48 protein-coding genes and 1 tRNA gene (2 of these 49 cut by a window edge) are annotated in these 57,671 nt (G+C 51.8%); 33 read left to right on the plus strand and 16 right to left on the minus strand.

Annotated elements, in window-relative coordinates; translation table 11 throughout:
* The 8 genes from napA to IE076_RS08880 form a co-directional block, all read left to right on the plus strand.
* Nucleotides 1-2,027, plus strand: the 3' portion of a protein-coding gene (gene napA, locus IE076_RS08845) for a nitrate reductase catalytic subunit NapA (RefSeq protein ID WP_209008986.1). 463 nt of this gene lie to the left of the window's left edge; only the last 2,027 of its 2,490 coding nucleotides appear in the window; its start codon lies off the left edge, out of view; its stop codon occupies nt 2,025-2,027.
* A gap of 32 nt (nt 2,028-2,059) precedes the next feature.
* A complete protein-coding gene (gene napG, locus IE076_RS08850) occupies nt 2,060-2,860 on the plus strand; it encodes a ferredoxin-type protein NapG (protein WP_189436430.1) in 801 nt (266 codons plus the stop codon).
* Nucleotides 2,857-3,786, plus strand: coding sequence for a quinol dehydrogenase ferredoxin subunit NapH (napH, locus tag IE076_RS08855; RefSeq protein WP_189436431.1), 930 nt, complete (start codon nt 2,857-2,859; stop codon nt 3,784-3,786). The genes napG and napH overlap by 4 nt, the downstream gene beginning before the upstream one ends.
* The gene (locus IE076_RS08860) at nt 3,783-4,226 is read left to right on the plus strand and encodes a nitrate reductase cytochrome c-type subunit (protein WP_209008987.1); all 444 of its coding nucleotides are present in this window, start codon (nt 3,783-3,785) and stop codon (nt 4,224-4,226) included. The genes napH and IE076_RS08860 overlap by 4 nt, the downstream gene beginning before the upstream one ends.
* A gap of 27 nt (nt 4,227-4,253) precedes the next feature.
* Nucleotides 4,254-4,898, plus strand: a complete 645-nt coding sequence (locus IE076_RS08865; RefSeq protein ID WP_189436432.1) for a NapC/NirT family cytochrome c — start codon at nt 4,254-4,256, stop codon at nt 4,896-4,898.
* 172 nt (nt 4,899-5,070) lie between these two features.
* Complete coding sequence (locus IE076_RS08870; RefSeq protein WP_189436433.1) at nt 5,071-6,603, plus strand: cryptochrome/photolyase family protein; 1,533 nt, start codon at nt 5,071-5,073, stop codon at nt 6,601-6,603.
* Between the two features lie 45 nt (nt 6,604-6,648).
* Nucleotides 6,649-7,401, plus strand: coding sequence for an SDR family NAD(P)-dependent oxidoreductase (locus IE076_RS08875; RefSeq protein ID WP_189436434.1), 753 nt, complete (start codon nt 6,649-6,651; stop codon nt 7,399-7,401).
* The gene (locus IE076_RS08880; protein WP_189436435.1) at nt 7,398-7,835 is read left to right on the plus strand and encodes a nuclear transport factor 2 family protein; all 438 of its coding nucleotides are present in this window, start codon (nt 7,398-7,400) and stop codon (nt 7,833-7,835) included. The genes IE076_RS08875 and IE076_RS08880 overlap by 4 nt, the downstream gene beginning before the upstream one ends.
* A gap of 38 nt (nt 7,836-7,873) precedes the next feature.
* On the opposite strand, the gene IE076_RS08885 is transcribed toward IE076_RS08880, so the two are convergent.
* From IE076_RS08885 to IE076_RS08895, 3 genes are read right to left on the minus strand one after another with little or no spacing between them, the layout of a single operon-like run.
* The gene (locus IE076_RS08885) at nt 7,874-9,118 is read right to left on the minus strand and encodes an SAM-dependent methyltransferase (protein ID WP_189436436.1); all 1,245 of its coding nucleotides are present in this window, start codon (nt 9,116-9,118) and stop codon (nt 7,874-7,876) included.
* On the minus strand, nt 9,108-9,971 hold the full coding sequence (locus IE076_RS08890; RefSeq protein WP_189436437.1) for a DUF1365 domain-containing protein: 864 nt from the start codon (nt 9,969-9,971) through the stop codon (nt 9,108-9,110). The genes IE076_RS08885 and IE076_RS08890 overlap by 11 nt, the downstream gene beginning before the upstream one ends.
* The gene (locus IE076_RS08895) at nt 9,968-11,308 is read right to left on the minus strand and encodes an NAD(P)/FAD-dependent oxidoreductase (RefSeq protein WP_189436438.1); all 1,341 of its coding nucleotides are present in this window, start codon (nt 11,306-11,308) and stop codon (nt 9,968-9,970) included. The genes IE076_RS08890 and IE076_RS08895 overlap by 4 nt, the downstream gene beginning before the upstream one ends.
* 146 nt (nt 11,309-11,454) lie before the next feature.
* On the opposite strand from IE076_RS08895, the gene IE076_RS08900 reads away from it, so the two are divergent.
* Together IE076_RS08900 and IE076_RS08905 are read left to right on the plus strand one after the other, a co-directional pair.
* Nucleotides 11,455-12,048 (plus strand): sigma-70 family RNA polymerase sigma factor, encoded by a 594-nt coding sequence (locus IE076_RS08900; RefSeq protein ID WP_189436439.1) that lies wholly within the window; start codon nt 11,455-11,457, stop codon nt 12,046-12,048.
* Nucleotides 12,045-12,701, plus strand: coding sequence for a ChrR family anti-sigma-E factor (locus tag IE076_RS08905; RefSeq protein WP_189436440.1), 657 nt, complete (start codon nt 12,045-12,047; stop codon nt 12,699-12,701). Before IE076_RS08900 ends, IE076_RS08905 begins: the two co-directional genes overlap by 4 nt.
* 57 nt (nt 12,702-12,758) lie before the next feature.
* Here the strand turns inward: IE076_RS08905 and IE076_RS08910 are convergent, their stop codons facing one another.
* Nucleotides 12,759-13,748, minus strand: a complete 990-nt coding sequence (locus IE076_RS08910) for a LacI family DNA-binding transcriptional regulator (protein ID WP_189436441.1) — start codon at nt 13,746-13,748, stop codon at nt 12,759-12,761.
* Between the two features lie 130 nt (nt 13,749-13,878).
* Here IE076_RS08910 and IE076_RS08915 point away from each other — a divergent pair, with 130 nt between their 5' ends.
* From IE076_RS08915 to IE076_RS08930, 4 genes are all read left to right on the plus strand, one after another.
* Complete coding sequence (locus tag IE076_RS08915; RefSeq protein ID WP_189436442.1) at nt 13,879-14,979, plus strand: ABC transporter ATP-binding protein; 1,101 nt, start codon at nt 13,879-13,881, stop codon at nt 14,977-14,979.
* A 57-nt stretch (nt 14,980-15,036) separates the two neighbouring features.
* Nucleotides 15,037-16,185, plus strand: a complete 1,149-nt coding sequence (locus tag IE076_RS08920; protein WP_189436443.1) for an ABC transporter substrate-binding protein — start codon at nt 15,037-15,039, stop codon at nt 16,183-16,185.
* Nucleotides 16,186-16,256: 71 nt separating this feature from the next.
* Entirely contained in the window at nt 16,257-17,111 is an 855-nt protein-coding gene (locus tag IE076_RS08925) for an ABC transporter permease (RefSeq protein ID WP_244649646.1), read from the plus strand.
* Between the two features lies 1 nt (nt 17,112).
* A complete protein-coding gene (locus tag IE076_RS08930) occupies nt 17,113-17,937 on the plus strand; it encodes an ABC transporter permease (protein WP_189436444.1) in 825 nt (274 codons plus the stop codon).
* A gap of 142 nt (nt 17,938-18,079) precedes the next feature.
* Here IE076_RS08930 and IE076_RS08935 read toward each other — a convergent pair whose 3' ends face one another.
* Nucleotides 18,080-18,430 (minus strand): ArsR/SmtB family transcription factor, encoded by a 351-nt coding sequence (locus IE076_RS08935; protein ID WP_189436445.1) that lies wholly within the window; start codon nt 18,428-18,430, stop codon nt 18,080-18,082.
* Nucleotides 18,431-18,877: 447 nt separating this feature from the next.
* Here IE076_RS08935 and IE076_RS08940 point away from each other — a divergent pair, with 447 nt between their 5' ends.
* From IE076_RS08940 to IE076_RS08970, 7 genes are all read left to right on the plus strand, one after another.
* Nucleotides 18,878-19,399, plus strand: coding sequence for an arsenate reductase (azurin) small subunit (locus tag IE076_RS08940; protein ID WP_189436446.1), 522 nt, complete (start codon nt 18,878-18,880; stop codon nt 19,397-19,399).
* Nucleotides 19,400-19,411: 12 nt separating this feature from the next.
* On the plus strand, nt 19,412-21,877 hold the full coding sequence (locus IE076_RS08945) for an arsenate reductase (azurin) large subunit (RefSeq protein WP_189436447.1): 2,466 nt from the start codon (nt 19,412-19,414) through the stop codon (nt 21,875-21,877).
* 441 nt (nt 21,878-22,318) lie between these two features.
* On the plus strand, nt 22,319-22,711 hold the full coding sequence (locus tag IE076_RS08950; RefSeq protein ID WP_189436448.1) for a c-type cytochrome: 393 nt from the start codon (nt 22,319-22,321) through the stop codon (nt 22,709-22,711).
* Entirely contained in the window at nt 22,711-24,132 is a 1,422-nt protein-coding gene (locus IE076_RS08955; RefSeq protein WP_189436449.1) for a D-arabinono-1,4-lactone oxidase, read from the plus strand. Before IE076_RS08950 ends, IE076_RS08955 begins: the two co-directional genes overlap by 1 nt.
* Nucleotides 24,133-24,239: 107 nt before the next feature.
* Nucleotides 24,240-25,400: a DUF819 family protein gene (locus IE076_RS08960; RefSeq protein WP_209008988.1), complete on the plus strand. Its 1,161-nt coding sequence runs from the start codon at nt 24,240-24,242 to the stop codon at nt 25,398-25,400.
* Nucleotides 25,401-25,504: 104 nt separating this feature from the next.
* Nucleotides 25,505-26,710, plus strand: a complete 1,206-nt coding sequence (locus IE076_RS08965; protein WP_189436451.1) for an alanine racemase — start codon at nt 25,505-25,507, stop codon at nt 26,708-26,710.
* Between the two features lie 13 nt (nt 26,711-26,723).
* Complete coding sequence (locus IE076_RS08970; RefSeq protein ID WP_189436452.1) at nt 26,724-27,341, plus strand: TetR/AcrR family transcriptional regulator; 618 nt, start codon at nt 26,724-26,726, stop codon at nt 27,339-27,341.
* A gap of 80 nt (nt 27,342-27,421) precedes the next feature.
* On the opposite strand, the gene cuyB is transcribed toward IE076_RS08970, so the two are convergent.
* From cuyB to IE076_RS08990, 4 genes are all read right to left on the minus strand, one after another.
* Nucleotides 27,422-28,897, minus strand: coding sequence for a cysteate racemase (gene cuyB / locus IE076_RS08975; RefSeq protein ID WP_189436453.1), 1,476 nt, complete (start codon nt 28,895-28,897; stop codon nt 27,422-27,424).
* A 285-nt stretch (nt 28,898-29,182) separates the two neighbouring features.
* The gene (locus tag IE076_RS08980; protein ID WP_189436454.1) at nt 29,183-30,559 is read right to left on the minus strand and encodes an aspartate ammonia-lyase; all 1,377 of its coding nucleotides are present in this window, start codon (nt 30,557-30,559) and stop codon (nt 29,183-29,185) included.
* A 41-nt stretch (nt 30,560-30,600) separates the two neighbouring features.
* The gene (locus IE076_RS08985; protein ID WP_189436455.1) at nt 30,601-31,899 is read right to left on the minus strand and encodes a dicarboxylate/amino acid:cation symporter; all 1,299 of its coding nucleotides are present in this window, start codon (nt 31,897-31,899) and stop codon (nt 30,601-30,603) included.
* 561 nt (nt 31,900-32,460) lie between these two features.
* Nucleotides 32,461-34,089, minus strand: coding sequence for a sensor histidine kinase (locus tag IE076_RS08990; protein ID WP_189436456.1), 1,629 nt, complete (start codon nt 34,087-34,089; stop codon nt 32,461-32,463).
* Between IE076_RS08990 and IE076_RS08995 the strand changes: the two genes are divergently transcribed.
* Nucleotides 34,081-34,692, plus strand: coding sequence for a response regulator transcription factor (locus IE076_RS08995; RefSeq protein ID WP_189436457.1), 612 nt, complete (start codon nt 34,081-34,083; stop codon nt 34,690-34,692). The genes IE076_RS08990 and IE076_RS08995 overlap by 9 nt on opposite strands.
* Before the next feature lie 185 nt (nt 34,693-34,877).
* Here IE076_RS08995 and IE076_RS09000 read toward each other — a convergent pair whose 3' ends face one another.
* From IE076_RS09000 to mnmA, 6 genes are all read right to left on the minus strand, one after another.
* On the minus strand, nt 34,878-35,207 hold the full coding sequence (locus IE076_RS09000; protein WP_189436458.1) for a hypothetical protein: 330 nt from the start codon (nt 35,205-35,207) through the stop codon (nt 34,878-34,880).
* 740 nt (nt 35,208-35,947) lie between these two features.
* Nucleotides 35,948-37,297, minus strand: a complete 1,350-nt coding sequence (locus IE076_RS09005; protein WP_209008989.1) for an efflux transporter outer membrane subunit — start codon at nt 37,295-37,297, stop codon at nt 35,948-35,950.
* A gap of 38 nt (nt 37,298-37,335) precedes the next feature.
* Complete coding sequence (locus IE076_RS09010; protein WP_189436459.1) at nt 37,336-40,443, minus strand: efflux RND transporter permease subunit; 3,108 nt, start codon at nt 40,441-40,443, stop codon at nt 37,336-37,338.
* A 4-nt stretch (nt 40,444-40,447) separates the two neighbouring features.
* Complete coding sequence (locus IE076_RS09015; protein ID WP_189436460.1) at nt 40,448-41,614, minus strand: efflux RND transporter periplasmic adaptor subunit; 1,167 nt, start codon at nt 41,612-41,614, stop codon at nt 40,448-40,450.
* 655 nt (nt 41,615-42,269) lie between these two features.
* Nucleotides 42,270-42,346: transfer RNA gene (locus tag IE076_RS09020), tRNA-Met, on the minus strand.
* Nucleotides 42,347-42,737: 391 nt separating this feature from the next.
* Nucleotides 42,738-43,940 (minus strand): tRNA 2-thiouridine(34) synthase MnmA, encoded by a 1,203-nt coding sequence (mnmA, locus tag IE076_RS09025; protein ID WP_189436461.1) that lies wholly within the window; start codon nt 43,938-43,940, stop codon nt 42,738-42,740.
* 454 nt (nt 43,941-44,394) lie between these two features.
* On the opposite strand from mnmA, the gene IE076_RS09030 reads away from it, so the two are divergent.
* The 11 genes from IE076_RS09030 (at nt 44,395) to IE076_RS09080 (ending at nt 57,331) form a co-directional block, all read left to right on the plus strand.
* On the plus strand, nt 44,395-46,782 hold the full coding sequence (locus tag IE076_RS09030) for a flagellar hook-length control protein FliK (RefSeq protein ID WP_189436462.1): 2,388 nt from the start codon (nt 44,395-44,397) through the stop codon (nt 46,780-46,782).
* Between the two features lie 22 nt (nt 46,783-46,804).
* Complete coding sequence (locus IE076_RS09035) at nt 46,805-47,461, plus strand: flagellar hook assembly protein FlgD (RefSeq protein WP_189436463.1); 657 nt, start codon at nt 46,805-46,807, stop codon at nt 47,459-47,461.
* Between the two features lie 125 nt (nt 47,462-47,586).
* Nucleotides 47,587-47,862, plus strand: coding sequence for a CtrA inhibitor SciP (gene sciP / locus IE076_RS09040; protein ID WP_189436464.1), 276 nt, complete (start codon nt 47,587-47,589; stop codon nt 47,860-47,862).
* Between the two features lie 407 nt (nt 47,863-48,269).
* A complete protein-coding gene (fliF, locus tag IE076_RS09045) occupies nt 48,270-49,916 on the plus strand; it encodes a flagellar basal-body MS-ring/collar protein FliF (protein ID WP_189436465.1) in 1,647 nt (548 codons plus the stop codon).
* Between the two features lies 1 nt (nt 49,917).
* A complete protein-coding gene (locus IE076_RS09050) occupies nt 49,918-50,982 on the plus strand; it encodes a flagellar motor switch protein FliG (RefSeq protein ID WP_189436466.1) in 1,065 nt (354 codons plus the stop codon).
* A 36-nt stretch (nt 50,983-51,018) separates the two neighbouring features.
* A complete protein-coding gene (locus tag IE076_RS09055) occupies nt 51,019-51,690 on the plus strand; it encodes a FliH/SctL family protein (RefSeq protein ID WP_189436467.1) in 672 nt (223 codons plus the stop codon).
* Nucleotides 51,691-51,751: 61 nt separating this feature from the next.
* Nucleotides 51,752-52,093 carry a flagellar motor switch protein FliN gene (gene fliN / locus IE076_RS09060; protein ID WP_209008990.1) on the plus strand — a complete coding sequence of 114 codons (342 nt, stop codon included), beginning with the start codon at nt 51,752-51,754 and terminating at the stop codon, nt 52,091-52,093.
* A 31-nt stretch (nt 52,094-52,124) separates the two neighbouring features.
* Nucleotides 52,125-53,498 carry a sigma-54-dependent transcriptional regulator FlbD gene (gene flbD, locus IE076_RS09065; RefSeq protein WP_189436469.1) on the plus strand — a complete coding sequence of 458 codons (1,374 nt, stop codon included), beginning with the start codon at nt 52,125-52,127 and terminating at the stop codon, nt 53,496-53,498.
* A 19-nt stretch (nt 53,499-53,517) separates the two neighbouring features.
* The gene (flhA, locus tag IE076_RS09070) at nt 53,518-55,692 is read left to right on the plus strand and encodes a flagellar biosynthesis protein FlhA (RefSeq protein WP_189436470.1); all 2,175 of its coding nucleotides are present in this window, start codon (nt 53,518-53,520) and stop codon (nt 55,690-55,692) included.
* Between the two features lie 93 nt (nt 55,693-55,785).
* Entirely contained in the window at nt 55,786-56,394 is a 609-nt protein-coding gene (locus IE076_RS09075; RefSeq protein ID WP_189436471.1) for a GNAT family N-acetyltransferase, read from the plus strand.
* Nucleotides 56,395-56,701: 307 nt separating this feature from the next.
* Nucleotides 56,702-57,331 (plus strand): hypothetical protein, encoded by a 630-nt coding sequence (locus IE076_RS09080; protein WP_189436472.1) that lies wholly within the window; start codon nt 56,702-56,704, stop codon nt 57,329-57,331.
* Nucleotides 57,332-57,407: 76 nt separating this feature from the next.
* Here IE076_RS09080 and IE076_RS09085 read toward each other — a convergent pair whose 3' ends face one another.
* A protein-coding gene (locus tag IE076_RS09085; RefSeq protein WP_189436473.1) for a metallophosphoesterase family protein crosses the window boundary here: on the minus strand, nt 57,408-57,671 show its 3' end. The gene runs 672 nt beyond the window's last position; 264 of the gene's 936 nt are visible here — the last part of the coding sequence; its start codon lies off the right edge, out of view; it ends in the stop codon at nt 57,408-57,410.

The raw sequence follows: 57,671 nt of genomic DNA on the forward strand, positions 1-57,671 counted from the left end.
GGGAAGGCTATGCCGCTGCCAAGTTCATGAAGGCTGGTCTGCGCTCTAACAACATTGACCCGAATGCCCGCCATTGTATGGCTTCTGCCGTGGCTGCTTTCATTCGTACCTTTGGTATTGACGAGCCAATGGGGTGCTATGATGATCTGGAGCATGCGGATGCGTTTGTGCTGTGGGGCGCGAATATGTCCGAGATGCACCCGATCCTGTGGTCACGTCTTACCGACACCCGCTTGACCAAGCCGGGCTGCGAAGTTCACGTTCTTTCCACCTTCGAGCACCGTAGTTTTGAACTTGCTGACAACGGCATGGTGTTTACGCCGCAGACCGATCTGGTGATCCTGAACTTCATCGCCAACTACATTATTGAAAATGATGCGGTGAACTGGGACTTCGTCAATAAGCACGTCAACATCACCAAGACTGCTACTGATATCGGGTATGGTCTGCGTCCGAATGATCCGCGTGAGCAGGAAGCTGAAAATGCCGGGTCTGGCAAGATCTCCAAGATTGAGTTTGAAGAGTACAAGAAGCTCGTTTCCAAATATACGCTTGAGTATACGGAGGAAATGTCCGGAGTTCCTGCAGACAAGCTTCTGAAACTGGCGCAGATTTATGCTGATCCAAACAAGAAAGTGATGTCGCTTTGGACCATGGGCTTCAACCAGCACTCACGTGGTAGCTGGGTCAACAGCCTTTGCTACAACGTGCACCTGCTGACTGGCAAGATTTCCGAGCCCGGCAATGGTCCGTTCTCTTTGACAGGACAGCCGTCTGCCTGTGGTACAGCACGTGAGGTTGGAACGTTTGCGCACCGTCTGCCGGCAGACATGGTGGTCAAGAACCCAAAACACCGTGAGATCTGTGAGACGGCCTGGAATGTTCCCGAAGGAACCATTCCTGAGAAGCCAGGGTTCCATGCGGTTTTGCATCACCGGAAGCTGAAAGATGGTGATCTGAACGCCTATTGGGTTCAGTGCACCAACAACCTGCAAGCCGCGCCTAACATGAATGAGGAAGGCTGGCCGGGATATCGTAATCCTGAAAACTTCATTGTTGTTTCCGATCCATACCCAACGGTTACAGCTCTTGGTGCTGATCTTATTCTGCCAACTGCCATGTGGGTGGAAAAAGAAGGGGCCTATGGTAACGCCGAGCGTCGAACCCAGTTCTGGCGTCAGCAGGTGAAAGCCCCGGGTGAAGCCAAGTCTGATGTGTGGCAGGTTATGGAGTTTTCCAAGTACTTCAAGACCGAAGAGGTCTGGCCTGAAGAACTGCTTGCCAAGAAACCCGAGCTGCGTGGCAAGACCCTGTTTGAAGTGCTTTATGCAAATGGTGTGGTCGACAAGTTCCCGGTATCACAAGTTGCTGAAGGCTTCAATAACGATGAATCGGAGGACTTCGGCTTCTACGTCCAGAAAGGTTTGTTCGAAGAATACGCTGGGTTCGGTCGGGGCCATGCGCACGATCTTGCGGACTTTGATACCTACCACAAAGCGCGTGGTTTGCGTTGGCCTGTGGTGGATGGCAAGGAAACGCTTTATCGCTTCCGCGAAGGTTATGACCCTTATGTTCCAAAGGGAGAGGGTGTCCGGTTCTACGGCAAGCCAGATGGCCGGGCGAACATCATCTTTGCGCCATACGAGCCGCCAGCAGAAATGCCGGACAACGAGTATGACCTGTGGCTGTGTACCGGTCGCGTGCTGGAGCACTGGCATACAGGTTCCATGACGCGGCGCGTTCCGGAGCTTCACAGAGCGTTCCCATCTGCTGTTCTGTTCATGCATCCGCAAGATGCTCGTGAACGTGGTCTGCGCAGAGGGCAGGAGGTCTCCATTTCCACCCGCCGCGGCGAAGTGCTGACACGTCTGGAAACACGAGGGCGTAACAAGGTGCCACGGGGCCTGGTGTACATGCCGTTCTTCGATGCAAGTCAGTTGGTCAACAAGCTTACCCTTGATGCGACTTGCCCGATTTCCAAGGAAACGGACTTCAAGAAGTGCGCTTGTAAAGTGGAAAGCGCATAGGGCAACCCTTAGGGCAGCAATGGATAAGAACCATGTCTGATCTCAAAAAGACAGGCCTAAGCAGTGCAAAGCGTCGTCAGTTTCTTGGCGACGCAGCCCGCACGGCGTGTGGCTGTGCTGTTGCTGCGACGTTTCTGACGGTTTATCAGGCGCAGGCGAAGGCTTTGCCTGCTGATGCCATCAGACCGCCGGGGGCTCTTCCTGAAGAGGCGTTCTTGGGTGCCTGTGTGCGGTGCGGGCTGTGTGTTCGTGATTGTCCCTATGACACCCTGAAGCTTGCCGAGCTTGGTGAAACAGGTCCGGCAACGGGAACACCATATTTTACTGCCCGCGATGTGCCTTGCGAAATGTGTGAGGATATTCCTTGCGTTGTTGCCTGTCCTACAGGGGCGCTGGATCATTCTCTCACCAATATCGATGATGCCGATATGGGTGTGGCGGTTTTGATTGACCAAGAAAACTGCCTCAATTTCCTCGGTTTGCGTTGTGACGTTTGTTATCGGGTTTGCCCGCTGATTGATGAAGCGATCACACTCGAAATCACGCCAAACACGCGGACCGGGAGCCACGCGGTCTTCACACCAACCGTCCATGCAGATGCCTGCACGGGCTGCGGAAAATGTGAGCAGTCCTGTGTGTTGCCGGAAGCTGCCATCAAGGTTCTTCCTCGCCGCATCGCCAGAGCGGAAAGTGCCGAGCACTACCGGCTGGGTTGGGAGGAGAAAGCCAAGGCCGGAAATGCATTGGTGCCGGGCATGATTGATCTGCCTGATCGTATGCCGGATGCAGGTGCCTTTGAGCCCGTATTCCAGCCGGAGAAGGGGCAGCCATGACCACACAATCCTTAAACACGGCTGTATCATCTCACAGGAGGAAAGGCTGGGTGCTGCGCAACAGATTCTTGTTGCTCAGACGCAGTACCCAGTTGCTCATTCTGGCTCTGTTTCTTGCAGGTCCATGGGCTGGCCTCTGGATTGTCAAAGGAACTCTAACCTCCAGTATGACGTTAGGCATCCTTCCTCTGACAGATCCGTTTTTGTTGTTACAGACAATGGTTACTGGGCACTGGCCTGAACTGAGCGGGCTAATTGGCGTTGCCATCGTAGTTGGCAGTTATGCCGTCTTTGGTGGCCGGCTGTACTGCTCATGGGTTTGCCCCATGAATGTGGTGACGGACAGTGCCAACTGGCTGCATCGCAGGCTCGATCTGAAAAAGGGCTGGCAGCCGAAACGGCAGACCCGTTACTGGGTTCTGGCCATGGCTTTGCTGGTTGCTGCCGGATCGGGGTCTCTTGCTTATGAGCTGGTCAATCCTGTGACCCTGCTTCACCGGGGACTGGTGTTTGGCATGGGGTTCGCCTGGGCTGCTGTGGTGATGGTGTTCTTGTTCGACACCTTTGTCTCCCGGCATGGCTGGTGCGGGCATCTTTGCCCAATGGGTGCGGTTTACGGCCTGCTGAACACCAAGAGCTTGCTTCGGGTTTCTGCGCGAAACCGGGAGGACTGCGATGATTGCATGGACTGCTTCGACGTTTGCCCTGAGAACCATGTGATCTCTCCGGCACTGCGAGGCAGAGGGGACGATACCCCACTGATTTTAAACAGAGACTGTACGTCTTGTGGTCGCTGCATTGATGTCTGTGATCTGGACGTTTTTGGTTTCACCCATCGTTTCGATACTCAACTTATTCAACCTACTTCAATCGAACCGGGCCCCCGCGTTCCGGTCACGACCAAAGCTATGGGAGGTCACAAATGAAAACGGGAGTGCCTTGGAAGGCTATCACCATTATGGCGGTTTTGAACCTTACCGGCTTTGCTGCCTTGGGTGCGCATGCAGAGGGGGTAAAGTCTTTGCGGGGTGTACAGGTGGATGAACCTGTCTTCGTAGAGCCAATTGCCCGCCCGCAAAACACGCGGGTGAACCGTCAGTTCCGCCAGCAGCCACCGTTGGTGCCGCATAAGACTGCTGCCTATCAGGTGGACCTGAAAGTGAACCAGTGCCTGACATGCCATGACTGGACCAATGCAGGTGAGAAAAAAGCACCAACACTGTCCATGACACACTATGCGGACCGGGAAGGACGCCAGCTGGACCGGGTTGCCGGAACACGCTGGTTCTGCACGCAGTGCCACGTTCCGCAGGTTGATGCCGAGCCGCTCGTGCAGAATGAATTTGCTCCGTCAAGCAAACGCTAGATGGCAGTCTGACTGGAGGAAATAGATATGAGCAATCAAGGCGCAATTCCCAGTAAGGACCAGCAGCCGGGTCTGATCAAGCGGTTCTGGCGTTTTCTGAGGCACCCGGCAGCGACAATTTCTGCAGGGGCTCTGTTGCTGATTGGTGTTGTTGTGGGCGTGGCTTTCTGGGGTAGTTTCAACTGGTCCATGGAAATGACGAATACCGAGGAATTCTGTATTGGCTGTCATGAGATGGAAGCCAATGTTTACTCGGAGTATACCGAGACAGCACACTACGCGAACGCATCTGGCGTGCGGGCGACATGCCCTGACTGCCATGTGCCCAAGGAGTGGGTGCATAAGGTGGTTCGTAAGGTGCAGGCATCCAGAGAGCTTTACCACAAGGCTCTGGGTTCAATTGATAGCCCCGAGAAGTTTGAGGAGAAACGTCTCGCACTGGCTACTAATGTCTGGACTGCAATGAAGAAGACAGACAGCCGCGAGTGCCGCAACTGTCATGAGTTCAACTCCATGGACTTCGTTCTTCAAGAAGGCCGTGCGTCTGCCGCTCACTCTGATGCATTCAAAGAGGGTAAGACCTGTATTGATTGCCATCAGGGTATCGCGCACAGCCTGCCAGCCAATGCACTAGAAGCTTACAAAGAAAACGTTTCTGCTGTTTACGACTAGGTTTTAGGTTCAAATCTGAGACTACAGAGCTGCCCACCTATGAGTATTCTTGAAGGTGGGCAGCTCTTTTTGTTTCTTCTGGGCTGGTTTCCCTAATACTCGGGTATGGTCTCCCTGCAGGCACCCCCCTACCATTCGGCCTGCTTGCTGATGGGGTGAAGGGGAACTTTGAATGCGACTTCGTTTGGTTCTTGGGGATCAGTTGAGTTTCGCTCTCTCTAGTCTGGAAGACGTGCAGCCGGGGGATGACATCATCCTGATGGCTGAGGTGCGGGAAGAGGCAACTTATGTTCGTCATCACAAGAAGAAGATTGCGTTCCTGTTCTCAGCTATGCGGCACTTTGCGGAAGAGCTGACCGCTCAAGGGCACTGCGTTGATTACGTGCGCTACGATTGCGCGGAGAATACGGGGAGTCTGTTTGGTGAAGTGCGCAGGATGGTGGCGGCTCGCGCGGTGACTGAAGTTGTTGTGACGAAGCCCGGAGAGTACCGGCTTTTGCATGACATGGAAGACTGGGGGAGGCGGCTGGGCATACCGGTGGAGCTGCGTGAGGATGACCGGTTCATATGTAGCTGCGACGACTTTCAGGCGTGGGCGTCTGGCCGGAAGAGTTTACGGCTGGAGCATTTTTACCGCGAGATGCGGCGGCGCCATATGATCCTGATGGATCATGAGCAACCATTGGGTGGGCAGTGGAATTTCGATCATGACAACCGCAAGCGTGCGCCGGAGGACTTGGAGGTGCCGGCTCCGTACTTTGCAAAGCCTGATGCAATCACGGAGGAGGTGCTGGCGCTTGTTTCTGAGCACTTCTCTGAGCATTTCGGAGATCTGCAGCCGTTTGCTCTGGCGGTTACCCGTAAGGAGGCGCTTCAGGCTCTGGACAGGTTTGTGGTGGAGCGTCTTGGCAAATTCGGGGACTATCAGGATGCTATGGTGCAGGACGAAGCCTGGATGTTTCACAGTCACCTCAGCTTCTACCTGAATTGCGGTTTGTTGCTGCCGCTTGAGTGTGTGCGTGCTGCCGAGAGGGCGTATTTTAAAGGGATTGCACCGCTGAACTCGGTTGAGGGTTTTATTCGGCAAATTGTGGGGTGGAGGGAGTTTATTCGCGGGATCTACTGGCTTTCTATGCCAGACTATGCTGAGGCAAACTATCTGGAGGCTTCACGGGATCTGCCTGAGTTTTACTGGAGTGGTGAGACGGAAATGAACTGTTTGCGCCAGTGCATTCAGGAGACCAAGAGGAACGCATATGCCCACCACATTCAGCGTCTGATGGTTATTGGGAACTTCTCGCTGCTTGTGGGGTTGATGCCGAAACAGGTGAGTGAGTGGTACCTATCGGTTTATGCCGACGCCTATGAGTGGGTGGAGCTGCCCAATGTGATGGGCATGATCCTTTTTGCAGATGGTGGATTGTTTGCCTCAAAACCTTATGCAGCCAGTGGGGCCTACATCAACAGAATGTCGAATTACTGCGATGACTGCTGCTATTCTCCTACCGCTAAGAGCGGGGAGAGTGCGTGTCCCTTCAATTATCTTTACTGGGATTTCTTGGCGCAAAACGAGGGGAAACTGAGAGGCAATCCAAGAGTCTCAATGGTGTACCGCAGCTGGGACAAAATGGATGCCGCCCGGAAGGAGGAGGTCAGACGCGACAGTCGCCGGTTCCTTGCGCAACTTGATACGAAGCATGCATAATCTGATATCAAGCTAGTGACGTATAGGAATCAGTTGGGGGGCGTTATGTCAGAAAATAAAAAGCTTGTATGGATTATTGGGGCGAGTTCCGGGATCGGGGAAAGTCTTGTTCCGTTGTATGCGGGTGCCGGATGGCGGGTAGTGGTTAGTGCGCGTAATGAGCAAAAGCTGCAGGCGCTTGCTCAGGATAATGAGAATACCGAGAGTGTGCCACTTGATGTGACAGATGGAGCACAGGTTGCTGCGGCTCTTGATCGTTTTCAGCAAAGGGATGAGGTGCCGGATCTGACAGTGTTTTGCTCAGGTATTTACTATCCGGGTGGTATCAAGATGCTGACAGAAGAATTCAGTGTTGCTTCCATGGATACAAATTATCAGGGCGCTGTGCGGGTGATTGCCGGGTTGTTCCCGTTGCTCAAAAAGAAAGGCTCAGGGCATATCGCAATCATCAGTTCGTTGAGTGCTTATAGCGGTCTTCCTAATGCAGTCTGTTACGGACCAACGAAAGCGGCGCTGAACAACCTGTGCGAGAGCTTGAAGCCCGAGTTTGATAAAGCGGGACTTCACCTGACGACCATTAATCCCGGCTTTGTTAAAACGCCGATGACGGATCAGAACAAATTCCCCATGCCGTTTATTGTGACCGCAGAGCATGCTGCACAGAAAATCTTTAAAGGACTTCAAACACGTAAATTCGAAGTATTCTTTCCGTCTTTCCTTGGGTTTGTCCTGAAGTTCCTGCGCGTCCTGCCATACGCTCTTTATTTCCCAATTGCCAAAAGGATAACGAAGCAATGACCGACAAAGCGGACCTGAACACAGCAGCGCGGAAGTATGCCGCTTTCTTTGAACAGGTTACGCTGGAACGTGTGAAAGACGTTCATGAGCTCATCAGCGATGATGTGCACTTCATTGATCCGTTTAATGATGTCAAAGGCCGGGCCAATTTCGAGAAGGTCTTTGACAAGATGTATGAGGATGTGCAGGAGCCGCGGTTCAAAATCCTTGATCTGGCATGGTCGGGTGATCTTTGCTTCATGCGCTGGGATTTTGCCTGCAAGCAAAAGACGCTCGGCAACTGGAGTTTCCGAGGTATCTCTGAAGTGCATTTTGATAAGGATGCAAAGGCTTGTGCGCACTACGATTATTGGGATGCTTCGCGGCATTTTTACCGCAAACTCCCTGTTATCGGTGCGATTATCAGGTGGGTTGCCGCGCGCGCTGCGATCTAAGTGTCTTTGTTGGGCCGGACTGGCTCAACTGTCGCTGATTAATGCGGCTTTTTAATTTGAAAAAGGCCGACATCGATTGTGCCTTGTGCAAACCCTGCCTCGCAATAAGCCAGATAATAGTGCCACATGCGCTTGAAGCGGTTATCGTAACCGAGCTTGGCTATCTCCGGCCAGTTCTGGAAGAAGGATTTCCTCCAGATTGCCAGAGTTTGCTCATAGTCAGCGCCGAAGAATTCCTGCGTCACCAATTCCAAATCTTGTTGCTCGATCTGCCGTGCAAGCTCACGCGGTGAGGGAAGCAGCCCTCCCGGGAAGATATAGTGCTGGATGAAGTCAACGTTCTTGCGGTAGGTGCGAAACTTGTCATCAGCAATGAGGATTGACTGGATCACCGCTGTTCCACCGGGTTTCAGGCGTGCTTTCAGTTTTTCGAAATAGCCGGACCAATTTTCTTCCCCGACCGCTTCGATCATCTCAATGGAGACGATTGCATCGTATTGACCCTCGGTTTCGCGGTAGTCCCGTAGTTCCAATGAGGCACTGCCTTTTGTTTGCTGCGCCTGAAGTCGGGCTTGAGCGAATTTGAGCTGTTCCTGTGAGAGCGTGATGCCGTGCACATGGCGTCCTGCTTGACAGGCGTGTTCGGCAAAGCCGCCCCAACCGCATCCTATTTCGAGGATTTTCTGATCGGGCCGAGTCTGTGTCAGTTGCAAGACGTGCGCATATTTTCTGCGCTGTGCTTGTTCCAGTGTTTCATGCTTTTGAAGCTTGTAGGCGGACGAGTAGGTCATGGTCTTATCCAGCCACTGACTATAAAAGTTATTCCCAAGATCGTAGTGGTACGCGATGTTGCGTTTACTTCCGCTCAGTGTGTTTGAGTTTGCCAGATGACGCAGGCGTGCAATTGCTCTTGATAGAGTACCGCGCTGTGAGGTCGACTGAATGACGTGTTTGTTGGCAACCAATAAGTCGAACAAAGAACGCAGGTCGTTGCATTGCCAATCTTCTTCCAGATATCCTTCTGCCAGCGCGAGTGAACTGCCAGAGAGAAGCCTCCACAAAAGGCGGGTGCGTAAGATCGTTACGGTCACAACCGGACCAGTACCTGACTGGTTGCCATAGGAGAGCATTCGTCCATTTGGGAGGATTATGCCCAGATGGCCCTGTGTGAGGTTAAGGAGCAGACGGTCCAGCAAGGTTTTCCAAAGCTTGGAAGAGAGATCCAGCTCTGTCATCTCCGCGCTGGGCAATGGGCTGAGGGAGGGGGGGTCTCTAAGTGTCATGGGTCTCTCCCTGAGTTTTTCTTGCTGTTTTGCCAGGGCAAATTGTGTGCATGCTGGTGACGATGTCAGCAGGCGGTGGTGGCCGTTTGTAAAAGCGGGCGCCTTTGATCCAGAGCTTGAGCGCTTCAAAATGGATCAATCCAAGGACCTTTGCCGAGACCTGAAAGTATTGCAAGGCAAGCTTCAGGAGACGTCCGGTTGTGGCCTGTTTCTGCTTTCCCTGAAAACTCGCGGTTAGGACAGGAGCATTGCCTTGTGTCAGACGGATAATGAGCGAGACATGATCCGTGGGGGGGCGAACAACGAAGTTGTATTGTCCGGAAAGATCAATAAATGGAGATACATGGAGGTTTTTGGGACAAGCGTGGCGGAAGACCTGTTGGGTGCCCATGGATTGCGATGGTGTTATTTTGATCGCGTAGTGGTGCATATCTCCAAAGGTGTTTCGAACCTGATAAAGAATGGCTTCCAATCTGTTCTTTGAATAGCAGTAGAACACACTGATTGGATTGAAGGCGCTTCCCATAAATCTAGGGTAAGCGAGCAGTCGTATCTGTTCGGGAACGTCGGTTATCTGCGCCTGTTGCAACATGTCTTCCACATAGCCGCGCAACGAAGTGTGGCCTGATTTCATGTGGTCCGTAGGGTAGAAGCTGAACAGGTTGAAGCGATCAACGGAGAGCAGGGGAGACATGTGGTCCACGTTCTGAAGGCGGTCGATATCGATTAGGAAGCAGACCGCTTTGTAGTTGAGGTTGTGTTTGATCCGGTCATGACGACAGTGCACGACCTTGCCTTGATAGATCGTGAGTGGTGCGCTGATGGAGTGCTGCTGACGTCCTGTCAGGATCATTCGGCGGCCTCCCGCTGGTTTTGCAGATGCCAGTTGTCCGGCAATCCTATGCGGCCATTCGGGCTGTCGCAGTTCCACGGGCGCTCGACGTCGCCAAGTGCTTCGGCCACAGCCAATCCGGCCTGCAACCCATCTTCGTGGAAGCCATAGCCGAGATAAGCGCCGCAGAACCAGGTGCGCCTTTCGCCCTGAATTTGCCAGAGCTGCCTTTGAGCGGTCAGGGATGTCTGATCGAAGACAGGGTGCGAATACTGGAAGGTGCGTAGTATGGAGCCTTCAGCTGGGTGGTGGCAGGGATTGAGCGTAACAAACAGATCCTCATTGGTATTCAGGTTCTGGAGTGCATTCATCCAGTAGGTAACGCAGAGTGCATTGTTGCCCATCTTGTTGCCAATAAAGTTCCATGCGGACCATGTTGCCTTGCGTTTAGGCATGAGGGACTTGTCGCGGTGCAGGATCGCGATGTTACGCTGATACCGGATGGAGCCAAGAATTTTCCGTTCTGCGGGGGTGGCATCTCCTTCCTCATTCAAAATTGCGAGGGCCTGATCGGCGTGACAGGCCAATACAACGTGGTCGTATGTGGTTCTTTGATTGTTTCTGGAATGGATGGTGACTGATCCAGGCTTGCGCCGAATATCTGAAATACAGGCGTTCAGGATGACATTGCCGGAGATTTGTGAAGCCAGTTTTTCAACGTAGTTGCAGGAGCCGCCGGAGACAGTGCGCCATTGTGGTCGGTTGCGCAGTTGCAAGAGGCCGTGGTTGTTGCAAAAGCCTATGAAGGTGCTGAATGGGAATTGAAGCAGTTGCTTTGGAGGCATAGACCAAATGGCTGCTCCCATGGGCAGCAGGTGCTCGTCGATGAAGGTTGCTGAGTAGCCGTTCTGGTTGAGATAGCTGCCCAGTGTCGTTGACTGGAAGCTGTCATCCTGTGCATGCCTGGGAGCTTCAGTGTAAAAGCGAAGCGTCTGCGAAATCATTTGAAGGAATTCTGGGCGCAGTGCATTAGACTTTTGAGCGAACAGACCTTTTAGGCCGGTGCCGGAATATTCGCGTGTTCCTCGATCCAGTGAAACTGCAAAGGACATCTGAGTTTCATTTGTTCGGACACCCAGGTGATTGTAGAGTGCAGTGAGATTGGGATAGGTTTTTTCGTTGTAGACGATGAAACCTGTATCTACGGAGACTTGATCCGCACCGACTTTTACGTGTTGCGTATTCGCATGACCGCCAAGGCGATCATCCTTCTCGTAAAGGTCCACATGATGGTTTTTAGAGAGAAGCCAAGCTGCGGATAAACCTGAGATTCCACTCCCAATAACTGCGATTTTCATAGCTTTCATCCAATCTAATGTTTCTCTTTTTAGGAGCGTTGATTGGAAACGGATCACCTTAGACGGGAAAAAGTGATCCAATTGACAAGCTGTTTGGTAAAAAGGACATGTGACACAACCCAGCGGTTTGTAGAGCGATGGTTACAATGCAGCTTCAGAATAATGATGGTGACAGTGAAAATTGCCCGACTTCCGCGGAGTTGAGCGCTTTGCTCCAGACTCTTGGAAAGGATCGTTCCCGGGAGATTTTCCGCGAGCTCTTCGAGTTTTTTGCTCCTCGGCTTAAGACTTACTTTCTGAAAGGTGGAGCGACCTCTGAGCTTTCGGAGGAATTGATTCAGGAAACTTTTGTCATTGTCTGGCGGAAGGCGGAGATGTTTGATAGCCGCAAGGCGTCAGCGTCGACATGGATCTATACGATTGCCCGTAATCTGCGGATAGACCGTTTTCGTAAAGAACGGCGGTATCTTTACAAAGACGATCAGTTTTTTGCCAATGAGATGGTCGAGGAAGAAACGCAGCTTGATGACCACCATCAAACTCAGTTGAGTGAACGGGTGAAGAAAGTCCTTCCCCTTTTGCCAGCGGAGCAATCCACCATCATCAAACTGGCGTTTTATGAGGATGCCAGTCACTCGAAGATCGCCCAGCAACTGGAGCTTCCGCTTGGAACGGTTAAATCCCGGATGAGACTGGCACTGGCGCGATTACGTAAACTTTTGGAAGGGGTGGACTTATGATCAACCATCACCTCAGCGATGAAATTCTTTGGGCTTACGCCACCGGATCTCTGCCCGCTGGGCATGCCTTGCTTGTCTCCTGCCATCTGGAGCTTTGTAGTGACTGCAAATCCCGCTTAGGTGAGGCCGAAGCGCTTGCAGGCGCAATGCTACAGTCAACCGAGCAGCAGAAACCCTCTGACGACATGTTTGATCTTCTCATGGCGCGGGTGGAACAGGAAGCGCCAGTGCCCGCAGCTGCCTTTTTGAATGAACCGAAACCTGAGAAGGGGGTGCCAACGGCGCTTTGGGATGTGTTGGGTCACGGCTACGATGCTATCAAGTGGAAGATGGTGGGGCCGGGGATCCGCCAGTTCATTTTGCCGATTAAGCCAAGCGAAGGTGAATGCGCACGGTTGCTGAAACTGTCTCCCGGATTTGTGACGCCCGAGCACTCGCACCACGGGTCAGAAATGACGCTGGTGTTGCAAGGCTCGTTCAGTGATGAGACTGGGCGTTACAAGATTGGCGATGTACAGGAAGCCGATGAGCATGTACATCACCAGCCGGTGGCGGATACGGAAGAAGATTGCATCTGCCTTGCTGTGACAGACGCACCTCTTGATTTCAAAGGCTTCCTGCCCAAACTGCTTCAGCCGCTTTTCCGGATTTGACCGGAGTGAGTGCTCGTGTGTCCAACTATGCGATATGGTTGGATAATGCAGGCACGCTTAGGCGCTGCCGCGGATGACCAACTGGGGCTCTACCACTACAGACATTTCCTGCTGATCCAGATTGGCAAGGCGTGCCTCAAGCGTCTCCATGAGGTTCTGAACGATTTCGTCAATCGGATTGGTTGCTGCGGTTAGGTCAAAGCATGGCCAGGAAGCCATTGGCATGTTGTCTGATCCGACAATGGCCACATCCTCCGGAACACGCAGGTTGAGTAGGGACTTTGCAGCATTTAAGGCGCCCAATGCTGCAGCGTCGGAAACGCAATAGAACGCATCAGGCGGGTTGTCGCTTTGCAGCAGGTTTAGGGCGATTTGCATGCCGCTTTCGAAGTCGAACTTGGTTTGAGAGATACTGTGAGGTTGGAGGCCGGCTTCCTGCAGGGCTTCGAGATAACCGTCGCGGCGACCGGTGTCTGCTGTGAACCCCTTTATGCCACCGATGTAAGCGATCTTTTTGCATCCACGCCGGACCAGGTGCCGTGTGCCAAGCAGGCCACCGCTTTTGTAATTCAGCCATACACAGTCCGCACCTTTTATGACTGGGCCAAGTCCGGTGTAGATGAGTGGTACATTCATTTGCTTGCTGTTTTCAATGGCCTGCGGGTCAACGGTGCCTGCGCGCACAATGGCGGCGGCGACTGGATACATCAGCGCTTTTCCGAGTGTTTCGGCAAGGTTCTCCTGGTCTTCGGAGCGAATTTGAAGGGCCCATTTCCCGCGTTTTTGCAGGGCGGTGGAGAGGTGGTTGAAGAAGTCCTTGTCGTAAATTCCATCCGTGTTGCCAACGACAACAGCGACGAGATCTGATTCTTGTTTGATGAGGGAGCGTGCAAGCGCGTTGGGCCGGTAACCCATTTCAGCAGCGACCTTGAGAATGTGATCGCGTGTTGCTTTGTTCAGGCGATTCTCTGCGGTAAACGCGCGGGAGACAGCTGAGGCAGAGACGCCAGCGGCACGTGCAACATCTTTACCTGTCAGTCTTTTCATCGGTTCTTACTATCTCGAATAATTGTCATTTTAACTTCACGGAAGCCTCCTAAAAGACCTCTATTGCAATCGATTGCCAAAACTCATAGCATAACGCTTTGGTTGCTGAAAAGGGGGGCAAGTTTCAGGAATGGTTGGCGTAGGAATTGAAATCGAAAAGCTTTGCGTTGGGTATGATAAGACTCGTGTTCTTCATGACATTGATCTTGAAATCAACTCTTCCGAGTTTGTTGCGTTGCTGGGATCATCCGGCTGCGGCAAGACAACTCTCCTGAAAAGTCTATCCGGTTTCATCAAACCCATGTCAGGGGAGATTCGCGTCAACGGGAGTAATGTCGCGCAACTGCCCCCAGATCAGCGCAATATGGCGATGGTGTTTCAGAGTTATGCACTCTGGCCGCATATGACGGTTCGTCAGAATATAGGCTATGGTCTAAAGCTGCGCGGCATGGCGAAGGAGCAGATCAATCGTAAGGTTGATGAACTGCTTGTGCTGCTGGGCCTTGCTGACTTTGGGGACCGCAAGGTGCCAAACCTGTCTGGTGGGCAGCGTCAGCGTGTGGCGTTGGGGCGGGCGCTTGCTGTTGATTCTCCAATTCTGCTGCTGGACGAACCACTTTCCAACCTGGATGCGCGGATTCGCTTGTCCATGCGCCATGAAATCCGTTCGCTACAGCAGCGCATGGGGTTGACGGCGGTGCATGTGACCCATGACCGGGAGGAGGCCATGGTGATGGCGGACCGCATTGTTATTCTTAATGGGGGCCACATTGCGCAGGTGGGAACACCGCTGGAGGTTTACGAGCAACCAAAGTCCAATTTTGTGGCGACCTTTATGGGCGCGGAAAACGAGATTTCGCTCACTGTAGAGCGAGCGAATGGGACTTTGAGCATTGCAGAGCAGGAGGCCGTTAAGGCTGCCAGCTTGAGCGTTTCAAACGAGATTGGTGATGGAGGTGTGAACTGGCAGGCGACGACTGCCGGATCTGCCTTGGGGCGTTTCCGCTCCAGTGCAGCTCATCTGCGTGCCGATGAAACCGTACCAGAGGGGCATTTGGCTCTGGCCGGTAGGGTGACACAACTCAGCTATCCGGGGGGGGTATTTCGCTACGAAATAGAAAGCGCCGGGCAGCTCTACATGATCGACGATCCTTGTCGATATGCAGTTGGCGATGTGGTGACAATCTGCGTGCCAGCTGGTGGGCTTCACCTTTATTCCGAGGCGGCCTGACACCTTTAAACGTGAATAGAACTTTTTCTCAACGAAATTAACTCAGGAATTTGAGTGATGACACTTAAGTCAGTTCTTACAGGTGCAATCTCAGGTGCTGTGATTGCAGTTTCGATGCCTGCGTCTGCTGAAACCCAGTTGAACGTGGTTACCGGCGGTTCCCAGAACATGGTTGAATATGTGACCGATTATCTGGGCCCACTTTTTGAAGAATTACATCCTAGCGTGAAAGTTCGCGTCACTGGAACCGGTCCGGGAGATGCCGGTTCCCAGAAAATCTTGGAGAAGCTCGAAGCGCAGTCTGCTGCAGGCAAAGAGCAGTGGGACATCGACGTGATTGTTGCTGCCCAGAAGAAAACCGGAGAGATGAAGGAAAAGGGTCTTCTGGCTGATTTCCGTGGCAACATTGAAACCGGAAAGATGGTCACGCGCGAAACGGCTGAAAATGCACTGGGCGTTTATGTGGGTGGCTACGTGATGCCTATGTTCCATAGTCAGACTGCGATTGCCTACAACCCAGCTTTGGTGCCAAACCCGCCAGAATCATATGATGAGCTGCGCGAGTGGGTGAAGAAGTATCCAAAACAGTTTGGCTACAACGGCATCAAGAACGGTATGTCAGGCGTCGCATTTGTGACGGGCTGGATGTACACCTACTCAGGTGACGCGAAAACTCTGCAAAACGGCCCATATGACACTGCCAAAAAAGACAGTTGGGCTGACGCTTATGCGGGTCTGAAGGCGTTCAATGAGAATGTAACCTTCACTCCGGGCAATGCGGGCACTCTGGATATGCTCAACCGCGGCGAGATCGTCATGGGTCCGGTTTGGGTTGACATGTTCTATTCCTGGCAGGCTGATGGCCGTATTCCACCAAACCTGAAACTGAAGCTGATTGCTCCGGGTATGCCTGGTCAGCCTTACTACTACGCAACACCTGCAAAGGCGACGAACAAGGAGTTGGCAGAGAAGTTCATTGAGCTGGCAACCAGCCCTGAAGTGCAGGCAGAAGGCATTGTGAACCGCTTTAACTGGTATCCTGGCATCGATGCTGATCATGTCAAAGCGTCTCTCGACGAGAAAGTCTGGAACAAGCTGTTCACTGACGTGACCCCGCTGGAACTGGCTCAAAAAGGTAAGCCATTCCCGATTGGCCCTTACTTTGATGACATCAAAGAAGGCTATGAGAAGCAGGTTTCTAACTAAGCAAATAAAAAAAAACTGGGAGGGGCAGAGGTCTCTCCCGGCATGTTTGGTTTTGGTGAGAGGTGGTGTCCATGAGTGGACAAAGTATGTCAGTTGGGCCGGGTCGGACGGGGGCGCTTTTGCTTGTTGCTCCCGCTCTTTTAATGATCGGCTTTTTGTTTGTTTATCCCTTCGGGTATTCTGTGGTTTCAGCCTTCACAGACAATGGCGAAGGCAGCTGGCATATCGCCAATTTCACTAAGGCCATTGAGTTTTATTCCAAAGACATCCTCTTCACGATTGTGATCGTCAGCCTGTCTACCGCAATCATCGGCATTTTGGCCGTTGCTATTGCTGGTTATCTGACACTTGGCGAGAACCCGACTGCGGTTGCGATCTTAAAGTGGCTGTACCGTTGGCCGCTGTTCATTCCGTTTATTGTAAGCGCACAGTTGATGCGGACCTTTTTGGCAAAGAACGGGATGATGAATAATATCCTCACCAGCTCTGGTATCATCGAGCCGTTGGCTGCTCAAAGCTATCTGGACTGGCGCGGGATTGTGATCACCTTTGTGTGGAAGCAGACCCCGTTTGTGGCGCTACTCGTTGCAGGTGCGATGGCATCTATCGACCGGACTACTATTGATGCTGGCCGTATTTTTGGTGCATCCCGTCTGCGCATTCTGATTGAACTGGTGGTTCCACAGATTGCGACTACGCTAATGGTTGGGCTGATCCTGTCTTATGTGGTGATGCTTTCTGTTCTTTCCGTACCGCTTATGATCAACGCGCAGTCTCCGACCATGCTGACTGTTGATATGGCGTGGCGGATCAATTCCTACGGCGATTATGGTGTCGCCAATGCACTGGGCATTATGTCCTATCTGTTTACCGGGGTGGTTGCGTGGTTCTATCTGCGTCAGAGCCTGAAAGATAAGGGGGCTTAAGATGGTTGCGGCTGCTCTTTCTAACAACTGGGTGCGTACGGTCACTCGCGTTCTAACCATGAGCCTGCTGGCTTTTGCGATTTTCGGCCCGATCACCAACATGCTTTTGTGGGCGGTGGCTGAAGTTTGGTACTTCCCTTACAAGCTGCCGCTGGAATACGGTTTTTCATTCTGGGAACGTGTTTTCCGGCCTGAAGGGAATGCAACCGAAGCACTGTTCTCAAGTATCTGGATTGCGCTGTTGACTGTGGTCGTCAGCCTCGCGATTGCTATTCCTGCCGGTTACGCCTTAGCGCGTGGCAAAATGCCGTTTCGATACCTGATCATGCTGCTATTTCTGTTACCACAAGCCTTCCCTGCAGTGGCGGTGCACATGAATGTGGCACGGATTTTTTACGGTCTGGATCTCACGGGATCAGTCGTGGGTGTTGTGTTAGTTCATGCCAGTCAGGGGCTTGTTTTTTCAGTCTGGATTGCGACCGCTGCGTTTGCTGCAGTTGACGCGGAGCTGGAAGCTGCTGCACGGAACATGGGGGCAGGGCGCTGGCGAACATTTGTTGATGTGACATTGCCGCTTGCTCTGCCGGGTATCATGGCGAGTGCGATCTTCGTCTTTCTGATTTCCATGGATGAGTTTACCGGAACCTATTTTGTTGGGGCGCCGGACGTAGTGACATTGCCGATGTTGCTGTTCACTTCAAGCATGGAAGGCAACTACCAGATTGCATCGATCTCTTCGCTCATCCTGCTGGTGCCGTCAGTTGGCTTCATGTTGTTTATTGAGCGTTTCCTGAAAGCGGATGTACTGGCAAAGGTCGGAAACTGATTTAGCCTCCAACACCAAGTGCTGAAGTCAGTCCTTAAAGCGCTGGCCTTCCGTTTCTCACAGCTGCGCGCGCAGGGAATGCTCCTTGTGCGTGCAGCTTTTTTTTGTGTAGCTGATGGCCTCAGGGGGATTAATGGTGAACCTACGGTTCTATGCGCTTGAGTGAGATTCCGCAGATCTCCGGGTCGCCATTGCAACAATTGTTCACCAGGTAAGAAATAAGCTCGCCCATCTCCGTGATCTTGACCGAGTAGATCAGGTGACGGCCATCACGCCTGTACTGGAGTAGTTCTGCGTTCAGAAGAATGTTGAGGTGGGAGGACAAGGTATTTTGTTTTTGCCCGAGCTCTTCAGCAATCTTTCCCGCAGGCATACCAGCTTCGCCCGTTGACATGAGGGTGCGGAAGATCTTCAGGCGTGTGGACTGGGCCAATGCGCCAAGCATTTTCACGGCGCGTTCGTCGTCAAGCGACGGGATATTTTGACTTGTCATCGAGGTAATTTCAAAGCACTCCGGTACTGTGTGTGAAGGATGAAGCTAATTATCAAACAAGGCTATCTCTTAGCTCGCTGTGCTGTACTCAGGCTATTTTATTGGCTGCTTTCGTAGATTCATTAGCTCTCAACGAGAATGGATAGCGGGTCACTATCAACTTTTCTATTGCCAAATATAGCATACTTCGATACATCCACATATATCGATATATTACCTATCTGTAGGGAGTGAGCAAAAACTTGTCCTACTTTGGGGATGGAATAGTCCCCATGCTTGATCCAGCGAAAGATAGGAACCGCCACATTTAAGTTGGTACCTTTGGGGCACAGAGCCCGTATTATCAAGCCAAGCAAATATCCGCTTTTCATTTCTATTTATGCAACAAAAACAACGTCAGACTCCGTTTTAATTTTGTCCTGTAACGACGAATGAAAAGGAAAAACCATGCGTTGCAGAAAACTTGTAGACATAGGCCGTCGGCAGTTTCTAACCGGTGGTGCTGTTGCTGCGGCAGCCAGCGCCACCGCTCTCCTGCCCACGACTACACAGGCTCAGCAAATGCCTATACGGGCACGACTGGATTACCCTTCTGAAATGCTGGCAAACATCGCTGAGCTTACGGAAAATGTGCCTCTTGATGTTGCTTATCCCGATGACTTTGCGCCGGGTGTTTTGGTGAAATTTGGTCGGGCTGTTGAAGGTGGGGTGGGGCCGGATGCGGATATCGTTGGTTTCTCAACCATATGCCCGCATAAGGGTTTTCCGCTGATCTATGATGAAGATGACAGGACCTTTAGTTGTCCCGGACACTATTCGCGTTTTGACCCTGAAGCAGGCGGAATGCAGATCTGGGGGCAGGCCACTCAAAACTTACCCCAATACATCCTGAGGGTCGAAAGCAACGGCGATATCTTTGCGGAAGGTGTCGATGAGCTGCTCTATGGCCGCCTATCCAACATGTTTTAAGGGAATGAAAAAATGGCCTTTAAGAGACATGTCGATCGACTGCCTATTATTCCTGCTGGCGCAAAACGCCATAATGTTACGTGTCAGTTTTGTATCGTGGGCTGTGGCTATAACGCCTACACGTGGCCGATAAATGAGCAGGGCGGGACGTCCCGCGATGAAAACATCTTCCAGCTTGACCTGACCGAGCAGCAACCGGCTGACACGGATGCCTGGTATGCGCCGTCCATGTACAATGTGGTCAAGCAAAATGGTCATGACGTACATATGGTCATAAAGCCTGACTATGAGTGTGTTGTGAACTCGGGACTGGCTTCGGCTCGCGGTGGCCGCATGGCCGAGATGAGTTACTCAGAGGCTCGCTCAACTCAACAGCAGCGATTGACTGATCCAATGGTTTGGCGTCAGGGCATGAAGGTGCCGACCAGCTGGGAAGATGCGCTGGATCTGGTTGCAAAAGTCACCGTGGCTGTCATCAAGGAACAGGGCGAAGACGGCCTTTTTGTCTCTGCTTTTGATCACGGCGGGGCTGGTGGTGGCTATGAGAATACATGGGGTACCGGCAAGCTTTACTTCGAAGCTATGAAGATCAAAAACATCCGCATTCATAACAGACCCGCCTATAACTCTGAGGTTCATGCAAGCCGGGATATGGGCGTGGGTGAGTTGAACAACTGCTATGAGGATGCGGAGCTTGCCGACACACTCATGGTGGTTGGCGCCAATCCGCATGAAACACAGACCAATTACTTTTTGAATCACTGGATTCCCAACCTCAAGGGCCAATCCATGGCAAAAAAGCAGGAGCTTCTGTCTGATGAGGAGCACGCGCCTGCGCGTATTGTGATTGTGGATCCGCGACGTTCGCTTACCGTGAATGCCTGTGAAGTTGCGGCAAGTAAGAAAAATGTACTCCATCTTGCCATCCAGTCCGGTAGTGATCTTGCACTGCTGAATGCAATGCTGACCTATGCCGCCGAGCAGGGTTGGATTGATGAGGATTTTATTGCGGCTCACACGGAGGGCTTTGCGGCAGCGAGACTTGCAAACAGTATGAGTGTGGAGCAGGCCGCTGAGATTTGTGGTGTGGCTGCCAGCGATATTATCAAGGCTACATCATGGATTGCAGAACCCAAGAGTGATGGTCATCGGCGCCGGACGATGTTTGCCTACGAGAAGGGCCTCATCTGGGGCAATGACAATTACCGCAGTAACGCTGCTTACGTGAACCTTGCACTGGCGACCGGCAATATTGGCCGTGAGGGCGGTGGCTGTGTGCGTCTTGGTGGCCATCAGGAAGGGTATGTCCGTCCGTCAGACGACTTTATTGGCAGACCAGCGCCCTACGTGGATAAGCTGCTCATAGAAGGGCGGGGCGGTGTTCATCACATCTGGGGCTGTGATCACTATAAGACAACGCTCAATGCTTCGGAGTTCAAACGGCATTACAACGAGCGTACCAACAAGGTGAAGGCGGTGATGGATTCAGTGCCTTCCGGTGATCGTGACGCACAGGTAGAGGCTATCCTAGGCGCTATTCGCGACGGCGGGTTGTTTGTCGTCGATATGGACATCGTTCCCACCAAAATTGGCGAGGCTGCACATGTGTTGCTGCCTGCTGCGACATCCGGTGAAATGAACCTGACCTCCATGAATGGTGAGCGGAGAATGCGGCTGACCGAGCGCTATATGGACCCGCCGGGCCAAGCTATGCCGGACTGCTTGATTGCAGCACGCATTGCAAATGCGATGGAAGCTACCCTTCGTGAGCAAGGTGATGAGGCATATGCGGATCAGTTTCAGGGTTTTGACTGGCAGAATGAAGAAGGGGCCTTTATGGATGGCTATCATCAGAACGCTGCGGGTGGTGAATTCGTTGATTATGAAGCCCTTAGGGCCATGGGTAATAACGGCTTTCAGGAACCGGCCACTGGCTTGGAAGAGGGTAGGATAGTTGGCTCCAAGCGGCTTTACACCGATGGCGTGTTCAGCCGTGAGGGTGGAAAAGCGCTCTTCATGGAAGCGCAATGGCGGGGTCTGCAAGCGCCCGGAAAGCAAGAGCAGAAAGACAATTACCCCTTCCTGATTAACAATGGACGTGCAAACCTTGTCTGGCAGAGTGCCTATCTTGATCAGGACAATGAGTTTGTGACAGATCGCTGGCCTTATCCGTTCATTGAAATGAACCTTCAGGATATGGATGAGCTGGATGTAGCAGAAGGGGACCTTGTTGAAGTGTGGAATGACGCGGGTTCAACACAGGCTATGGTGTACCCTACGCCCTCTGCCAAGCGCGGTGAAACATTTATGCTCTTTGCCTTTCCAACGGGCGTGCAGGGTAATGTGGTGAACGAGGGTACAAACGAACTCATCATTCCCAACTACAAGCAAACGTGGGGGAATATCAGAAAATTCTCCGCCAAACCGCGTAGTGTGAACCATCTGAGTTTCAAATCAAAAGAGTACCCGGTTCTGTGAGGCGGGCCCTCGGTCGGCGGCTATTATCAGCTTCGGGTGCTGTTAGATCCCACGCGTTTGGCCAATTGGCGCGCGAGGGATGGAGAGTGATCGATTTGGTACTTTTCTATCATAGCGAGCGCTCCAGAACGCTCTGTTTCGAAACATGCTCGCTTAGTAAAAGCGGGGCGCGAGAAGAGATTCTCTTTTTGTTTGAAGCTTTGGAAGATGTAATTCCAGCCAATCAATCTAACGCAGGCTATGGTCTTAAATAAAAAGAGATTTAGTTTCCCAAATAGTCTTAAAGCAGGCGATTGGACCGAGTACTCTCAAATCCCCTCCGCAGAGTAATTACAAGAACTACTGTCCAGCGAACATCCTGAGATATTGACAATTGTACCTTTAATGAACAATAGTTATCGCTATTGTTTTAAGAGTCGGCCATGGGGGAGGTGGGCGAGCATGAGCAAGATCGTGCTTTTTGTTGTTTTTGCAGCAGTCATTTTAGGAGGGGCGTGGTTTGCTCTCGACGGCAACATTGGGACGGAAAAGGTGCCTGAACCGACAGCGGCAGACATTGCCTTTGCCGATACTGCAACACCGGCCAATCCAGAACTGACGGCGGTTTATGATCGTTCCTGCCGCTCCTGCCATGCACTTGATGGCACAGGGGCCCCATTAACTGGATTTGCACCTGACTGGACCGCCCGCCTCAATGCGCGTGGTGGGCTGGGTGCTTTGGTTGCGTCCGCGCGAAATGGGTTTGAGGAAATGCCCGCGATGGGCCTTTGCAATGATTGTAGTGATACCAATTTTGAAGAACTCATTAGTTTTATGATGAAGGGGCAGAATTGATGCCAATCTCTCGCAGAACCGTTTTGAAAACCGCTGTTGGTGCCGGTGTTGTAGCAGCTATTCCCGCAGTGCCGTATGCAAAGTGGGTTGCGACTGACCGTATCCGGCCTGATCCAATACCGTCTAATTCCTCTTCTGATAGTGGGCTGCATTGGTCCAATTGGTCTGGCACCGAGCGCGCAAATCCAAAGGCCATTTCCGTACCCGAGAGCGAGGCAAGACTGGCGGAGTTTATCGGAAGCAGCACCGGTCAAATCCGACCTGTTGGTAGTGGTCATTCCTTCACCGGCTTGGTGCCGAGTGACGGCACTATTGTTGATTTGAGTAGGTTTTCGGGTCTGATTGAGACGGATAAAGAGGCTAAGACGGCCCGCATCTGGGCTGGCACGCGTCTGCGCCAAGGGGCTCGTCAGATGGCGGATGAGGGGCTGGGGATGATGAACCTCCCCGATATTGACGTTCAGACCTTCGCTGGGTCTTTTGCAACGGCGACGCATGGCACCGGTGCGAGTTTGACTGCGCTGCATGACCACGTGATTGGTATGCGGATGATTACGCCATCAGGAGATATCGTTGATATCGATAGGGAAACGAACCCCGAGCTGTTTCAGGCAGCAAAAGTGTCCTTGGGTTCATTGGGGGTGATTACCAGCTATGACCTTCAGCTTCGTGATACGTACAGCCTAAACCGCCGAGTCGAGATTCGTGGCACGGAAGACATTTTGGACAGTGCTCAGGATCAGTTTGAAAGTCATAGGCATTTTGAGTTTTATTTTGTGCCCAACTCGCCTCTTTCGGCGGAGATCATGCTGAATGAATATGAAGGGGAAGCGTTTAGTCCCGCAGTAAGCGAGGATGACGACGAACTGTTGGTGGCGCTTGAGGGCCTGCGGAACCATCTGGGCTGGGCGCCCTGGCTGCGGAAGGTGGCGGTTCAGACCTTTTTCCCGACTGGTGAAATCGAGAATAGCGGTGATGAATACTGGCGCATGCTGACCTCCTCGCGTCCATCAAAGTTCCATGAAATCGAATACCACATTCCGTTGGAGGAGGGGTTCAAGGCTCTTCGTGAAATTGTCGATCTGATGAACAGCAATCCCAACAACTACTTTCCAATGGAAGTTCGACGGACTGCAGGTGACGATGCGTGGCTGAGCCCGTTCAATGATGGGCCACGTATTTCGATTGCGGTGCATGCAGCTCATAATGAACGCTACGATCATTTCTTTGCAGAGGTCGAGCCAATCTTTCGCAGATATGGCGGGCGTCCACACTGGGGTAAATTGCATTCGCTTACCTATGCTGAACTCTCCGAGCTTTACCCCCGGTTCTCCGATTTTGTGGAGTTACGGGAGCAGATGGACCCCACTGGCCGGATGTTGAACACGCACCTGAGCACTCTTTTCCAGCCTAGTGTATAGGGTTTGCTCCGTTTTACCGAGTTTGTTGCAAGTAGATTTTCAATGCTGGAGCGATCCAGCGCCCCGTAATTTAAAGAATGTGAGCCACCATGATCTTTGCGATATTGATGATACTTCTTCCCGCATTCGTGATCCTGCTTTGTCAGAAGAATAGCTTCTTGGACCGGGTCGGCGTTGTGGTGCTGGCATTCGGACTGGGGTTCCTAATTGCAATCTTTGGGGGGTACTTCGAAGTCATCGATTTTGAAGCGTTACGACCGATGCAGACCTCCATTTCTGAGGTTAGTGTGGCCCTGGCACTGCCTATGATCGTATTTTCCACCAGTCTGCGGAAAGCCCTGAAAGATGCGAAGGGGGCACTGTTCGCCATGTTCTTGGCAATGGGCTCAGTGGCACTCATTAGTTTTCTGGCGTCTTTCGTCTTTGCGGATCAGGTTGCCCAAATCTGGCAGGTTTCCGGAATGGCTGTTGGTGCGTATACCGGCGGCGGCGTAAACCTTGGGGCCGTCAAGACAGCTATTGGAGGAGATGAAAGTATCTTTCTCACCATGATCACCTATGACATTGTGTTTTCCGCTCTCTTCATGATGGTCGTACTTGCCTTTGGGCAGAAGGCGGCTGGACTCGTGCTCCGCACTTATGTGTTCAAGGAGGCTGGTGAGGTCGAAGCCAAGAGCGAGATGGACCATCTGGCAAATGAAAGTGCGCATGGATACAGCGTCTTGACTGAACGGGAAAGCATCGTTGGCTCCTTAATCGTCTTCCTGTCAGCTGCAGTCTGCGTTGGAGCGTCTGTTGCTTTGGCATCCTTGGCACCGGAGAGTATGTCATCGGTCGTGACGATCATCCTGATCACGACCTTCGGTATCCTTGGTTCGTTTTTGCCGTTCCTCCATAATACCCGGAGCAGCTTTCATCTTGGAATGTATCTTATCCTGATCTTTTGTCTGACCTCCGCCACCATGTTGGACACGGCTATCTTTACGAATATGGATTGGTGGCTCGGCGCATATTTCATTTCGATCCTGGCGGGCTCCATGATGCTGTTGGCCGCTCTGTGCCGTCTGTTTGACGTTGATCGCGACACCTACCTGATTGCATCGGGTGCATCAATCATGTCGGTTCCTTTTATTCCCGTGATTGCCGGTGCACTAAAGAACCGTGAGATTTTGATCCCCGGCATAGCAATTGCGATTATTGGATACGCCGTGGGGAATTATCTCGGCATTTTAGTTGCAACCCTCACGCAAACATACGTTGGTGGGTGAGGGGTTAGGCCAGCGTGGGCTCAATGACTTCTGTCTGGGTGGTGAGAAACCAATTGGGTTTGGGGAAGCGATAGTAATGATGTGTCGAACCGGAAAGAAACTGAATGCTACGCCGAGATAAAAGCGGGCCCAGAGAACCGTATTTTCTTGATGTCCAGCAAGCCTTGCGTGAAGCAGGTATTTCGCAACCGGCACTTGTTCTGGACGAGGGGCGGTTGAGGCAAAATATTCGGCAGCTTAAAGGGGATCTGCCTGATGGCATGAAACTTCGGCTGGTCGCCAAATCATTGCCTGTCCCCGAGTTGTTGAAGTTGGTGAGCACGGAGCTTGGCACTCATCGATACATGACATTCAACCTCACCATGTTGAAAGAGGTTACGGAATTAGACCCAACGGCGGACCAGCTTTTGGGGAAGCCCTTACCTGTAACAAGAGCTGCGGACTACTACTCCAGAACGCCCACCAATGAGACTACAGGTGAAATCTATTGGTTGATCGATACTGAGAGCCGCCTGCAGGAGTATGCCGAGTTTGCACTATCAAAAAACCTGACCTTGAACATCGTTTTAGAACTTGATGTTGGTCTGCATCGGGGTGGCTTTGAGGTTGATGGCCAGCTGGCTCAGGCATTGGAAACAATCAAGACGGATATTTCCCTGAAATTCTGCGGCTTCATGGGGTATGAAGCACACATTGCGAAAGCTCCAACCCTTTTGGGTATGCGGCAGAAAGCCTTGAACAAAGCGGTGTCGATCTACGCAAGAGCGTTGGAAATGGCGGAGCAGGTGCTGGGAGTGAAGGCTTCCGACCTACCAATTCGAAACGCGGCGGGAAGTCCAACATTTCGGCTCTATGACTCAACTGAGATTGCCAATGAGGTTTCGGTTGGCTCAGTGCTGGTAAAGCCTTCTGACTTTGAAACTGACCTGTTAGAGAACTATGCTCCGGCGCTGTTTATTGCAGCACCCGCCATCAAGGTGGGCGGACGCATGAAGACACCGGTTCTTGAAGCTTTCGATCCGCTCAAGCGGTTGTTAAATCCAAACTTGGACCGCAGCATCTTTCTGCATGGGGGGAACTGGAAAGCGTATCCAGTGGACCCTCCGGGCCTTGCGTACAATCCGATATACGGTCGGTCATCTAACCAGGAGATGCTGAATGGCGGGCCAAAAACTGCGATTTTGCCGGATGAGTTTGTGTTCCTTCGGCCGTCTCAGAGTGAAGCCGTACTTCTTCAATTTGGTGATATAGCCGTTTACAAAGACGGTGCTATCGTAGATACGTGGAGCCCATTCTCCCCTTCGGTATAGGAACCTAACCCAAGTGAATACCGACTTTCAGCGCAGGGCTGATCCGAAGCAGTCCAGAAGCCAGAAAACGATTGATCTTATTCTCAAGACAACCTCGGAATTGCTTAATGAGGTCGGGTTCGAGCGGCTATCGACCAATCTTGTTTGTCAGCGTGCTGGGCTGACACCACCGGCGATTTACCGCTATTTTCCCAATAAATACGCTCTTCTTAGTGAGTTGGGGCAACGGTTGATGGATGAGCAAAATGCAGCCCTAGCCCCTTACATTGAACGCGTCTTGCAAGATGATGAACCTACGGAGGCGGTGTTTGAGTCGATTAGTGAGCAGTTGGAGATTGCTGAGCGCATGCCGGGTGGTCGCTGGATCTTGCGCGCGCTTCACGCAACACCTGCTCTTTGCGATATTAGAACGCGCTCTCACGACCTTGTTGCCGAGCAGCTGGCTGATGCGATACTTGCGCAGCACCCTGACAATGACCGGCAAAAAGTTATACAAACTATGCGTCTCAACATCGAGTTCGGCTACTCGGTCATCGAGTACGTTATGGACTTACCAGACGTAGACCGAGACTCTGTGCTCCGTGAAGCCGCCAACACTCTTACGCAAAATTTCATACAGTATTCTTCTTAAAGAAGGATGCAGTATTGGGAATAAGCAAGGGGGCTCCGAGCCCCCTTGCTTCATAAGTTTTAATGCGGTTCTGCAGCTGGTTAGCCGTGGTTGCTGAACTTTGTTGCGACCTCGATGCATTTCTGGGCGAGGATTTTGGTTGGGTCCAACAGGGCAGGGCGTCTGCCACCATCTGTGTCAGGTGGGATGAGCGGGAGTTCCGTGCAGCCTAGGATCACTACTTCGGCGCCTGATTTTTCAAGTTCATGGTAGGCCAGTGTGAGTTGGTCTACGCAGTGGCCGGAAGTGTAACCGGCTTTCACGCCTTCTTTACCGTAGATGGCATCCATCACTTGTTCTTGGCCTGCATCGCTTGGAGCAATAACATTCAGACCAGCAGATGCCGCTTCTTGCTGATAGAGCTTACTCTTTACAGTGCCTGTGGTGGCCAGCAATCCGACGGTTTTTACATCTGGGTAGTTTGTGGTGATGTGTTCAACCGTTTCTCTGAGCATGTTCACAATAGGGATGGAGAGGTTGCGTTGGATGCGTTCCACATACGCGTGGGCTGTATTACAGGGGATGGCAACAATGTTGGCACCGCCTTGCTCCAGTTTCTTGCACACAGAGTACAGCGCGATGGATGGGTCGATCCCGTTGCCAATGATGTTTTCGGTTCGATCAGGGATTTGCGGATTTTGCTCCACGAGCATTTTAATGTGGTCCTGATCTTTTGACGCGTGGGTGTTTGCCACGACCTTGCTCATAAAGTCTGTTGTTGCAGCAGGGCCGACACCGCCAACAACGCCGATCTTGAATGGTGGTGCAGCGGTTTTCTTGCTACAAGCCAGGGCGTAGTCAGCATAGATCTGGTTGCTGTTTAAGACCGGCACGTCAACAAGTTCAGCGATACGATCCAACATTGCCGGTATTTCGGTAAAACCGGGAAGAATGATCGAAGCGCCTTGTTTGATTAGATCTTCGCAAGCCTCGCGCACTGTGCTTTCTACTTTATCACCTGTTCCACCGGCTTTTAGACCGTCAGCCCCGTACACCGCTTCCATTAGCTGGTTCTGGAATGGTTCGGATGGATAGATGATCTGGTGTTTGTCGCCCAACACCTTGTCGAAAAGCCCTAACTCGCGCACATAGTTGGACGTGAGAACGCCGATCGGCCCGTCTTGATAGTTGCGTTGGATATGGTCTTTGATCGCATCTGCAATGCCAAGGACTTGTATTTTAACTTCCGGCAGGATTTCCGGCATAAAGGTTTGCGAGATGAAGCAAGGCAGCAATGCCACTTCGCGTTTGTCAGCCTCCATATCCTTCAGGGCATCATAAACATATAGCTTGCGTCTGATCGGGTCGTAATCGCGATCTGCAGGTGTTGTGTGTTCGTGGAAAGGTCTTTGCACAAAAGCGATGTCCAAATGCTCTTCATCTGAACGGGCAGGAGTCGATTTGACGATCCTATGGAGAATATCTGTTCCGGCAACAGCGCCAAGGCCGCCGATAACCGCAAACCGTGGCTTATGTGGCGCTGGGGAGGAGATGGCATCGTTTTTGTTGTAATTCATCGTAACTCAGTGATCGCTACTTGTTAAAACACTGCAATGTATAAAGCATATAATCGGCTGTGCCGTTAGCTCCACTAAACTTGATAAATGTTCCGGAAGAACTGAGTGTTCTGCAACTTTTACAAAATATTTAGTTGAGATTGATTGTTTGCCGTTACTTCATACTGGCCTCTTGGGAGGCTTCTCGGTCGTGATGTGTTTGTATGAAAACGGCGACCTCATTTGTAGATGAGGTCGCCGCAGGATTTCTTTCGCAGACTGGATCAGATCCAGACGGGCTTGTCGTCAAACAGCGGCATTTTCTAGCGATTGTTCGACTTTCTCTGGCGCTAGATTTGTATGCTCGGCTGCTGCTTCCCGAATTGTGAGCCCGTCTTTCAGGGCGATCTTGGCAATACGAGAAGCCTGTTCGTATCCGAGAATAGGTGCAAGCGTCGTTGCCAGAACAAGGCTGTTATCCAGCAGTTCAGCGCAGCGTTTTTCATCAGCCTGGATACCGGATACGCAGCGATCAGCCAGAACGTACATTGCGTTCGTCATTGTGGCGATGGATTCCATCATCTTGTAGATGATGACCGGTTCCATGGCGTTGAGCTGCAATTGTCCGGCTTCCGCAGCGAGGGTGACAACCAGATCGTTGCCGATGGTTTGATAACAAACCTGATTGACGACCTCTGGAATAACCGGATTGATCTTGCCAGGCATGATAGACGAACCGGCCTGAACAGCCGGGAGGATGATCTCACCCAGACCAGCACGTGGCCCACTGCTGAGCAGGCGAAGGTCATTACAAGTCTTGGAAAGCTTGCTTGCGACGCGCTTCAAGGTCCCGGAGAACATGATAAACGCACCTAAGTCAGACGAAGCCTCGATCAGGTTGGCAGCTGGCTTCAGATCGAAGCCGGAAACTTCACAGAGCTGCTTGACTGCTAGTGTTTGGTAGCCTTCAGGTGTATTAATGCGGGTTCCGATGGCGGTACCGCCCAGATTAACCTCGGTCAGCAGTTTCGCCAGGTCCTGAACGCGCTGGATGTCTTCTTCAAGGGTTACGGCAAAGGCCATAAACTCGTCGCCGAGTTTCATTGGCACAGCGTCCTGAAGCTGTGTCCGCCCAACCTTCTTAATGTGCTTGAACTCTTCGGCTTTCTCTTTGAAAGCTGTGACGAGGTTTTCCATGGCGTACACCAGACCGGCAGACTTTTGCAGGACTGCAAGTCGAATTGCCGTTGGGTATACGTCATTTGTAGACTGTGAACAGTTTACGTCGTCATTTGGATGAAGCCCAGAGTAATCGCCGAATGGACGGCCCATCTTCTGAAGCCCGAGGTTAGCGATGACCTCATTGGCGTTCATGTTGGTTGATGTGCCGGCTCCGCCCTGGAGCATGTCCAAGACGAAGTACTCATGGTGTTTGCCGTCGATTATTTCATCGCAGACTTCAACGATTGTTTTGCATTTTGCTTCAGTAAGTGCGCCGAGTGCAGCGTTGGAGAGGGCACAGGCTTTTTTTACCATTGCAAGGGACTTCACAATCTCAGGGTAGTGGTTGATAGCCACCCCCGAGATTGGAAAATTTTCGATGGCGCGATGGGTCTGGGACCCATACGCTGCTTCAAGAGGGATCTCTACAGAACCCAGACCATCAGTTTCGGTGCGATACATTTCTGCCAATTACCCCCTTGAGCAGCGTTATTTGTTTTTAATTATGCGTCGCGCAGTTCTGGTGTTTTCATCACGTGAGGCGTGTCATATGCCTCCATGTCGATCTCACCTTCGGACTTGGCAATGATAACTGTTGCAGCACAGTCACCAGTCACGTTCAGAGACGTACGTGCCATGTCCAGGATACGGTCGATACCTGCGATGATTGCTACACCTTCAAGCGGCAAGCCAACAGAAGTCAGAACCAGAGACAGCATGATGAGGCCTGCACCTGGTACGCCAGCGGTACCAATGGAAGCGAGCGTTGCTGTCAGGATGATGGTGATGTACTCGGACATGCCAAGGTCTACGCCGAAGGCCTGTGCAACGAACAGGGCACAAACACCCTGGTACATCGCGGTACCATCCATGTTGATGGTTGCGCCGAGTGGCAGCGTGAAGCTGGATACTGAGCGCTTAACACCGAGGTTCTGTTGCACTGCTGCGATGGAGACAGGAAGTGTGCCGGCGCTAGATGCGCTGGTGTATGCCACAATCATTGGCTCAATGGCACCCTGGAAGAAGCGTACCGGGCTGAGACGTGAAACGATTGTCAGCAAACCTCCGTAGACCACCAGACCGTGAATGAAACAACCGAGGTAAACCGCAACGATAACGCTTGCCAGTGGCAGCAACAGCTGCAAACCATAAGTGCCTGCAACCCAGGTCATCAGTGCAAACACACCGTATGGAGCGAAGGAGATGATGATCTCGGTAAGCTTCATGATGACTGCGTTCAGGGACTCGAAGAAGTCGCGGATTGGCTTGCCAGCGTCACCAACAAGGTTGATCGCCAGACCAAACATGATCGCAAAGAAGATGATTTGCAGAACATTACCGTCCGCCGCAGCAGCAAACGGGTTGGTTGGGATGATATTCAACACTGTCTGGATGAATGGTGGTGCTTGTGTTGGTTCAACCGCAACGGCTGTGGAGAGGTCAACACCGACACCAGGTGCAAAAATGATGCCCATCGCCAAGCCAATAACAATGGCGAACGCGGTGGTGCACAGATAGAAGAAGATCGCTTTAAGACCAATACGTCCCATACGACCAATGTCACTCACGGAAGTCATTCCGCATACAAGAGAGACAAAGATAAGCGGGACGATCAGCATTTTAATTGCTGATACAAACAACGTACCGACATGTTTGATAGAAGCAGCAATTTCTGGATTTCCGCTTGCATTGAGAGCAATGCCGAAAGCGACGCCCAGTACCAGGGCAATTGCAATTTGCTTCCATAAGAGCATGTCGAACCAGAACCTGAAGATTCCCTTTCTGCTGGTTTGAGACGTCATATGGTCCTCCCTTTTTCGTTATTGGTAAACAGTAGGCATCATCTGCGTCGGTGTCCCTACGACCCCTACCAACGCAAAATGCACGCGTGCTTCGAGTTAAGTTTTAGATACTTTTGGAGAGTCAAACAGTGACCTTTATATCATGCATCCGGCATGCAAATTATTATTTATGTAAATTTTATTATAGTAGCAAGCCGAAAAAATAAATCGCCGGAGACCAGTTTTTTCCAAGAAACGGTAGTATATTTCATATATTCCTTCTTGAGGGAAATATGTTTCAAAATTAATTATTTTTCGTTGTGTTTTATTACAATTGTGTCGGCTTAGCTCGTAGATCCTCATCGTTGTAATAGTTAAATTGTGCAGCCAGATTTCCTAGTCCTACAACCGGGCTCACCAAACTCACATGAGCACGAGGCATCTCAGGGGCTGTTACTTTCTTGGAACAGGCAGCGCAGATTTTGGCTTCGGTTCTGCGATGACTTAGTCTTCGTGATTTGAGCTTGGTGCCGGTAAGTGAAGTGTAACAGAGACAAATCTGCAAATCTGCAAATCTGCAAATCAGCGTATCAAGGCTATTCGCGCTTCATTGCTCTGACGAGAGAATTCGCCATTAAGTAGGCCGCAAATCTGGGTCACAATTCCCAAGCCAAATCCAGTCTGTTGTTCTTGTTTCGTCACTGGCATTTCGACTTCATCACTTACGACAAACTCGACCTGTTCAGCAGATTGGCGCGCCTCAACGCGTACTCTTTGGCCTGTTCGGCTGAAACGAATGGAATTTTCTAGCAGATTGGATAGCGCTTCCACGATTAAGGCTTTGTCTGTACTAAAGACGATGTCAGTTGCGTCAAATTCCAGCGTGACATCTTTTTGCGCTGCTATGGGTTCAAAAATCGAGGACAGTGCCAGCCAAATATCGCTTGTGTTGGTTGCGGTGATAGCTGGTTGTGTGTGCCCCATCTCCCGTCGCGCAAACTCCATAACCTTGTCGATCAACATAGTTGCACTTCGACTTACGGTTTGCGCGTTCTTTATTATCATGTGGCCTTCAGTCTGCTCTTTGTCGGCGGCCATTCCGTCGAGTAGGAAGTTTAGTGTTTGCAGTGGCTGGCGAACGTCATGCCCAATTGACCGGATAAGATGGCGCTGAAATTCGTAGGCCTGCTGCAACTCTTGTGTTCGCGCATCGACCTGTTCTTCCAATAATTGCTCATGCTTTAAAGCAGTCTGCATCGCTTTGGTTCGGTCAGTGATTGCTGCGCCAATTGTTAGAGCGACTAAGGAGGTGACCAATAAGAGCAGCTGCAGCTCGAACCGCTCTCCTTCGAAGCCTAGGAAATGTGCATATATCGGTGCGAAAATTGCTGTGCAGACAACTGCAACTGCAGCGGCAAATACGCCATTGTATAATGCGAAGAAAATGGGTGGGAGAATGATCGCGTACCAGACAAAGCTCAAACCCGGAAACTGGCGATAACCGATGAATGAAGCAGATAGAACGAGGCTGACGCAAATCAGAATTGTGATGAACACCTGAAAGTTTGGTGCAAGTAGATCTTCTGGTGGTGCGATCTCCTCAGAAAATGCAAACTTAAGCAGAGGGACCAACAGTGGTGGGAGTATTATGGCGCCAATTGCATCGCCAACCAGCCATCCTCCAGCGATCTGATAGGCAACATCCGAACTGAAGTTTCCTGCAACGAGGTGTAAGCACAAGCCGGAAATTGTAGCTGCTCCAGCTGCAAGTAAAGTAATGCCCAAAGACCAGTGACTGTCTCGAAGTCTTGAGATTGGGAAATGAATTTTGAGTGCGAGCCGCAGTACTAGTCCAGCTCCGCCGTACACTAAGTATAGGCGTAAGCCGTGAAGAACTGGATCTGAGTAGTTTGTCCATTCAATACCCAAAAGCGCGCAAACAATTGGTGTCGATATCAGCAGATTTGCAATAAGGGGGGCCAGAATAAAGCGCATGGGAACAGCCAAAACGATGGCTAAGTTTGCGCCAGCAGGCAAAAACCAAAGGCTTGTGTATGATGCAAAGTAATTAAATAAGTCGGCGCTCTTATAAGTCAGAAGCCAAATAGAGATTAGAAATAGGTATCCAGCAAAAATATTGCTTCTCAGGATGTTTGAGGATGACGTATTAATTTCTAAATCGTTTTTCGCAGGAATCGCTTGATGTTGCATAATCTTCTCATTGTTGATGACCACCTTATGTTCGGTGGAGCAATGCAATACCTCCTCAAACAATATGACCCTCAGCTTTGTAGCGAAGCTGTGGGATCAGGTAAAGAAGCGCTGGAGTATGTAAGATCGGAGAAACCCATTGATCTGATTTTGCTTGATTATGCCTTGCCAGACCTAGATGGAATCGAGGTTCTCAGACAGATTTTGCGTATCAGACCCGATCAACGTGTTGGAATGATTTCGGGTACCGAAGATATTCGGTTAACCCGTCAAGCAATGGAAGCTGGTGCTCTGGGTTGGATCCCGAAACATTTGTCAGAGAAACCGCTTCTAGATGCTCTGCGTTTGATGGCTTCGGGAGAAGCATTTTTGCCCTATAAGCTCGTGGGTGAGATGCTCTCCAGACAAGAAAATGCGAGGGTATTTACGCCAACTGAGTTGGACGTGACAGAGCATCTGATTGAAGGTTTAAGCGATAAGCAAATTGCGCAAGAGTTGGGATGTGAAGTGAGGACAATTCAAGTTCACGTCAGAAGGCTATATCAAAAAACTAAAACAAGTAACCGTGTCACATTCACGAATAAATATCGAAGCAGTTATTGAGACTGCAGCCTTATGCAGAATGCTAGTATGAACTCATCGAGCGGTCATATTGCCGAGAAATCCAGAGCAGATTTCCGCTACACTTTTATTTGCATAACAGAAATCCAAAATCTCTTTGTGTTGCTGATACTTGGTATCCGTTACAGGCAGGCGGAGCAAGTATAGCTGGGGGCCTCTGCCTAGTGCTAGTCAAGTGCAACACGAATTGCGGCGCGGTACTCTTCGTACCCACCAAAATGTGCCAATAATTGCTCATAGGCTTGCGAGCATACTGCGTACATTGGTTGCGCATCACCTTTGCAGATTGCTAATTGCTCGTACAGACCGATGCATGTTTCTTTTGCTTTGAGACTGTCGGTGTGGGTGGCGCAGATCTTGTTAGCGTCTGCAAGTTCTTTGGCGTCGAAGGTTTTGCCTGTGACTTCTTTTGATGAAGTTGTATCAGCAAGAACTGGTGCGGAGAATGCCAGACCAATGGACACAGCAAACGTTGCCAAAAGAGTTGATTTGATCATTTCAGTATTTCTTCCCGTTATTGCAGAAGCGCTATTTGGCCTGCGTGGACAGCCATTTAGGCCGTTGAACACGTCGACTTTCTGAGAAAGTAGCAGCATTCGCGAGGAGCGGATTTGTTGAAATGACGTAGGTTGGATGTAAAAATACGTATATGCCGGAGAACCAAACTAAACTTGGCATTTGGGGGTGGCTGGGTAAACGATTATATTCAGTGGGAGGCGTTCCAGTTAAGCTATGGCTTGGGTGGAGCAAAGAATAAAAAAGACACCTAACGGTGCCTTGTCGTTTCGATCTTCGTTTGAAGAGAAATGGTAGCGAGGGAGGGACTTGAACCCCTGACACGCGGGTTATGATTTCTAAGGAAAGTGCTTTTTCCGCGGTTCGGACACTGCCTTGAAGCCTTTGACCGGTGCGCTGGGTAGTGTGACGGCGTAACTAGAAGAGAATATTTACTCACTAGTTGCATTGCTCATGATCGGATTTGTTATTGCGTCTGGTTTTCCGCGAGAAGCTAGCCGAAGAGGTGCTTCTGTCGACTTTTTAGAAAATGACCGTTGATGCATTTCTCGGTTGGAGGGCAGCAAGGGTTCGGAACCACTGCTTTACTACTGCCGTCGCAAAGATTGTTATGAAAAACAAACATAAGGTTTGGAAATCAAAACCAATTTTTGCGACAGCATCTACAGCTGTTGTTGGTGCCATCAAAGGCAAACATGAACCTTATTAAAGCTATTGCCTCTTATACACTTGGTGCATTGGCACCTGTGCCAATCGAGATTTGTAGTACGGACCATGCTTTTGCCGCATCGTTGCGAGCGGCAGCCGCTGACAGTTGCGCAGCAATGCGTGAGCGGTCTGCATCCAGAAGATTTAACAGGTCCAAGGAACCCGCTTGATAGTTTTCCAATGCAAGCTCATATGCCTTTGTATATGAATTGGCTGCCTGGTCGAGTGTTGCCACCCGTTGCTTGTAACGACGTAAGTTGGATTGCGCCGTCTGTACATCTTCCACCGCCGACGAAACTGATTGCCGCCACGCAATTTCGGCCTGTTTTGCCTCCGATGCTCGGCGGTCGCGCGTTGCCCGCAGCAATCCCTGATTAAAGATTGGCAAACTCAACTGCGGACCGAAACTCCAGCTGGTTGCACTGGATATGTCGGTAACTTGTCCTGTAAGGCTGATCGAAGGCAGAAGATCTGCCGTTGCCACACCTACCTCAGCAACAGCTGCCGAAAGGTTAAGCTGCGCAGAGAGCACATCCGGTCGATTTCGCAGAAGATCTGCAGGAACACCAGTACCGGGACCAGCAGGTATGCGCAAGGGTGGCGCTCCCAGTTGCAACTTGCCAAGAAGCGGACCACTAGGCTCATTCAGCAAAGTTGCAATCCGAAATACTTGCGCGTTAAATTGCGCTTCGAATACGGGTAGGTCCGCTTTTGCAGTTTGCAGCAACGCTTCGGCCTGAGCCACATCATAAGCATTACCTGTACCAACCTCCAATTTGTCTTGGGCGATTTGCAGCGTTCCCTCACGCCCTTTTATCGTGCTGCGGGTTAAAGTGAGCGCTTGTTGATTGTAACGGGCATCACTGTAGGCTGCGATTAGCTCGGCAAGCCATGCAAGCCGTGTCGTTTCCACTTGCGTTTCGGCAGAAAGATAACGGGCTCGCCCGCCTTGACGGGCACGTTGTGCGCCGCCAAATAGATCAAATACAAAACTCGCCCCTAGAGCAGAGGTCGTATTTGTATAGGTGGGGCCACCGTCAGAGCCCCCCCGCTGCCGTGCTACGTTAGTGTTCCCGAACAGTTGTGATGACAATGGGCTTAGGCCACGTAGGTCAGCTTCGGCGGCGTTAATACGCTCCTTGGCAGCGATAATATCAAGGTTCTGGGCAAGTCCGCGTGAGACCAGATTGTCCAAAGTGTTGTCGTGGTATTCTGTCCAGAAGCTGTTCACCGCCACATTACCAGCTGAGGTCCCCTTGCTATCAACAAAGGTGTTGGCAAGCTGAATTTGTGGCTCGCCATAAGGGTCTGGTCCGACAGCTACACAGGCCGATAATGCAAGACCTACAGATAGTAGGCACAAGTGTGAAGCACCCTGGCGCAATTTCAAGGCCATGCTTATCATTTGCTGGCCTCCTTTCGGCTGCACCATTGGACTGCACCAATAACGGCAACATAGAACACAGGTATTAGAAAGATGCCGATGACTGCCGAGGTTGCCACACCGCCCAGAACACCAATTCCAATTGATTGCTGAGCACCAGAACCGGCTCCGCTTGCGAGCGCAAGCGGTAAAACACCGAGCATGAATGCAAATGTGGTCATCAGGATTGGACGCAGTCGCATTCTTGACGCTTCAATTGCTGCTTCTATCAGGGGTTTGCCTCCTTTGTATTGTTCTTGGGCAAATTCAACGATCAGAATGGCATTACGTGCCGCAAGGCCGATCGTTGTCAGTAGTCCGACTTTGAAATAAACATCATTCGATTGGTCGAAGATCAGCGATGCGGCGAGCGCTCCTAGAATTCCGACCGGGACGGATAACATCACTGCGAAGGGAACAGTCCAGCTTTCGTAAAGTGCAGCCAGAGAGAGGAACACTACCAACGCCGACAGGGCAAAGAGCATTGTAGCCTGATTACCGGCGAGCCGTTCCTGATAAGACAGACCGGTCCACGCAGAGCCGTAACCGCCATCGAGATTGCTTACCATCTCTTCCATAGCGTTCATTGCCACTCCGGAAGACAGGCCTTCTGTCGCACCACCTTCAAGTTCCAGAGCACGCATACCGTTATAGTGGGAGACTTTCTGGAGTTCCTGACCCCACTCCATAGAACTGAAAGCGCTAAAGGAAACCATCTCGCCGGACTCGTTGCGCACATACCAGCGTTGGATGTCCTCAGGTTGCGCGCGTGCCTCTCCCTCTCCCTGCACATAGACAGGTCGAAGGTCGTTGTCCAAAACGAAGTCGTTTACGTCACGTCCCGCGTATATTATCGAGAGTATCTCGTTGATGTCAGAGATAGACAGGCCTAGGGCCACCGCCTTTTGTTGATGGATATTGAACTTCAAAGAAGTTTCGAAAGCGGAATCGTTGCCACGCAAACCAGCAACACGGCCATCTTCCTGTGCATTGGCAACAAGGGTATTTGCAGCAGATGCCAACGCTTCCTGACCATCACCAGCCTGATCGACCATATACATGGTAAAGCCAGAAGACGTCCCCATTCCAGGGATTGGCGGTGGCTGGACAACAAAAACCTGACCAGCACGATTGTTCTGGCTAAAGAATATATTGGCTTTTTGCGCAATAGCTGCGGCGTCCACACCCTTGCGTTCTTCATAGTCCTTCAAGCGCACGAAAAGCATGCCGTAGTTGTCGCCGGAATTGCCGAAACTGAAGCCCATCACCGATAAGAATGTATCAACGGTGTCCTTTTCTTGGTCCTGCAGGTAGTCTTCGACACTTTTCACGAGTGCCTCAGTTTGTGTAACCGTGGTGCCATTGGGCGTTTCAACCAGGACCATTAGAACACCTTGGTCTTCATTTGGCAGGAATGAACTGGGCAGGCGTTCATAAAGCATGAAAGCTGTGCCGCCGATTGCAACCAATAGTACCAACATGCGAAAGGGCCGGCGTACTAAACGTGCGACAGAGCTGGCATAGCCCTTCGTTATCTTGTCCATATTGCGATTGAACCACCTTGCAGGGGCAATGCCGCCTCCATGCTTGCGTGGTTTAAGCAGGCTTGCACACATGGCAGGCGTTAGGATGATAGCAACACCCAAAGACAGCACCATGGCCGTGATAATCGTAACAGAAAACTGGCGATAGATGACCCCGGTCGAGCCTGACATAAACGCCATTGGGAGGAACACGGCAGAAAGGACCAGTACAATGCCAACCAGCGCAGAGGAAATTTCGTCCATGCTTTTCTTGGTTGCTTCGACTGGATCAAGCCCTTCTTCCTCCATGATGCGTTCGACGTTTTCAACGACCACAATGGCATCATCAACAAGCAGACCAATGGCCAAAACCATCGCGAACATCGTCAGGGTGTTAATAGTAAAGCCAAGGGCTGCCAACACAGCAAAAGTGCCTAGCAACACGATTGGAACCGCAATTGTGGGAATGATTGTTGCGCGCCAACTTTGCAAAAAACACAGGATTACAAGAAAAACCAGTACGATCGCTTCAGCCAGGGTCTCGTAAACCTGGTCAATAGATTTCTTGACAAATGGAGAGGTGTCGTAGGGGTAGACAACTTCAACCCCATCAGGCAGTGCCGATGATAGCTCTTGAAGTTTTGCCTGTACAGCTTCGGCTGTTTTAACTGCATTTGCGCCGGTGGCTAGGTTAACAGCAAAACCCGCCGATGGATTTCCGTTGACGCGGGTCTCGGTTCCGTAGCTTTCCTTTCCTATTTCAATGTTAGCCACATCTCCGAGAAAAACCGCAGAACCGTCTTCATCGACCCGCAGCAGGATACGTTCGAACTCCTCGACACTGGTCAGCTGTGATTGTGCCTTCAAGGGTACGATTAACCGTTGGCCCTGGGGCGCGGGCTGGGCTCCAAGATTTCCGACGGAAACATTGGTGTTTTGTTCGGATACCGCAGCGGTTACATCGACGGGGGTCACGCTGTATCGGGCCAGTTTCATGGGGTCAAGCCAGATGCGCATGGCGTAGCCCGACCCAAACACATTGATTGAACCAACACCTTCCACTCTTTGAACTGGGTCTTGAAACAGCTGTTCCACCAGGTTACCAAGTTCCAAAGATGAATATCTGCCATCAGTAGAAGTGAGGGCTCCAACCATCAGGATAGAGTCCGTCGAGTTGTCGACAGATACCCCGTATTGCTGCACAACGGATGGCAATTGCGAGGTAACAAGCTGAAGTTTATTCTGCACTTGTACCTGAGCGATGTCAGGGTCAACTGTGTCGTCGAATGTCAGAGCTATACTTGCCGAACCGGGTGTGGAATTTGAAGTCATATAGACCAAACCGTCCAGACCGGTCATGCTGTCTTCAATTATTGTTGTGACTGAACTTTCTACAGTTTCAGCAGATGCCCCGGCATAACTTGCTCTTATCTGAACAGTTGTCGGTACGATTTGAGGGTATTGCTCAATGGCTAAACTGCCTAACCCCAAAACACCGACCAACATCGTGATAATGGCGATAACCCATGCAAAAACAGGGCGGGATATGAAAAATCTGGCCATGCTATTACTCCGCCACATCCTTGCCGGTAGTTGCCGACGAAACGTTGCGGATTACACCATTCTCGTCGTATTCGACGGGAATGGTCTCAACTTCTGCCCCTTCCTTAAGGCCCTTGAGCCCATCTACAGCGATTAGATCACCATCAAAGAGGCCGGATGTTACTATCCAATTGTTTTGGTAGCTGCCGATATCGGTGAGCAATCGCTTTTCAGCTTTGCCCCTACTAATGACCCAGGTGCTTAATTGACCTGTCAGGTCACGAGTCGCTGCTGACTGGGAAACCAGAAATGCTTCGGTTACGCCCAAATCCACCTGAGCGCGCACAAACATGCCCGGTAGTAAGACATTTTTCGGGTTTTCAAACCGAAATCTGGTACTGATTGATCCAGTACTGGTCGAAACATTGTAGCCTGGGGCAACGAGTTCACCGTCAGCTTTGAAGATACGGCCGGTCTCCAACGTTAATTTTGCTTTGATAGCTTCGTTAACTTGGAGACGACCCTCAGCAACTTCATCGTATATCGACAAGACTCGGGAAGAGGGCGCATAGACATCAATAGCGATCGGGTCAAGCTTGGTAACTGTTGCCAGCTCTTCGCTCTGATTTGCCGTAACAAGGTCACCAAGTGAAACTCGTGCGACACTCGCCATCCCTTCAATAGGGCTGATAACTGTGGTCCACTTCAGTTCGGCCTGCGCTTCCAATAAAGCTGCTTCTGCGGCCTTCAATGAGGCTTGCGCCTGTTCCAGTTCGGATCTGGCGCTTTCAACATCGGCTTCACTCAGTGCCGAGCCTTTCAGCCGGGTCGCTCGTTCATATGTTGATTTGGCATTTGAGGTGGCAGAGCGGGCAGATTCTACATTTGCCTCTGCGCTCAATACCTTAGTTTCGTAAGTTGTGGGATCAATCCGAAACATAGGCGTACCTGGCTCAAGTTTAGTCCCCGCCTTGTATAATATCTCAGTAATAATCCCGCTTACCTGCGGTCTGATAGCTGCTTCCGCTACAGCAACAGCGCGCCCGGGCTCTGTGAATGTACGGGGAACAGCCTGTTTTTCCATTTCAACAACGCCAACCTTTTTGGCTGGTACCTGCGCCTGTGCCGCGATTGACGGAAAGACTAAAATGCCAAGCACAAGACTGGCTTTAATGTAGGGAGTAAACGTCATCTTTGGACCTTGGATGGGGAGCCGGGCTCAATTAGAGAACACCATGTTTAGGAGACGTTTTTACATAGATTTAAAGAAAGGACAATATTTATATATCTTGCATGCATATATTGACAAACAATTTACTGCCATAATTTCTGTTCTAAAAAGTATAGTGATATCAATTCTTACGTACTTCTTGCTTGATGCTCTGTATGAAGCCAAACTATACTGTCATCATCTGGCAGTTCAGAAATGTTGGACTGGCTCAGGACAAAGTGGAGAGCCTCCTGATACGTTAAGATCAGGAGGAATTCATGAGGCTAAAACATTCCGCAGAAGAGCTTAAGCGGGATGTGGTGCTGTTGGTAGAAGTAGGTGGCTGACCCATTCCTGTATTGCCGCCGATCAGGGCGTGGGGTGTGCGACGTTAAAGCGCTGGATCAAGATCAGGATTCACTGGCAGGGCTGCATGAGGATACGCGTATAGAACTAGCTCGCTCGCAGAAAGATAATGAGCTTGTTCGGCAAGAGAGAGATTTATTCAGAAAGGCGGTAGCGTTCTTCGCTGGCGGAATAAGTCACTGAGGTGCCAGTGAAATTGCACATACTGATGCAGATAACAAAAAAGACACCTAGCGGTGCCTTGTTATCGCAATCTTCGTTTGAAGAGAGATGGTAGCGAGGGAGGGACTTGAACCCCCGACACGCGGATTATGATTCCGCTGCTCTAACCAACTGAGCTACCCCGCCATCCGGTGCGCTATGTTGCGGTGGTGACCGCCGCGCTGTGAGGGGGTGTATAAGGCTCTCAGCGTGTGGCGTCAAGCGTTCTTCTGCAAGTTTTGTGGAAATTTGCACTCTTGTGAAAAACTCCATGAAAACCTAGGGTTATTGCCAGATTCATTGAGTATTAGCTACAGGTCTTGGCAGCCCAACGGGGAAGAACTTCCGATTTTAGCCCCTACGAATTTTGCAGTGGTCTTTCTTGGCATTGCGTGGAGCGATCCGGTGCCGTTTTGGCTGACGTAGGGTGGAAAGATCGCAACAAAACGCCCCGCTTGCGTTGATGCAAGGCAGGGCGTTCAAGAGATCTAACTGTTGGTGTCGCCCTCCGTCATGAGAAGGGCGTTTTGTTGGTTCGTCAGCTGGCTGGGAAACCAGCTGCTTCCCAGCTTTTGCCGAGGAGTGCTTTGAGAGCTGCTTCGGCGCCTTCCTGCTTTTCGGCGCGCTGGATCCAGCCTCCGCCGAGAACGCGGGCTTCCTGTCCTTCTTTATCGAAGAAAACGCAGGCCTGTCCCGGAGCGACGCCCATTTCGCCAGATGGCAGTTCTACCAGAATGTTGTCACCACTCTTGCGTAGGACAGCTTCGGTTGGTGGGCGTGTTGAGCGCACCTTGGCGTAAACCGTGATGCCTTCTTCCGGCAGGTCGTCCAGAGTGCCTGAGCCGATCCAGTTGACTTCACGCAGCAACAGGTTGTGTGTGGCCAAAGCTTCTTTAGGGCCAACGATTACCCGCCGGCCGTCTGCATCCAAATGCACAACATAAAGTGGGTCACCAGTCGCAACGCCAATACCGCGGCGCTGACCGATTGTGTAGTGAATAATGCCTTCATGTCTGCCCAATACGCGACCGTCCACATGGACGATATCGCCTGGTTCAGCGGCGTGCGGACGCAGCTTGGCAATCACGTCAGTGTAGCGGCCCTGCGGCACGAAGCAGATATCCTGACTGTCGTGTTTATCGGCGATTTCCAGACCAAACTCACGGGCAAGTTCTCGTACTTCCGGTTTGGTCATGCCACCCAATGGGAAGCGAAGGAAATCAAGCTGCTCTTGTGTGGTTGCGAACAGGAAATAGCTCTGATCCCGATCCAGATCGACAGGGCGGAACATGGCAAGCTGGTTGCCTTCCATGCCTGTGCGCACATAGTGGCCAGTTACCAGAACGTCAGCGCCCAGATCCTTGGCGGTTTCCAGCAGGTCTTTGAACTTGACTGTCTGGTTACAGGTTACGCATGGAATTGGGGTTTCGCCGTTGATGTAGCTGTCTGCAAAGCGTTCAATTACCTGCTCTTTGAAGCGAGATTCATAATCCAGCACGTAGTGAGGAATGCCAAGCCTTTCGGCCACACGGCGTGCGTCATGGATATCTTGTCCAGCACAACACGCGCCTTTGCGTTGGATTGCTTCGCCATGATCGTAGAGCTGCAGTGTGACGCCAACGACATCATAGCCTTCGCGCTTCATCAGGCCGGCAACGACTGATGAATCAACACCGCCTGACATGGCAACAACCACCCGTGTGTCTTCCGGGCGGCCGGGCAGGCCAAGACTGTTAAGCATTCCAAGTACCTCATCCTATGGCGCGTTTAATAAGAGAGCATTATCTATGATAGTGCGAGCAGAATTCAATATGGGAGACACTAGTCCGAAGTGCAGATTAGTTTCATTTGCTTGCTTGGTGCTCGCTGCGTTTTGGCGGTGGCTAAACGCTAGCTCTTTTTTAAACGCTTTGTATGCGTACGCTTTGAGCGTGTTAGTTGGCGGGAATATACCTAAAACTCGACGGAAGGCCAATCTTTTTGATTGATGTATTTCTGGTCGGTCGGCATTTGTTGCCGGGTCACGGGCAATAAGTGACCTTTCTGCACATGATAAGAAAAGGTCTCAAGAAGGTATCTGTCTGAAATTTATTATTAAATTTTGATTTTGCAACTGGCCTGCTATTTGCTTCTCTGCGCGTAAGATGTCTTCTCCACCTGAGCTGGTGGTCTGTGCTGCGTAGTTTGAGGAATACATGTCGCAATCTGCTTTACCGGGTATAAGCCGTCCTGTTCAGCCGCAAATCCCTCTGAAGTCTGTTCTTGGACAAGGTGGTTCTGCGCTGCTTGGTGAAAGTACGCCCGGTCAGGATTTGGAGCTTTTCTCTGGATTGCTTGCCAGAGCCTCTGAGCGGGATGGGGCGGCAGCTGCTGCAGGCGATGGCTTTTCGACCGCTATGGTTGCCGGCGGCGACCTTCCCGTATTGGAGCCGGACCTCATCAGGGACGAAAAAGGTGAGAGTGCGGTTGCAGGATTGGCGGGTGAACTGCCTGCCACCAGCGTTTCTCAGGTGTTGTCGCATGTTGCCCCCGGTTTAATTGCAACTGCGCCGTCTCAAGATGACGTTACTCTTCCGACAGATGGTGAGGGGAAAGCAGCTCAGCTAAATGCAAAACCTGCTTTTATCCCTGCGCCGCAAAGCGTTCAGAATGAGGTTAGCCAACCAAACCGAGTAGACAGATCTGTGCGCAGCGAGGTTGCTCTGTCTGTTGCTGGGCAGCAGGGCTTTGGTGTTAAAGCCGTTGCGGGTGAGGAGCAGGTAAATGCGCCAACGACTGCGGAGAGTGGGGCGGTGGTTTCTCGCACTAACCAGCAGACTATGCCTGCTGGGCAGATCTTGCCGCAGAAGGGGGATGAGCTTGTCGGCGTATCAGCTGGACAGGTTGCTAACGAAGCGGGCGCTGTCGCTGGTGGTGGAATTCAGCCAGTTGTTGAAGCTGTTCAGAACGCTGAAGGTTTGCTGAAGCAGAATGTTGGTCCTGCTGTTACGGATGTCGCAGTTAAACAAATGGCTCAGGCCGAGATGCAGCTAAGTGCACCAGTACCTCCTAAGACTGAGGAGGTTGCCAAGGTCGTGCGTGAGTTGGGGATACCTTCTACTGGAGTTCTTGAAACCTTTCGCAAGGCTGATGCCACCCAACCCTCACAGACAACAATTACGCCTGTGAGGGGTGAACTATCTTCAGGTGGTGTTGTCGATAGTGCAGGTGTTATCGGAAAAAGTGCTGGTCCTGATGTTGTAACGCAAGACAGCGCTGCATTTATCGAAAAGGCTTTTGCCCGAGAAAAGGCTGCGGGGCCGAGCGGCGCTGACATAATTATCAAGGGTAATGCGGAACCGTCTCTAGGTAGTCGGCAGATCAGTGAACTGGCCGCAAGACCGGACGTAAAAGCTCTTAACGTTCAGGCAGAACCTGCACAGGCTGTTCTTCCCGAGATAAAGGGGGCTGGTCTTGCAGTTAGTGGGGACGAACTGGCAGGAGCGAGCGACGGTGAAGCCGATATTGCGTTGGCAAAGCCTATCCTTGTTCGTCAATCTGATCGGGCAGGTTCAGGTTTCGTTGGCCAGCAACAGCGTACTTCTCACTCTGTGCCAGTTGCGGGTGAGGGTGATCTCATTTTCCCGAATGTAACGGTGAAATCTGACGGTTCTGTTGAAAAGAGTGGTCAAGCCGTTGAGGGGCAGAAGCTTGCCGTGGTGACTGCTGCTCAGAAGGGTGACGGCCATGTTCACGTTGCTGAACATGTGAGCCGGACGGCCTCAATCGCAACAGTTGCAACGCCAATGGCTGGCAAAGACAGGAGTGCTAGCGGATCAGTTCCGGCAACGTTGACTTCTGATGGTTCTGCTCAGAGCGATGGTGCTCAGGAAGTAGGAGACCAGACCAGCATCCAAAACAAGGCTGCAGACCAGAGCTCGTCTGGGACTAAGAAGAGTGCAGCGGCTCCTGTCAGCATTCAAGTCTCAGTTCAACAGGGTAATGAGCAGACAGTAACTACCAGTTCGTTTGGTTGGGGGCTTTCGGCTGGAATGCAGGACGGTGCGGAGGGAGAGCTTGATTGGGAAAGCTCTGAGGCCGTTGCTGGCACTACAGCTCGTTCTGAGGCTGGGTTACGTTCTGTTGGTTCTTTGCCGACTTCTACTTTAAGGAACGTGGCCAACTCGGTATGGCCCGAGATTGCCCGTCAGGCCAGTGGTGGAGTCAACCGATTTGAGATTCGGCTGGATCCTAAAGAGCTCGGTGTCGTCGATGTTTCCATTGAATTTACTAAGGATGGCCGTGTCCGAGCTCATCTGATGGTTGAAAGGCCCGAAACGCTTGAACTTTTGCAAAGAGATCAGCGCGGGTTGGAAAAGGCACTGCAAGATGCTGGTGTCGAGAGTGGCAAGAGTTCTCTTGAGTTCTCCCTTGGTCGTGGGGGTGGTGGGTCTCAAGGCTCTGAAGCAGAAGGTCACCAACAGTCGGGCGTCGGGCATGTCGCTGGGAATGCAAATGATACTGAGCTGCATGAGGCGAGCTACCCGATACATAAGAATTTGAATGGTTCGTCCCGCGCAGGTGGGTTGGATATCTCGGTTTGATACCGTTTTGAGGAAATAAACAATGACTACAATTGATGCTTTAACGCCGAATGCGGGTTCCTCAGGTTCAGACCAACAGAAAAACCTGAATGCCAATTTTGATCTGTTCATCGCGCTGCTGACCACACAGGTGCAGAATCAGGATCCATTGCAGCCTCTCGATTCGGCTGAGTACACGAATCAGCTGGTTCAATACACGATGGTGGAGCAACAGGTTGCAACTACAGAGAAATTAGATGAACAGCTCACTCAGCTCAAAACGCAAAGTGCGAGTCAGTTCGTAAACTACATCGGTAAGGATGTGACCGCTCATAGCGCTACAGCAGAGCTTAAGGAAGGCGCTGCATCGTGGGAGCTGGAGGCATTTGCCGTTGGAACTGCGACGATCACCATTCGAAACAGCGAGGGTGCAGAGGTCTACCAGGAGGAGATTGATCTGGACGAAGGTGAAAATACTTTTGTGTGGGATGGTACCACTGCTGCGGGCTCACAAAGTGAGGATGGCGCTTATACCATTGATATTATCACCAAAGATGCCAACGACAATCCGTTCGTTGTTCAGACAAAGGTGAAGGGGACAGTGGATTCTGTGGACTTCAGTACCGGTGACATTATTTTGCACATGGGTGAACTGAGAATTCCAGTCGGAGAAGTCACGGGAGTCCAAGGAATTCTGTAGTAGTTAATATCCACTAATATTTGCGGTTATGAATCTTACCAAAACATTGATGGGGGCTTAGCCAAATTTTAAGCGCCTTGTTCTAGTCTCATGCTCAGCTTGGTCATGGTTTGTGTGAGAGTAGAATGACCGAACATATTCGTTCACGAGTGAAATACGTCATCGGCCCCGATGGGAGCCCTTTGACAATAGCGGATCTTCCGCCCACCTCTACAAAGCGGTGGGTTATCAGGAGAAAGGCTGAAGTAGTTGCGGCTGTGCGTGGAGGCTTGTTGTCTCTGGATGAAGCCTGCAACCGGTATACCTTGACGGTTGAGGAGTTTCTGTCTTGGCAGAACTCGATTGACCGGCATGGACTAGCTGGCTTGCGCGCGACACGCGTTCAGGACTATCGCAACTAATAGGCTTCAGGCACATTCGGGTGTGATACCCAAACAGGTTTGAGGTTTCGAAAAGGCCGGCTGTCGCAGCCGGCCTTTTTGTATGCGCGAGCCACATTTCCTACATTTTTATGGATTAACCATGATGTCTTAACTGCTTCGGCAAAATCTGCCGAACCCGCTGCTTGAGATTCATTTGACTCTTCAAATGCCTAGTCCAAGGCCTTTCCAGCGATATTCCACAATGCTTCTTTGTGGGTAGAGTTCCCGTTTACCGATTATTAGGGCTTTATTAACCTTTTGTTAACTCTGGGGCGGGCAATTTTTACCTACCAGCAAATCAGGGGCAAATCACGCCGTATTCCAAGGTGTTGAAAGTACTGCTGGCACTTTTTGAATGAGCACTTTAAAAGCACGGGGCGGCAACTGTGAGTGGAATCCTTGACTTTCTGAAAGGACTTGGGCCCGCGCGACTGGCAGCGATGGGGGCAATGGCTGCGCTGTTGGTCGGCCTGTTTAGCTTCATCATTATCCGTGCGACCTCACCGCAGATGGTGCCATTGTTCACTGACCTTACCCTTGAAGATGCTGCAGCGGTTGTCAGTCAGGTAGAAACACAAGGTATTTCTTACGAACTTGGTGTGAATGGGCGTAGCATTCTTGTGCCTCAGGAGAACGTTCACCGCCTGCGTATGACTCTTGCTGAGGCTGGTTTGCCATCAGGAGGTGGTGTTGGCTACGAGATTTTCGACCAGACCGATACGCTTGGGGCCACCAGTTTTGTGCAGAATATAAACCGGCTGCGCGCACTTGAGGGTGAACTCTCCCGCACAATTCGCAGTATTGGTCGCATCTCTTCTGCGCGGGTTCATTTGGTGATCCCTGAAAAGCAGCTGTTCCAGCGGGACCGGGAGCCGCCAACCGCATCTATTGCGATCAAGGTGCAGGGCTCTTTGAGCAATGGACAGATCCGCGCCATCCAGCATCTGGTTGCAACCGCTGTTGAGGGATTGGAGCCTTCTTACGTTTCTATCGTTGATGAGCGCGGCACTTTGCTTGCCAGCGGAACCGGCGATAAGGACGGGCTCGTTGGGAGTTCCTCGCTGGATGAACGACGTTTGACACTGGAAACCCGCCTGCGGCAACAGGTTGAGGAGATCCTGAATAACGTTGTTGGAGCTGGTCGCGCCCGGGTGCGGGTTGCTGCGGACCTCAATTATAACCGCAAGACTGAAACACAGGAGCTGTTCGATCCAGACGGACAGGTTTTGCGTTCCTCGCAGAGTAAAGAGGAGAATTCATCCTCCTCTAATGGTGAGGAGACTGTTTCTGTCGGTAACCAGCTGCCAAATGCGGATACCACGGGCGATACCACTGGCTCCAAGGATTCCTCCAATATTTCCGAGGAGATCCTGAACTACGAAATCTCGAAGAGCACAGTTACCGAGATTTATGAGGCTGGCGGTCTAGAGCGCTTGTCTGTTGCTGTTCTGGTGGACGGGACCTACACAGCCGATGAGGATGGACGCCAGATCTATCAACCACGCAGCAATGACGAGCTGGAGCAAATTGCTACTCTGGTTCGGACTGCTGTCGGCTTCACAAAGCATCGTGGCGATACGGTTGAAGTGGTGAACATGCGCTTTGTGGAAGCGCCGATGCAGGACTTTGCTGATGGCGAGGGCGGTCTGTTCGACTTCACGCGTGCTGACATCATGAAGTTTGCGGAGCTTGGTGTTCTGTTCGTGATCACTGTTCTGCTTTTGGTCTTTGCAGTATCTCCGCTGATGAAGCGTATTCTGGCAACTGAAGAAGAGAAGGCGGCGCTGGCAGACGGTGGCGTGCAGCTGCTGCCGGACGGTACGCTGGTTGCGGAAGAGCCCGCCCGACTTGAGGGGACAGTTGCCGAGGTGGAGGCTGTTCCTACCGAAATTCCAACAGCCGAGTGGATTGAGGATGCCAAAATGTTGGCTGCTCTCCACCAAAGTTCGATCCAACAGATTAGTGAAATGATTGAAGAATCTCCAAGTGAAGCCGTCAATATCGTTCGCGGCTGGTTGAACGAGGCGGCCTAGGATGAGTGAGGAGATTGCAAAGCAGGAGGTGAAGGAGAAAGGCTTATCGGTCACCTCTGATGTGGCTGAGCGAGAGCTTGGGGGAGCAGAGCGCGCAGCCGTTCTGCTTTTGGCGCTTGGGCAGGAATACGGAAAGGCCATTTGGGACGGGCTTGACGAGATTGAAGTGCGTCAGGTTTCCAGTGCGATGGCAAACCTTGGCCCTGTGACGCCCTCAATGCTTGAAGAGCTGTTTGTTGATTTCCTGAAGCGCCTTTCCACTCGTGGTGCTCTGAACGGCAATGTGGATGTGACTGAGCGTTTGCTAAGCTCCTTCCTTCCGTCGGACCGGGTCTCGATTATCATGGAAGAAATCCGTGGTCCTGCAGGCCGGAACATGTGGGAAAAGCTCTCCAACGTGCCTGAAAACGTTCTGGCAAACTACCTGAAGAACGAGTACCCGCAGACCATTGCGGTGGTGCTTTCCAAGATCCAGAGTGACCATGCGGCGCGGGTTCTTGCACTGCTTAATGAAGAGCTGGCGCTGGATGTGGTGAATCGGATGCTGCGCATGGAGTCCATCCAGAAGGATATTCTGGAGAAGGTCGAGCATACGCTGCGCATTGAGTTTATGTCGAACTTGTCCCAGACAAGTCGCCGTGACAGCCACGAGATGATGGCGGATATCTTCAACAACTTTGACAGACAGACCGAGGTGCGTTTCCTTGCAGCGCTGGAAGAGGACAGCCGCGAGTCAGCCGAGCGTATCCGCAACTTGATGTTTACCTTCGAGGATCTGCTGAAACTGGACGCAGGTGCCTGTCAGACCTTGCTGCGCAACATCGAAAAAGATCAACTCGCAATGGCGCTTAAGGGTGCCTCTGAGACGGCTGTGGCGTTCTTTAAGGCCAACATGTCTGTCCGTGCTGCAAAAATGTTGCAGGATGATATGGATAGCATGGGACCTGTGCGTTTGCGTGAGGTGGATGATGCGCAAACGGCTCTTGTGCTCAAGGCAAAAGACCTGGCGACATCCGGTGAAATCACCATCAACAAGAAGAAGGGGGAGGAAGAGTTTGTCTACTAATGTCTTCTTTCTTCTGCTTTTGCCGGAGGCTTGCTGATGGTTACGGTTATGCCGCAAGGTGCTGCACGACAGCGGTTTTTGTTCAACACCAAGTCGGTTGACGAGGTTGAGGCAGCTGAACTTGCCGAGGTGGCGCCGCCGCCGGAGCCGACCATTACGGTGGCGGAACACCAACAAATTCTAAAGGCAGTAGAAGAGGCTGCTTTTGCGCGTGGTGAGATGCAGGCGCGGCAGGCTATTGCAGAACAACAAAATCTCAGTGCGCAAGAAGAACTGGCGGTGTTGCGTGAGCGGCTGGATGCGGCGCTTGGGGGGCTTGAAACCCAGCTTCGTGCTCAGGAGCAGAATATGGTGAGCATGTGCTTCTTGATTGCGCGCCGCCTGTGCAGCCATCTCATTGCCCGCGAGCCGCTGGCGGAAGTTGTAGCACTGCTTTCTGAGTGTCTGGCGCCGCTGCGAAAGATCCCGCAGATCCTGATCGAGGTTCCGAGCGAGGATACGCATGCGCTGGAAGAAATGGTTGAGAATCTCGTCCTGAACAGCAGCTTTGAAGGCAAAGTGCATGTTGTGAAATCAGAGAGTATGTCGCGCGGTGATTGCCGAATCGAATGGCCCGATGGTGGCATTATTCGTGATCGTCGCAAGACGGTTGAGCATATTGAACAAGTCATAAAATCTCATTTCGATGCCCGCGAGCGGGCGAGTTGAACAGTTTTAGTTTTGTCCGTGATCGTGCTGGCCAGTGGTCGGTACCGGATCAGGAAGGTTGATGATGAGCGATGATGAAAAGGGCATGCTGCTGGACCAACATCGAAGCCCCCAGCGCGCTGGTAGTCTCAGTGGTGATGGTGCAGGCGGGGTAAAAGCTGCCGAGGATCTGGAAGCTGTCTTTGATGTACCTGTCCAACTAGCTGCTGTACTCGGGCATACAAAGATGAAGGTTTCCGACCTTTTGCATCTGGATACCGGGATCGTCATGGAGCTTGATCGCAAGGTTGGTGAGGCAATCGACGTTTATGTCAATGACAGGCTTATCGCGCGTGGCGAAGTTGTGCTGGTGGAAGATAAGCTTGGTGTCACCATGACCGAAATCATCAAGGCGGATAAGTGACTGACATGGGGCGTAATGGAAAGGAACTGACATGCGACTCTTGATCGTTGGGACCCTTGGCGGTCAGCTGACGACCGCAACCAAGATCGCGATGGAACGTGGTGCGTCTGTTACCCATGCGCCCGGTGCTTCTGAAGCTATGAAAGTCTTGCGCTCGGGGCAGGGCGCGGACCTTCTGATGGTTGATGTGAACGAAGATATTGGTCAGCTGGTGGAGCTGACAGAGCGTGAACGTATCCATGTGCCAATCGTTGCTTGTGGTTTGGGGACGGATGCGCGGGCGGCTGTTTCTGCTATTCGGGCGGGCGCCAAGGAATACATTCCGCTGCCACCTGATCCGGACCTGATTGCAGCGGTTTTGTCCGCTGTCACCGAAGAGCGCGAAGATCTGATCTATCGCGACGCGGCAATGGCGAGCGTGATCAAGCTGGCTGAGCAGGTCGCGCCCTCTGATGCCTCCGTGCTGATCACGGGCGAGTCTGGTTCCGGTAAGGAAGTGATCTCGCGTTTCCTGCACAGCAAATCCAGTCGTTCCAGCAAGCCGTTCATTTCCATCAACTGTGCCGCAATTCCTGAGCACCTTCTTGAATCCGAGCTGTTCGGCCATGAAAAGGGTGCCTTTACCGGTGCTGTTGCGCGCCGTGTTGGTAAGTTTGAGGAAGCCGATGGTGGCACCTTGATGCTGGACGAGATCTCCGAGATGGATGTGCGTCTGCAAGCCAAGCTGTTGCGCGCTATTCAGGAACGGGTGATTGACCGTGTGGGCGGCAGCCGTCCGGTTCCTGTCGATATTCGAATTATTGCAACGTCCAACCGTGATCTGGCTGAGGAAGTGCGGAACGGCACGTTCCGCGAGGATTTGCTGTACCGTTTGAATGTGGTGAACCTGAAACTGCCTGCGCTGCGGGAACGTCCTGCGGATATTCTGGAGCTGGCGAGTCACTTTATCGAGATTTATGCCAAGGCCAACGGCACCAAACCGCTTCCGATTTCGCAGGAAGGGCGTCAGTTGCTGCTGGCTAATCCGTGGAAGGGTAACGTGCGCGAGCTGGAAAACACCATGCACCGCGCTGTTTTGCTTTCCACCGGTGCTGAAATAGATGCTGATGCCATTCGTATGCCTGATGGTTCTCCGATTGCAATGGGCGCTGGTCAGCAGACTGCTGCGCGTGCTGCTCATGCGGCTGAGGCGGCTTCGCGCGATATGGTTGGGCGTACGGTTGCAGATGTAGAGCGTGATCTTATTCTGGATACGCTTGACCATTGTCTTGGGAACCGTACCCATGCGGCAAAGATCCTTGGTATTTCGATCCGTACGCTTCGTAACAAGTTGAACCTTTACACCAAAGAGGGTGTTGAGGTGCCGGGGCCGGGCGAAGCACGCGCCGGAACTGTTGACGCATAAAAACGGATAGGGCGCGGCGATGTCTGAAGAGACAAATGCAAAAGTGGCAGACAGGGGAGGCGACCGCGCTCCTTCGGCTACGCGCCTGCCCGGATTAAGCGGAAGCGGTGGAGCAGCTTTCTTTCAGGACCTTTGGAGCGCGATAAGGCACGGCGACCTTGGTCTTGCTGCTGGTGTCATGGTCATCCTTGTGATGCTCATCGTTCCGATGCCTGCGATGCTTTTGGACATGTTCCTTGCTATCTCGATCATCTTTTCCGTGATGATCCTGATGGTGGGGCTGTTCATCCAGAAACCCCTGGAATTCTCGGCCTTTCCCACTGTCTTGCTGATCGCGACGATGCTGCGGTTATCGCTGAATATGGCGTCGACACGTCTGATTTTGGCAGATGGCCACGAAGGAGCTGATGCTGCCGGTAACGTGATTGCGGCCTTCGGCAGCTTTGTGATGGGCGGTAATTTCGTGATCGGGATTATCGTCTTTGCGATTCTTGTGATCGTGAATTTTATCGTTATTACAAAGGGTTCTGGTCGTATTGCGGAAGTCTCCGCCCGCTTTACGCTTGATGCGATGCCCGGTAAGCAGATGGCCATTGATGCGGATCTGGGTGCCGGTCTGATTGATGAGGAGACGGCAAGGGCCCGCCGTAAGGAGCTGGAATCGGAATCCACCTTCTTCGGGTCCATGGACGGTGCCTCCAAGTTTGTCCGCGGTGACGCCATTGCTGGTTTGATGATTACGTTCATCAATGTGATTGGCGGTATCGTTATTGGTGTAATGCAGCAGGACCTGACGTTTGCTCAAGCTGCCGAGAACTACACACTTCTGACGATTGGTGATGGTCTGGTTTCGCAGATCCCTGCGCTGATCGTTTCAACGGCTGCCGGTATTCTGGTTTCAAAAGCTGGTGTTGAAGGGGCTGCTGACAAAGCGCTTGTCACGCAGTTTACCGGTTATCCAAAAGCGCTTGGCATGTCTGCCTTTGTGATGGTGGTTCTGTCCTTCCTGCCGGGTATGCCGATGTTGCCGTTTCTGGCGCTGGCGGGTGCGGCTGGCTTTCTGGCGCGCAAGGCGAGTAAGAGGCACGCCGTTGAAAAGGCCGAAGAAGTGGCCGCGCAGGTGCAGGCAGAAGCGCCTGAAGAGCCACAAGAAGCACCCATTTCTGACAGCCTGAAGATGGATGTTCTGCGCATTGAGCTAGGGTATGCGCTGCTGCCGATCATCAATGGACGCAACAAGCAGGAAACGGATCAGGTTACCGAGCAGATCAAAGCACTGCGCCGTCAGATTGCGACGGATATGGGCGTGATCATGCCGTCCGTGCGCATCCTTGATAATATTCAGCTTGGTGCGAACGACTACATGATCAAGGTGAAGGAGCTGGACGCTGGTAGTGGTTCGCTGTTCCCGAACCAGTTCATGGTGATGGATCCGAGCGGCGGGCAGGTGCGTTTGCCGGGCACGCATACTACCGAGCCGACCTTTGGTTTGCCAGCAACATGGGTTGAGGCACAGTACCGTGAGGAAGCGAACCTGCTGGGCTATACGGTGGTTGATCCTGCAACGGTGATCTCGACGCACCTGACCGAAACCATCAAGTCTCATATTTCCGAGCTGCTTACCTATGCTGATGTGCAGGTTCTTCTGAAGAAACTGGATGAAGAGCAGTCCAAACTGGTGGAAGATATTGTTCCGGCGCAGATTTCGATCTCCGGTATTCAGCGGGTGCTTCAGGCGTTGCTGGAGGAGCGGATTTCCATTCGCGATCTTGGCACCATTTTGGAAGGGATTGCGGAAGCGATTGGCACAACACGCAACCCGAACAGCATTGCAGAACATGTACGCACGCGTCTGGCACGCCAGATCTGCGCTGCAAATCAGGCTCCGGGGGGCTATCTGCCTTTGATCAGCCTGAGCCCACAGTGGGAGTCGGCCTTCCTTGAGAGCATCATCGGGGACGGAGATGACCGGCAACTGGCGATGGCGCCGTCCAAGCTGCAGGAGTTTGTAGGATTGGTGCGTGATGCCTATGACGCGGCAGCCAATCAGGGTGAAGTGCCGGTGCTGCTGTGTTCTGCACAATCGCGTCCGTTCGTGCGGTCCATTGTCGAACGCTTCCGCGCACATACGTTTGTGATGAGCCAGAATGAGGTTCACCCGCGTGCGCGCTTGAAAACGGTGGCAACCATATAGGAACTCGAGTGTTTTGTGAGATCGCAGCACTTGCTGCGTTTCTGTCTTGCTGTTACCCAGAGGGCATTAGGTTTTTTAGGATTTAAGGAAAAAATGTCTCAGATTCAGCTTAATCTTGATGGATACACAGAACTGCCAGACGGCAAGGTGGCATTTGTAGCAACGCATCTGGAAATGTTGGAAAAACCCGCTCTCAAGATGATTGATCGTCCCGACCTGAAGCTTCAGCGAGTGGAAAGAACAGAGACTAGTGAATATAAAGACCTCTTCAAACGCATCGGCGGGCCATGGTTGTGGTTTGGCCGTCTGGTGATGAGTGATGAGGAGCTGGAAGCGACACTGAGCAAACCAACTAATGAACTCTATTGGGCTTTGAAGGATAGCGAGCCTGTTGGGATATTGGAGCTGGATGTTTCGAAGCCTGATGAAGTCACCTTAGCCTACTTCGGTCTTGTGTCAGAAGCTATTGGTAGCGGTGCGGGGCGCTGGCTAATGAACCATGCCATCACCAAAGCCTTCTCACGCCCCGAAGTGAAACGCTTCTGGTTGCACACCTGTACTGGAGATAGTCCTCAGGCGCTGCAGTTTTATATTCGTAGCGGCTTCCAGCCTTTCAAGCGCTCCATCGAAGTTGCGGATGATCCGCGCCTGAGCGGTGTTCTGGATCCCTCCTGTGCGCCGCATGTTCCATTTTTGCCTTAAGGTATAGCAGGTTATCTCTATCGTTTTCTGACAGGCGTGACGTACTTGTATTGGCACGGCTTGGTTTTCGATCGAGTGCGTCCAAGCCTTTCTCCAGCTACTCTTAGGGTTGATGTTGGAAAAGTGACCCACATCGGGACGAGTGGTTAGGTTTTATTAGAGTTTTATCTAGGATGTGTTAGTTTCCTTTTACCATGTACCTTTGATTAATTGTGGAGGATGCGTGAGGGATGCTCTGAATTTGCAGGGTTGTACGTAGGTTAGAGTGCGGCTGAAGGGGTATTCAGCCGGATATTCGGGAGCTGCCATGTCGGAAGTACATGACAACGTCGTGCCTCATGAGAAGGTACGATCGCTGAGGGATAGCATTCGCAAAGTTCGTGTTTCGGAGATGGAGCGGACTGACGTTGTCGTAGGCCTGCAGGAGAGCGAGAAAGCTCGCCTTGAAATGCTCAGCGAAGAGCTGATTGATGTGTTCAAGGAAGTTCCGGAAGACGATGACCAGTTTTCTTTTCAAATTGTGCCGGGAACGCAGCCGCGCCTCTGGATTGATATGACCAGCCATGTGCTGATGGGACGAGACCGCCATTCCTACCGGTTTGTGAAGGAAACCCGTCTTGGGCGTATGGTTCTGCTGGAGACTACTGAACTCGACGATATGGCAGACTGCATCACAGAGTACATTGCGGAGCGGATTATCGAGAAGGAGCGGGCGCTGGAAGCGGACTGGATGCTCAATCGCATTCGCCAGCAGGATGTTCCTACCGGTAAGAAGCTGGATCAGCTGAAACAGGAAAATGCTGCCAAAGCTGCTGCGGCCAAGCCGACACGCTTGCGGGATATGCTGATCCTGATTTGCGGGCTGCTGCTTGGCATGGCCATCGGTGCAGCGGGTCTCATTACGCTGGCGCTTTATGCCAACCCATTTGCGAGCTAAGCGCTCTGCTCCGAGAGGCATCTGATTGCCTCTCTTACTTGCCTTGCCAGCAAGGCTTTTGTGGAGCTGGTGGGCGTCAGGCTACTTTTCTAAGGCCTGGAATAGACAGGTCGTGCTGTGCGATGTGGTGCACGCCTTCACTGGCAGTCGTAAAGCCACGCTCTTCCATCATACAAGACCAACCATCGCCGTCTTTCTCAATGGTGAACAGGTTGTAGCGTGCTGGTGGCTTGTGACCGTCAAGGCCATTTGAGGCCGAAGGCACGCAGATTACGGGGACCGGCCCCTCTGGTCCGTTGATTTCCATACGGGTTGCACGATGGGTGTGGCCGTGCAGGAT

Source organism: Pseudovibrio japonicus (assembly GCF_014651595.1).
Taxonomy (GTDB): domain Bacteria; phylum Pseudomonadota; class Alphaproteobacteria; order Rhizobiales; family Stappiaceae; genus Pseudovibrio; species Pseudovibrio japonicus.

Bases quoted from the DNA above. Each gene is read 5' to 3' on its own strand.
- napG (WP_189436430.1), top strand. From the start codon at position 2,060: ATGTCTGATCTCAAAAAGACAGGCCTAAGCAGTGCAAAGCGTCGTCAG.
- napH (WP_189436431.1), top strand. From the start codon at position 2,857: ATGACCACACAATCCTTAAACACGGCTGTATCATCTCACAGGAGGAAA.
- IE076_RS08860 (WP_209008987.1), top strand. From the start codon at position 3,783: ATGAAAACGGGAGTGCCTTGGAAGGCTATCACCATTATGGCGGTTTTG.
- IE076_RS08865 (WP_189436432.1), top strand. From the start codon at position 4,254: ATGAGCAATCAAGGCGCAATTCCCAGTAAGGACCAGCAGCCGGGTCTG.
- IE076_RS08870 (WP_189436433.1), top strand. From the start codon at position 5,071: ATGCGACTTCGTTTGGTTCTTGGGGATCAGTTGAGTTTCGCTCTCTCT.
- IE076_RS08875 (WP_189436434.1), top strand. From the start codon at position 6,649: ATGTCAGAAAATAAAAAGCTTGTATGGATTATTGGGGCGAGTTCCGGG.
- IE076_RS08880 (WP_189436435.1), top strand. From the start codon at position 7,398: ATGACCGACAAAGCGGACCTGAACACAGCAGCGCGGAAGTATGCCGCT.
- IE076_RS08885 (WP_189436436.1), bottom strand. From the start codon at position 9,118: ATGACACTTAGAGACCCCCCCTCCCTCAGCCCATTGCCCAGCGCGGAG.
- IE076_RS08890 (WP_189436437.1), bottom strand. From the start codon at position 9,971: ATGATCCTGACAGGACGTCAGCAGCACTCCATCAGCGCACCACTCACG.
- IE076_RS08895 (WP_189436438.1), bottom strand. From the start codon at position 11,308: ATGAAAATCGCAGTTATTGGGAGTGGAATCTCAGGTTTATCCGCAGCT.
- IE076_RS08900 (WP_189436439.1), top strand. From the start codon at position 11,455: ATGCAGCTTCAGAATAATGATGGTGACAGTGAAAATTGCCCGACTTCC.
- IE076_RS08905 (WP_189436440.1), top strand. From the start codon at position 12,045: ATGATCAACCATCACCTCAGCGATGAAATTCTTTGGGCTTACGCCACC.
- IE076_RS08910 (WP_189436441.1), bottom strand. From the start codon at position 13,748: ATGAAAAGACTGACAGGTAAAGATGTTGCACGTGCCGCTGGCGTCTCT.
- IE076_RS08915 (WP_189436442.1), top strand. From the start codon at position 13,879: ATGGTTGGCGTAGGAATTGAAATCGAAAAGCTTTGCGTTGGGTATGAT.
- IE076_RS08920 (WP_189436443.1), top strand. From the start codon at position 15,037: ATGACACTTAAGTCAGTTCTTACAGGTGCAATCTCAGGTGCTGTGATT.
- IE076_RS08925 (WP_244649646.1), top strand. From the start codon at position 16,257: ATGAGTGGACAAAGTATGTCAGTTGGGCCGGGTCGGACGGGGGCGCTT.
- IE076_RS08930 (WP_189436444.1), top strand. From the start codon at position 17,113: ATGGTTGCGGCTGCTCTTTCTAACAACTGGGTGCGTACGGTCACTCGC.
- IE076_RS08935 (WP_189436445.1), bottom strand. From the start codon at position 18,430: ATGACAAGTCAAAATATCCCGTCGCTTGACGACGAACGCGCCGTGAAA.
- IE076_RS08940 (WP_189436446.1), top strand. From the start codon at position 18,878: ATGCGTTGCAGAAAACTTGTAGACATAGGCCGTCGGCAGTTTCTAACC.
- IE076_RS08945 (WP_189436447.1), top strand. From the start codon at position 19,412: ATGGCCTTTAAGAGACATGTCGATCGACTGCCTATTATTCCTGCTGGC.
- IE076_RS08950 (WP_189436448.1), top strand. From the start codon at position 22,319: ATGAGCAAGATCGTGCTTTTTGTTGTTTTTGCAGCAGTCATTTTAGGA.
- IE076_RS08955 (WP_189436449.1), top strand. From the start codon at position 22,711: ATGCCAATCTCTCGCAGAACCGTTTTGAAAACCGCTGTTGGTGCCGGT.
- IE076_RS08960 (WP_209008988.1), top strand. From the start codon at position 24,240: ATGATACTTCTTCCCGCATTCGTGATCCTGCTTTGTCAGAAGAATAGC.
- IE076_RS08965 (WP_189436451.1), top strand. From the start codon at position 25,505: ATGCTACGCCGAGATAAAAGCGGGCCCAGAGAACCGTATTTTCTTGAT.
- cuyB (WP_189436453.1), bottom strand. From the start codon at position 28,897: ATGAATTACAACAAAAACGATGCCATCTCCTCCCCAGCGCCACATAAG.
- IE076_RS08980 (WP_189436454.1), bottom strand. From the start codon at position 30,559: ATGTATCGCACCGAAACTGATGGTCTGGGTTCTGTAGAGATCCCTCTT.
- IE076_RS08985 (WP_189436455.1), bottom strand. From the start codon at position 31,899: ATGACGTCTCAAACCAGCAGAAAGGGAATCTTCAGGTTCTGGTTCGAC.
- IE076_RS08995 (WP_189436457.1), top strand. From the start codon at position 34,081: ATGTTGCATAATCTTCTCATTGTTGATGACCACCTTATGTTCGGTGGA.
- IE076_RS08990 (WP_189436456.1), bottom strand. From the start codon at position 34,089: ATGCAACATCAAGCGATTCCTGCGAAAAACGATTTAGAAATTAATACG.
- IE076_RS09000 (WP_189436458.1), bottom strand. From the start codon at position 35,207: ATGATCAAATCAACTCTTTTGGCAACGTTTGCTGTGTCCATTGGTCTG.
- IE076_RS09010 (WP_189436459.1), bottom strand. From the start codon at position 40,443: ATGGCCAGATTTTTCATATCCCGCCCTGTTTTTGCATGGGTTATCGCC.
- IE076_RS09015 (WP_189436460.1), bottom strand. From the start codon at position 41,614: ATGACGTTTACTCCCTACATTAAAGCCAGTCTTGTGCTTGGCATTTTA.
- mnmA (WP_189436461.1), bottom strand. From the start codon at position 43,940: ATGCTTAACAGTCTTGGCCTGCCCGGCCGCCCGGAAGACACACGGGTG.
- IE076_RS09030 (WP_189436462.1), top strand. From the start codon at position 44,395: ATGTCGCAATCTGCTTTACCGGGTATAAGCCGTCCTGTTCAGCCGCAA.
- IE076_RS09035 (WP_189436463.1), top strand. From the start codon at position 46,805: ATGACTACAATTGATGCTTTAACGCCGAATGCGGGTTCCTCAGGTTCA.
- sciP (WP_189436464.1), top strand. From the start codon at position 47,587: ATGACCGAACATATTCGTTCACGAGTGAAATACGTCATCGGCCCCGAT.
- IE076_RS09050 (WP_189436466.1), top strand. From the start codon at position 49,918: ATGAGTGAGGAGATTGCAAAGCAGGAGGTGAAGGAGAAAGGCTTATCG.
- IE076_RS09055 (WP_189436467.1), top strand. From the start codon at position 51,019: ATGGTTACGGTTATGCCGCAAGGTGCTGCACGACAGCGGTTTTTGTTC.
- fliN (WP_209008990.1), top strand. From the start codon at position 51,752: ATGATGAGCGATGATGAAAAGGGCATGCTGCTGGACCAACATCGAAGC.
- flbD (WP_189436469.1), top strand. From the start codon at position 52,125: ATGCGACTCTTGATCGTTGGGACCCTTGGCGGTCAGCTGACGACCGCA.
- flhA (WP_189436470.1), top strand. From the start codon at position 53,518: ATGTCTGAAGAGACAAATGCAAAAGTGGCAGACAGGGGAGGCGACCGC.
- IE076_RS09075 (WP_189436471.1), top strand. From the start codon at position 55,786: ATGTCTCAGATTCAGCTTAATCTTGATGGATACACAGAACTGCCAGAC.
- IE076_RS09080 (WP_189436472.1), top strand. From the start codon at position 56,702: ATGTCGGAAGTACATGACAACGTCGTGCCTCATGAGAAGGTACGATCG.